We start from the raw sequence: 57,671 nt of genomic DNA, 5'->3' as shown, positions 1-57,671 counted from the left end.
GGCGGTCGCCTGGAAGGCGATGGCTCGCTCCGCCGTGTCCCAGATGGCCGTGACGTCGGTGAGCTGCGTGTTTATTTCCGTGAGCAGGTCGGCGATGGTCGCGCCGGCCGTCAGCGCGGCGCTGATGTCGACGGTCTGCGCGTCGCCGCCGACGAACAACACCTCGAATTCGGCGCTGTCAGCCGCGGTCAACGCGTCGTAGATCGTGTTCAGCGACGCGGAGGGCTGCGCGCCGGCATTCGCGAGCTGGTCGAGCGGCGTCGCGCTCGTCACCACCTTTGCCGATCCGACCATGATGTCGTCACTGCCGGACCCGCCGTTGATCTCGATCGAGGCGGTGCTGACCGTGGTATGCAGCCAGACGGTGTCGTCACCGTCGCGCATATTGAAGATCAGCCGCTCGAAGCCGGCGGTGTCCTGGTGCGGGTTCTCGGGATCCTCGTAGACGATCACGGCCTGCGCCGCCGCGCCCAGCAGGATGTTCTGGTCGGTGACCGAGACCGCGTCGTCGCCCAGCGTGCCCCGGACCTCCAGCGTGTCGGTGTAGAAGCTGTAGCCGCTGTCGCCGAGCAGCAAGACGCCCCTCAGCTCGGGGTTCATCTGCACGATGTAGAAGTCGTTGCCGTCGCGGCCGTCGATCGCCAGCCCGTCCTGAGACATGGCGGCGATGTAGAAACGGTCGGCCAGCCGGCCGCCGACGATCCGCTCGATGGCGTTGTCGGCCTGGGTCACGGTGTTGGCGGAGGTCGCGGCCGAGAGGCCGAAATCGTCCGTGGCCGTCAGCCCGGGGGCCACCGAGGGGTCGATCGCGGGATCGAACGGAGTCGCCGTCGGGGCGATGGTCACGTTGATCCGCGCCCGGGCCCGGCTGAAGTCCATGGTATCGACCGCGCCCGGCTCGCTCGCCGCCTCGATGATCTCGTCGTCGCCCCAGTTCTGCTCGAACCTGTAGGTATCCGAGCCCGCGCCGCCGTCGAGCGTGTCGTCGCCGAAGCCGCCCTGCAGGGTGTCGTCGCCCTCCCCGCCCAGGAGCATGTCGTCGCCGGGACCGCCCTCGATCAGATCGTTGCCCTTGCCGCCGCCGAGCGTGTCGTCACCGACCCCGCCCTCGATGATGTCGTCTGCGGTGCCGCCGGTCAGATCGTCGTCGCCCTCCTCGCCGAGCAGGCGCATCGGGATGGCCGCCGTGGCCCCCGAGCCGATCTCGACGGTGTCATCGCCGACGCCGCCCCGGAACAGCAGCGTGATGGCGCTGGCATAGTTACTCCAGTCGCCGGCGATCGTCAGTTTGTCGGCGCCCGCCCCGCCGAAGGCGCTGATCCGCGCGACGCCGGCCAGCTCGAACTTATTGATACTCTGGACCCCGGCGGCCAGCGTGGGCCCGGGCGTCAAGCTGTTGCCGTCGAGCGTGCCGGTGATGATGAGGAAGCCCCCGCTGGCCGTCAGCGTGAAAGCCTCGCTTCCGTCCGAGGTGTCGCCGTTGATCCGCTGCCCGGCGAAGGCGCCCATGTTGACGCGGATCTCCTCGCCGACCATGGCGCCCATGATCGCGGGGCGCTGGAAGTTGCTGATCGGGCCCGAGATGATGGTCTGGTCGATGCCCGCCTGCGCGAACGGGTCGATCGAGAAAACCTCCGAGCCGAACACCTCGACGAAGAACTCGAAGAACCAGCTAAGCGTGCCGGAGATGTCGAACACGGCAAGGCCGTTGGTGCTGCCGTCCGCCAGCACGGTCGAGGCCTCGAGCTCGGCGATGCGAATCCGACCGTCGAAATCCGGATCGTGCCAGTTGAAGTCGATCGAGCCCGTGATCCCCGCGCGCAGGCCGACCTCGAGGAAGCCTCCGACCCCCAGCCCGACGCTGAGCGTGACGATGAAGCCGACGGAGAGTTCGGCCGGGTCGTCGAGCGAGAGGCCGGTCTTGTCCGGCGCGGCCGCGTCGCCGCCCGTCTGGATCTGGGTGAACTCGCGCACGTCGAGGAAGAAGAAGCCGTTGCTGATGTCGTCCTCGTTGCCCGTGCGCGCGAAGTCGCGGTAGCCGGCCGTGTCCATGCCGACCGCCAGCGACAGGGAGAGGTCGATGCCGAAGCCGATGCCGAAGCTGATCGGCACCGGGCCGGCCATGACCGTCTTCTTCTGCTCGATGTCGAAGCCGACCGTCAGGGTCGGCAGGATCAGCGTGAAGAGATCCACATCGGCGCCCACCAGCATGCGCAGCGACTGCTCGGGCCGGGTCAGGACGGGGAAATCGAGGAAGAAGCCGCCACTGAGGCTGCCCCCACCGCCTTTGGTCAGCTCCTTCGAGCTTACCGTCTTGCCGTTTCGATCGGTTGTGGTGGTCTTCTCCGAGACCTGCTGGCGCAGCGAGACGCTGGACTGGATGGGGTTCACTCCGCCTGAACGCGATTTCTTTTTTTCGAAGGCCGAGTTCGGTTGATCCTTGGACTCACTGATCGAGATCGGCACCGAGCCGGTGCTGATCCCGCTCGGCTGCGGCGTGGTTTGCGGGTCGAAGAGCTGGCTCAGGTCCTGGACGCCCCGCACGTCGGGCACCTGCATGCCGCCGAGATCCAGCCAGACGTCGTCATCGACGGATTCCTGGAGCTGCGCCATCTTCTCGGCCAGCCCGAAGATCACCGAGAGTGCCTCGAGCGTCTCGAACACCACGAACGCATCTGCGCGACCAGAAAGCATGGCCAGTTGCTGCAGCGTGTCGACGACCCGGAAGGTGCGTCCGTTGAGGAACGAGAAGATCGGGTCCTTCTGGAAAAGGAACCCGTCGGTCGGGCTCAGCAGCCAGCCGAGCGGCTCGATCGCGCCCTCGAAGGACTCGACCAGCCCGGCGACGAACTCGGACACCGAGTCCAGGTTCATCTGGACGTTCAGATGGTCGACCACCGGAGCGTTGGCGTTGTCCACATAACCGGACTCGAACGGGCGCACAACCAGCGCCTGGCCGGCGGTGGGATCGAGCCCCAACATCGCGTCCGTGACCAGCGCGCCGTCGATGTTCTTCAGCTTGAACGAATAGAGATCGCCTGAGGACGGGGCAGTGAAATCGGCAATCAGATAGGTGCCGTTGTTGCCCGGCGCCCAGAGGTCCCAGAGCGTCAGCTGCACGCCGTCACCCAGGTTCTGAGGGTCCTTGAGCTTGACCGTGACGGTGATCTCGCCGCCCGCGACCGCCAGGCTCTCGATCTTCGGCAGGATGAAAATCTCGCCGGTATTGGCGGTGTGCCGGCTTTCGCGGAACCCCGGATTGCCGCCCTTGGTGGCGTCCTCGCCGACCGAATTGTCGAGCGTGAAGGTGGAGGTGATGGAATTGTCGAGATTGTCGAAATCGAACGTCTGCCCGACATCGCTGATGGAGAAGACGTCGTTGACCTTGATGCGGATCGGCGCAGGCTGGTCGGGCCGTGCGCCGCGCGCGCCCTCGATGCGGATGATGTCGCCGTTCGCGAAGTCGGCCGAATTGCCGGCATGATCGACGATCATGGGCACGAAGCCGTCCGGCGGGATGGCGTTGCGGAACTGGTTGGAGTCCTGGACCGTCTCGAGTCCCGTCGAGGTGAAGCCGAAGCCGTCGCCGAAGGCGCGCGCGCCGAGGCCCTGGATCTGCCCCTCGAGGTCAGTGCCCTCGTGCACGAGGTCGCGCTCGATGAACTGCCAGAACACGGAGAGATCGGTCCTGAGCTGCGGTGCCGACAGCGTGCGATCGAACCGCTGGGTGGTGACCTCGAGGTTGAGGTCGGTAGTGCCCGAGATCTTGGCGTCGATCAGGTCGGCGAACTCGGTAAGGTTCAGCAGCTCGGAGATCGAGGCATTGCCGTCGAAGCCAGAGGCCTCGTCCGGGTCCAGGATGTCGATGCTGTAGCGCGCCTCGAAGCGGCTCTCGGGCGGCGAGACGAACCAGGTCGCGTCCGAGGCAAAGGTGCCGGTGAAGGCGGAGTCGACCGTGATCTTGCGGGTGCCCGGGTCGATCGCCGTGATCCGGCGTGAGACCAGGGTGCCGGCGTCATCGCGGATGACCAGCCGGTAGCCCTCCGGGATCGAGACCAGATAGTTCGCGAACACCTTGTCCTTGAGCGAGAGGAACACCTCGACGTTCGTATCATTGAAGTCAGCGGCGTCCGGCACGCTCAGGGTGTCGAACGAGAACAAGTTGCTGACCGAGAACGTCGCGTTGTTCCCGCTGATGGACCCGAGCGTCAAAGAGGCAATGAAGCTGTTATCGCCGCTCCCGACATTTCTGACGGTGAGGTCGAATTCCAAGCCGTCGGTGTCGATCAGCGCCTCGGCCCAGGCAACGTCGGCGAGGTTGACCTCCAGATCCGCGGTCCTCGCGCTGCCATTGACGTTGCTGAACGTGAACTGGCCGTCGACGCGCTTCAGCTTGTGGATACTGTCGGCCGTCGAGAGGTTGGTCAGGAACGTGGACAGCGACGCGTTGCCCAGGAAATTGTTGCCGACCGAGACGCCCTTGCCCTCCGCGCCGGCTCCCTTGAGCGAGACGGTGGTGCCGCTCACGCTGCCGTCGACCTTGCCGCTGAGGATGTCAGTGAAGTCCAGCACTTCGCTGGCGAAGTAGGACAGGCTGCCCTTGTACGCGCCGACCTCGCCCGGCGTCGGGTTCAAGAGTTGCGCCTTCACGTCGAGCGCCAGCTCCTCGTCGCCCGAGACGTCGACGAAGAAGCCCAGCTCGCGGTCGAAGCCGAAGTGGAACGCCAGGTTGAAGCCGAGCTGCACGTCGAGCTCGGCCGGCAGGAACCCGACCGTCGCATCGGCGCTGGACACCGTGTCGTCCAGCCGCATGTTGAGCGCGCGCAGCGAGTCGCCGATGTCGAAGAACGCCTTGAAGCCGGAGTAGCTCGCCGCAAGCGCGTCCGCCAATTCGCCGAACAGCGTGTCGCCCTGGGTGGCGGAGATGTAGTTCTGGACCAGCGTCTGCACGGTGATCTGCGCCTGGGAGAGCCCCAGGTCGAACGAGATACGGTCGATCGTCTTGTTGTTCACGTCCGACGCGAAGTCGGAGTCCACGGAAGTCTTCTGGGTATCGTCGTCAAACTCGACGTTGACCCCAACATCGCCCGCGATGGCGGTCGAGATCAGCCCGAGGCCGTTCGCCGCGCCGCTGGCGGTCGAGCTGAACGCCTCGTGGATGGCGCGCTGCATCAGCCCGATGGTCTCGAGCGGCGTCATCTGATCCGCCGCGGGGATCTTGAGGAACTCGGTGACGTAGCTGAGCAGCAGCTGCGCGCGCAGCGTCGAGGAGATCAGCCCGCCCAGCCCCTCCATGGCGCTGCCCAGGACGGGCAGCGAGGCCGGCGTGAACACCACGTCGTCGAGCGCGTTCTGGAGCACGAAGAAGAACTCGTCGATCCCCGCGATCACCGCGTCCGGGTTGGCGATCTGGTCCACCGGGTCGAGCAGCCCCGCGATCGCCGTGTTCTGCGGCAGCGTCACCGGCAGGTCGGCGGCGGCGATTGAGCCGTCGAGGAATTTGCCGAGGTCGTTGATCGCGACGCGGATCGGGTTGACCACCACCAGGCTGTCCTGGTCCGCCGGCGCGTCCACCAGCCCGTCCACGACGAAGGTCGTCTCGCCGCTGCCGGTGTCGAAGGTCGAGCTCACGACATCGAACTGCTGCCCCTCGAGGTTGCCCGAGGTGAAGCGCAGCAGGAAGCCGGCGTAGTCGTTCCGCGCGATGCCGCGGGCGACAATCTCGGTGGTGTCGGGGCCCGGGCCGGTGTCGTCCTGCGTCGCGCTCCCCGTGGCCTGGCCGATATCGCCCTGCAGCGGGTCGCGCCCGTTCGCCAGGAACAGCGGCAGAAGCGCGCTGGCGCTGGCGCTATGGGTTGTGGCCGTGGCCGCCGCGTTGACCTGCGCCACGGTGGCGCCCGCCTCCGGGTCGCTGCCCAGCGCGCCCAGTGCCAGGTCTCTGCCCAGCGTCACGGTGAAGCTGCCGCCCAGCCCGGCCTCGGCGCCAAGCGTCTTCAGCGTCACCGGCCCGATCTGGATGTCGTCGCCGCCGGCGCTGGCGCCGAGGCTGGCACCGACCTCGAAGTCGACCCCGGTATAGTCGTCACCGTTCGTATCGGTCCCGCTCTTCAGCGTGGTCGTCGGATCGCTGGCGCCGGAGAAGCGGATCTCGACGCCCAGATCGAGCAGCGCCTCGGCGTTGACCGTCAGCAGCTGGCCGTTGGTGGCGACCAGCCCCTGCTCGACCAGCGTGCCCGCGGTCTTGTCATCGTCCATCGGGAGGATGTCGGCGATTTGCTGCAGGTCGAGCCGCAGCTTCGTCGCGCTATCCGACACGGAGACGGCGAAATCGTCGATCAGGATGTCGAGCGCGACGGTGCCGTCGGTACCGCTCGTCGCGCCGATGGTGATGTCGCCGAGGCCGAGATCGATCAGATGCGCCCGTAGGTCCTGGATGTTGCCCAGCGCCGCGGCGTCGAACCCCGAGAGCGCGCTGGAGAACTGGCCCGCCACCGGCAGCACCTCCAGCACGCTGCGCTTCAGCAGCGGCAGGTCGGCGGCCAAGATCGGGGCCTTATCATCATCGGTCGCGGCGAGATCGCCGAGCCGCTTCAGGAAGTTGTCAAGCACGCCCTCGAGCGAGGCCTGGATGGCCGCCCCGTCGATCTGCGTGAAGGCGTCGAGCACTTCGGCGTGGCTCTTCGACAGCGTCACCGCCCGCGAGGGGAACTGCTGGCGCGTGGTGAAGCCGAGCTCCTTGGCGCCGTCACCCCTAGTATTGCCCGCCAAGAGCGGCGTCACGCTGAGCACCGAGACGAAGAAATCCGGGTCGTCGGGCGGCGTGGCGAAGAACTCGAACTTGCCGCCCTCGAGCCGGACATCGATCCACTTGGTCAGGTCCTGCGGCTCGCCCGTGTCCGGGTCCGCCGCCACAGCCAGGGCGGCGCGGATGTCGGCCAAAAGGTCCGCGGTGATGGTGTTGCCCGAGGTGTCCACGGCGTTCGCGGGGCTGCCGAGGGAGTCGGTGCCGAGGAGCACCACCTCGAAGCCCTTCGAGCCGTTGACCGAGATCCGGAAATTGGCGGTGCCGGTCAGCTTGCCGTCCGTGCCGACGGTCGGCGCCGCGTCGCCGGTGATGACCAGCTCCTCGGTCGGGCTGGTCAGCCAAGCATTCGGGAACTCGAAATCAAGCCGTGCGGTTGCGGTCCCCGGATCGATCAGCGACGCCGCCTCAACGTCGGTCTGGAGCACCGACTCGCTGGCCGTGATCGAGGAGATCGACAGCGCGGCGGACGGCGTCCCCCCGCCCGAATCCGTGGCCGCAATCGAGAACATGTCGGAAATGCTGGCATTGTCGAGACTGCCGAGCAGGTCCAGCAGGCTCAGCCGCCCGCTGCTGCCCGGGGCCAGCAGATCGAAGCTCAGCCCGCCGTCGAGCGTCAGGTTACCGACCGCCTCGATGCCAAGGAAGCCGTAGTTCGCGGTCATGTCGAAGTTGGTCGACGCCACCTCGGCGAAGAACGTCAGCTCGGGCCCGCTGCCATCTTTGCCGCTGATGAACATCTCGGCCGCGCCCTGGCGGTCGAAGGCGTTCTCGACGAAGCCAATCTCGCTGAAGGCGGGATCGGTCAGCACCCCGGCGTCGTTGCGCTCGGCGTTCATTGGGTCGGCCAGGATCCGGAGCGAGGCCTGCTCCGCCGTCGCGCCGTCGAGCAGGACCCGGTTGCCGAGGCGGTCGGTCGCGACGATGCCAGAGCCGAGCGCCGAATTCACCGCCTGCTGCACCTCGTCCTCGAGCACGCTGGCGACGTCGCGGTAGAGCGAGCTCGACTGCGATGTCAGATCGGGATCGACCAGCTCGAACGCCGCGTCTTTCAGCGCGTCCTGGATCTCCGTATCGGACAGGGTCAGCGTCCGCCCCTCGACGGCCAGCGTCCACACGCCGCTGGCCTCCGAGGCCCCCGTGACCTCGAAGCGCAGGTCCTCGAGCACCCCCTCGGTGATCCGCAGGATCGTGCCCTCGAGGTCACTGGCGTCATCGGTGAAGCCGGGGATGATCGCCTCCAGCTTGGTGACGGCGCCGCCCGCAACGGTGATGTCGGAGGCGGTGCTGCCGACCGTGCCGGTCTCGACCACCGGCGTCTCGTTGCCGAAGCCCAGCTCCGACGCGGCGATGTTGCCCGAGGTGGCCGTCAGTGACACCCGGCGCAATTCCTCGCTTTCGACAGTCCCGAGAGTCCCGAGCTTGACCCGGAAGGTGAAATGGGCGTCTCCCTCGGCATCCGGGCTCAGGTCGGCGACCAGGATGTCGGACAGCTCCTTCGTCGTGGTTCCGGACGACAGCACGGCGTCGCCGATGGCCGCGTTGATGTCGTCGACCAGATCGGACATCCCGGTATTGGCGAACAGTTCCGCCGCCGAGCGTAGCGCCAGGAAGGCCTTTCCCTCCTCGGGCGCCGCCGTGGTGGCGAGCGCGATGCCGCCGCCGGTCACGCTGGCATCGACGGCGGCGCTGATGTCCGCGGTGGTGTCATCGGCGAGGTTCGTGACCGATCCCAGCGCAGTCTTGATGTTGGCGACGAAGCCGTTCAGCCGCGCCGTGGCGTTGTCGCCGGTCGGCGCGTCGACCTCGACCAGGTACCTCTCCGTCGCGGCGCCCGCCGCGCCGGTGTCGAGCTCGAGGATGAAGTTCCAGCCGCGGTCCTTGTCCAGCACCACCGGCTTCGAGGTGGTGATGCGGGCGGCGTCGGTCTCGGAGGAGGCGGAATCGTCCTCACTGAAGCCGGAATCCCACTCGATCGCGGCGTCGGCGTTCGGATCGCCCGATGCCAGCAGCTCCTGGAACAGCGTGTCGGCGCCGGTGCCGTCCGTCGCCTCTGCGAGCACCTCCAGACTCCAGATCAGCTCGGTGCCATCCTCGGTGCCATTGTCCAGGGTGAGGATCAGGTCGAACTGCGCGTCCGAGCCCAGGATGCCGCCGTTCTGCGTCGCCGCGCGCTCGGCGAACAGCTCGAACTGCTCGGCATCGCTGGTGGTGTTGATCTCCTTCTTGACCTTGTCCCGCGCGGCCGTGCCGTCGGTCTCCTTTGGCACCGTCACCACGACGGCCATCTCACCCACAATCTCGAACGCCGCGCCGTCGGCGGGCGCAGAGCTGCCGCCCCCGACCAGCGTCAGCGCGATGTCGCCCGCGGTGCCCGAGGCCGTCGCGTCGTCGATCTCGAACAGGTCGCTGCTCCCCTCGAAGCGCAGCGACTGGCCGATATAGGCCGACGGCGTGTGCCCGAGGCCGGAGACGACGAAGTCGGTCGCCGTCGCCGTGGCCGACGTGTCGTTCACCGTGCCCTTGCCGACCACGCCCTCGACCACCAAGGTGAAATGCCCGGCGCCGTTCAATGTGCCGTTCTGCGCCAGCGCCTCGCTCACGCCGCCCGGCACGTCCTCGAAATCGGCGATGTCGCTCGAGACCGACGGCACGCCGACCTGCGCCACCGGCCCGGCGCCGAGGTCGAAGCCGACCACCAGATCGAGGCTCGCGGTCGTCCCGACCACCGCCTCGGCCGGGTCCGTGGAACCGGTGTTGAAGGTGCGGATGTTGCTCAGCGGCGCGACATCGCCCTCGCTCGCCGGATCGATCAAGGCCGTGGAGTCGGTCTCCATCATGAACGAGAGCGGCAGCGTCACCGCCGAGGCGGCCGAGCCGCTGGCCGGCGTGTAGCCGAACTTCGGCGCCTCGGTCAGCTTGAGGAAGGTCTTGATGTCCTGCGCCAGCTCCGCGAGGTTGGCGAACACGCCGCCCTCGAACACTTCCGTCACGCCGACCGAGGCCCCCCCGCCGGAAAGCGGCACTTGGTCCACGGATTGCAGCTTTCCGGTGAACTCGATCACGTACACTGACTCGGTCGCATCGTCGGCGGTGCGCGTGATCAGGAAGTCGCTCTCGCTCAACTCCGGCAGGGCTCCCAGAGCGGCCCGCACGGCCTGCTCGTCCGCACCGACCGCGATGTCATCGGTCTGAGCGACAATCGTGAACGCGTCGCCGTCCGCTGGAGCCGGCGCTGTCGTGTTGTCGATTGTCAGCTCGATGCCGCCGTCGGACTCCGTCGCCCCGGTGATCTCGAACAGCTCGCTGCTGTTCGCGAAACGGAGTTTATGGCCCTCGTAGGCAGCAGGCGTGTCGGTCAGGCCGGACACGACGAACTTGGTCGACGACGGGCTATCGTCGTTCACCTGGCCGCTGCCGACCGCTCCCTCGCTGCCGACCAGCCCATCGACCACCAGATGGAACGACGTGCTGCTGCCCTTGGTGACCGTCACCTCCTGGATCTCGTTGCGCAGCGCGCGCGCCAGCGCGTCCGCCGCCGCGCCGAGCTGCGAAAGCGCGCCCAGCGTCACCGCCTCGCCGGGGGTCAGGCCGACCTCCTGGGAGGTCTCGACCGCGACCGAGCCCGAGCCGGAGGCGACCGTGCCCGTGATCCCCGGCTGGTCAGCGCCCGCGAGCTGGCCGACGAACTCGACCGTGTAGGTCGCGCTCGTGGCATCGTCCGAGGTGCGGGTGACCAGGAAGTCGCTCGCGAACAGCCCCGATAGGCCGCCGAGCGCGCCGCGCACCGCCTCGGCCTCGGCGTCGGCGCTGATCTCGTCTGTGGTCTTGCCGTCGAAGGTCAGCGTGAAATTAGCACTGTCGCCCTTGGTGACCGTGATCTCCTGGATCTCGTTCGCCTGCTCGGCCGTCTGCAGGTAGGGCAGCGTCTGGCCCAGCGCGCCGCTCTCCTCGAGCTTCACCAGCGTCTCGGCCAAGTCGCTCATGAGGATCGCCGCCCGTTCGGGCGTCAGGTTGCTGAAGGCCTCGAGCGCCGCCGGCAGCACGACCTCGACCGGGGCCACGGTCTCGAAGATGCTCGCTGCGCCGGGGGGAAGACCGACGACCAGGCTCCCGCTCAGCGCCGAGGTGTCGCTCGCCGCGTCGAAGATGCTGGTGTCCACGTCGATGGGCAGGGTAACGCTCAGCGCGTCGGTGCCGAAGCTGGCGGCCCCCGCCGAGTCGAAGCTGGCGCTCAGCCCGATATCCACCGCCGCGCCGGACCCCAGCGCCGCGCCCAGCACCCCGATATCGACGCCCAGCCTCTCGGACGGCACCGTGTCGTCGTCGTCGGTCAGGTCCGCGCTGGTCGTGCCCAGGGTCGTTTCCTCTGCCGTCACGTTGCGGGTGAGCTCCATGCTCATCGTGCCGGTCATCTCGAACCCGCCGGCGGCGAAGCGGATGTCCCGCTCGACCAGCTCGGGCGAGCCTGAGAGGTCGACGGCGGAGATCTGCGAGCCGTCCAGAGAAAGCTCCAGGATCAGCTCGAAGACCTCGTCCGTCGCGTTCCAGACCTGCCTGAGGTCGCTCTCGACGGTCAGCGTCGCGGACCGCAAATCGACATTTCCGGTCGTGACGCCGCTCTCGGCCAGCGTGCTGCCGATCCAGCCGGCGGCAGCGTCCTCGATGGCCGTCTCGATCGCGCCGAGGTCCGCGGCACTGCCGAGAGCGAGACTGTCGGCGAGGTGCCCGACCATGCCCCCGGCGATCCGCGCCCCTTCGACCGTGCCCTTAACGCCCGAGGCCGCGTCCGCAAAGCCCAGGTCCTCCGCAGCCGTATCGCTCACGGTCACCGTCTCGCTGCTCGACGCGCCGACGATCTCGAAGCCGTTGCGTTTGGCGTTGAGGCGAAGGCTCAGGCCGGTGGCAGCGCCGAGGCCCGCCCAGGCGGCCGAGAACTCGGCGACCAGATCGGCCACATCGACCAGGCCCGCCATGGCGATGTCGACGGAGTCCGTGCCGAGCGCGACCGTGAGCGCCCCGCCGGAACCGACGCCCAGGTCCTCGAGGCGCGTGTCGGAGCGGATCAGCGCGCCCGGGTTCACCCAGTCGGCGAACGGAATGTCGCTCAGCGGCACGCGCTCGTCGAAGCCGCCGTTGTTCGCCAGCAGCTCGGCTTCCTTGTCGGCCAGGGCTTCCAGGGCCGCCTCGATCGCGCTCTTGTCGTCGCTCGAGGCCGTCGCGTTGATGACATTTATTTCCTCGGCCGAGCCGAGCACGATCGCGATGTTCTCGATGTCCGCGCCATCGAACTCGAGCGTCAGGGTGCCGTTCGCGGTGTCGGTCACCGCGTTGCCATCGGCGTCGACGGTGATCACGTCATCGCCGTCGCCGGCGTCGATGGTGATCGGCACGACACTGTTGGCGGGGATGATGAAGGTGTCGGCGCCGTCGAGGCCGAGAAGGCTCAGCGACTCGATATCCGTGAACATCGACAGCCCGGACGAGAAGTCGAAGTTGTCGTCACCCGAGGTGCCGCGGATCTCGACCGAGTCGCCATTGCCGGTGCCGCCGTCGATGGTGACGTCGTCATAATCCGTGCCAATCGAGAGCACGAAGGTGTCTGCCCCGCCTTCGCCAGCCAGCTCGAGCGCACCCGCGAATCCGACGATCTCGATGCGGTTGTCGCTTGCCCCGCCGGTGAGCGCGGCGCTTTCCACGCTTGGTGAGGTAGACGAGAGCGTCCGGTCGGATAAGTCGATCGCGCGGTCGAACCGGAGCGCGACCACTGTCGTGCCGCCGCCCAACTGGAGGGTCCCATCGGTCAGGACCATATCCGCATCGTCCGCAATCTCAAGCCGATCTTCGCCTGACCCGGCATCGAAAACTATCGCGGCCCCTGCCGCGGCGGTCGCGCGGTCGAACAGATCGAAGCCGCGCTCCACGACCAGCATGTCGTCGCCGTCGCCGGCCTTGAACTTGAAGACCACGCTATCGGGCAGGTTATCTCCCAATCGGAGTGTATCGGAACCGCTGCTACCTTCGATCAGGATTTCATCGGGCAGCGGGCTTCCGGTGTCGAAAGAATCGACCTCATTAACGGTTTCTGTTTCCAGAAGCCGGAATCTCGAATCATCAGCGTCATAGCGCAGCGTGAGATCCGCAGCCGCGAAGAACGTCAGATCCGCGTCAAGCAGGAGCCGAGGTTCGAGGGCTTCGAAATGCACCTTGCCGGTGTCGACAGCCTTCCTGCCCGGGACCGACGCCTTGCGCTTTCCAGGAGCAACGACCCTATGACCGACATCAGTTGCGTGTGTGACGCGGGAAAGCCCACGCCCGCGCAAATCAGACCGCTTAGCCATATCCCGACCCCGCATCGCGCTGTTACCGGGTGATACTGTGGGACGAGACGTACAGAACCAGGGGCCACCATAGCGGACACCCGAAACCAAACGATCCCACTCGCCGAAAGACCTTTACTGCCCGGTAAGTTTTTTTTCTTGCATCAGAGTAAAGCACACGGAAACAAACGGTGCCCAAAAAAAAGTTCTTCGCAGACTGGCGTGATATATGACTGCACGACACTGAGTGGCCAGCCAACTCCGGTAAGCGCCAACGCACCGAGCATGGAGAGGGCGCCATGGTCACGCCGGGTTGGGACGATCCAAGAATTTAGGATGAGTTGCTGCAGCAGCAGGTGCACGGCCCAGGTCGAGGAGGAAAGCGGCGACCGCTCAGGCGTCTGCTGACAATGCCGCCTGCCGGTGAACGAGTTCCGACCAGCTAGAGACCGACATCAGATGCGCATGGATGGGCGCCAGCCAACCGCGGCGGCGCCATTCGAGAAACGTATCATCCGACAGCTCATCAAGCAGCGTCTCGTCGACGATCTGGAAATTCGCCAGCCTGGCACGGACCGCACCGCTGGACTTGATGGTCGCATGCTCCTCGCGCAGCAGCCCCGCCTCGGCCAGGGCCGCGGCAAACTCCTGCGCAGCACTGAAATCCGCGTCCAGCCGGGCACAGAAATCAAAGGCGCGGTGCGCCATGTCAGAGGGTTTGCCGTCCTCGAATAGCGGACGCGCGCCACCTTGCTCGATGAGGTCGGACTCCATGTCGGCCGCAAGCGCCAGACGCTCAGGACCATTCGGCACTGCCACGAACGGATAGCGACGCAGGAAGGCGGGAACATACAAGTTCTGCGCCCATGCCCCCTTCTCGGTGACAAAGAGATTGCCCTCATTCTCTGCCAGGCCAAGCACGATGATCGGCCGCGGCGCATCAGGCCCGGCGAACACGATTGGATAATGACGCTGGCACAGCACCATCTCGCTGAGCGAAGCGGGTACACTCACGATTTTGCGGGCGAAGTCGAAACTGCCCTGCGCCACCAGTCCGAGATCTCCATGTCGCTGCAGACTCACGACCTCAGTGTGTCGGTAAAGGCGCGGCGATTCCCCACCTTCATGTTTGGGCATCATCTCAGTCATTTGCCCTCTCCCCGAGTGAACGTGGCGTGACTTGCGTGAGAAATGTTATGGCACGACAGGGACCCACCCGTCTATACCGCGGTCACCCCCGGTGTACGCAGAGATCCAAAGGGGGCGCATGCTTCATCTATCGACGGGCTTCACCGTTGTTACGACGATGCCGTAGTTGAAGTTGACCCGATTCGGTTGACACCCGACCCTTTGAGGGGGAGGAGTCCACCATGCCCAAGTCCCGTGCCCCTTACCCTGCCGAATTCCGGCAGCAGATCGTCGAATTGACGCGTGGAGGTCGAACCCCGGAAGAACTGGCCAAGGAATTCGAGCCCACCGATCAGACTATTCACAACTGGGTGAAGCAGGCCGAGCGTGATACGGGGCGTCGCCATGATGGCCCTACCAGTCTTCCTGAAAGCGGGCATGCAAGGAGCGGAGCTGATAGGGCTGTTCGGCGACAAGTGCCTACAGTCGTTGGGGGTCGTTGTCATCCAAGACCGGCATGCGGCCACTGCGCGGCTTGTCGATCAGCCCATGGAGCCCCACCGCTTCCCACTGTTTAAGCCATCGAGATGCGGCATCACGGCGGACCTGCAAGATCTCACTGATCTGGCCGATGGTATGGACTTGATCACTCAGCAAGATGGCATGCGCACGTTGGCGTAGGGCGCGCTTCTCACCATGGTCCATGGTGATAGACGGAAGACAGTGTCTGCTGCTTGAATTCAGGGTTTGCCAAATCCATTTCGGACGATCCAACTCTAAAAAATAATTACCTCCCTCCCTGCTATTGGGTGTTAAATCAATAGGCGTGAACAGTTCATGGATGAATTAAAAAAGCGATGGTTAAAAATGATGTGCTAAATTGAAAAGGTAACAATCATGAAAAAACTAATACATGGTTTTATCGTTTTTCTGGCCCTGACCATGGCAGAAGATGTTCTCGCCGAAGCCCCCACTCGTGCACTGGACAAGAGTTCTCCAAAACTGATGGAGCGGGCAAACCAGAGCGAACAGATACGAACCCGGAAAACTCTCAGGGCTCGTGACTTCGAGCGTCTGGTGGCGCAGCCAAGCCGCGATGGCAAACCGATCCCTGGCGCCTCAAGCAGTTTGAGGCCGGTTGATCAGATGCCCCCTCCGGGCCAGGCATACGAAATCGAGGACTGTGGCGAAGGGCTTGTCTGTTGTTCCTACACCGGAAGTGCTTCCACCTGCAACTTGTTCATGTATCTATGTGCAAGTCACGGCGGCCAGGCAACAGGTGATCCTAATGAAGCAGTGTGTAAATTCTGAGTCTTACCGCAGAATCCACGCATAAGCTTATGGAAAAGCCGGGCATGGAATGCCCAGCTTTTATATCACGACTTTTCCATGAATTCAGGAGTGAGAGACTCCCTTGCGAGGCCACGGCGTGTTCGCCTGAACAGCTAAGCGAATAGCGCGGTTAGGCGAGCCCACCCTCAATCCCCATGCCCCAGGACGGCAGCACCATCGGCAACGCCAGGTTCTCCAGGCGCTCTCTGCCGGGGCCGGGGAGGTGTACAAGGCCGATTGCATGCGGGTACGTGACACGCTCTTGGCGAAAGGCGTACTGCGCAAGGGGCGTGGCCGCTGGGGTTGATCCGTATCAGCGCTTGTTGGCGACGCTCTATCTCGTGGACCTCGTCCAGCGCCTTGGTGAAGGTCTGCACGATATAAAACCAGCCGGTTGTGACCTCGGCGCTGGGCAGGTGCTCGACCACGCCACTGAGAAAGGCCTGAGACATGTCGCAGACCACTTCGACGACGTTGTCTGGGTCACCACCCTGCGCGGTCAGAGAGGCGCTGAAGGTGTCGATGGTGGCCTTGCCATGACCGGGGATAGCGAAGATCACCGACTCCTGCTTGCGCTGCATGTCGAGAAACACCGTCACATAGCGGTGGCCGCGCCGAGAGGCCGTTTCATCCAAGCCGACGCCTCGACCTTGGACAGGTCCAACTGACCCAACATCCGTGCCACATAGTGGTGCACGATGCGCCATAGGCACGTGTCGGAGATCCCCAACTGCCGAGAGACGGCCAGCACCGGCATCTCCTTGACCAGCGACATGGCGGCCTGCTCGAACAGCAGGGTGAAGTCGCTGCCCGGTCGTGCCCAGGGTACCTCGATGCGCTTGACGCCATGCTCGGGGCACTTGGTGCGGGGGACGCGGGCATAAAGGTAACAGTGGTGCTGGAAGCTGGAAGAAGTTCAAGTGCCGCCACATCTTGTCGGCAAAGTCGTGGGCAGGCCTTGCCGCACTCCGAGCAAGGGTAGAGGCTGCCTCGCTCGGCTTCTACATAGAGATCCAGCCGGTGGGGCGACACGGACGTATCCAGGTACTGTTCCTTGAGAATCCAGGGCGCTTCCAGGCCCAGGCCGAGGGTCAGAATCTGGGTGCCGTCCATGCCATACCTATTGTCCATGTAGAGGTCATATCCTGGCCTAGCTCAGGAGGCGAATTCCACTCCCAACGACGAAGAGCCCCAATCGACAAAGAATATGACTGTCATATTTGAGAATATTGAGCGGACCTCCCGGGAGGAGTGCTCCAAGTAGCGGTCCGCAGTCTCACCCTTGATGACCTCGATCTAGGTGCTGCTATCCAGGCACTGAAGGGCATAGAAGACGAAATTGATCCCTGGGCCAAGGGTCGGCTACAGCCGAGGAGTGACAGGGCAGCAATGACGTTGCCGAAGGCAAGGCTGGCATCTGCCGCCAGCCCGCTGCCACAGATGGCGAAGGATGGCACAAGGGGGCTGAATGACGCGGTCCCCATTACAAAAACGACTGGGGGACTGAGTGGGGGGACTGGGATGATCAGAAAAAGAAAAAGCCGCTGAAATCAGCGGCTTAATCGATATTCGTGGCGGAGGGGGAGGGATTCGAACCCTCGAAGCCTTTCGGCTTACGCACTTTCCAGGCGCGCTCCTTCGACCACTCGGACACCCCTCCACATTGTGATTCTCGATTCGAAAGCAGATCCGGACCTTGTCGGCACGATGGGCTTTCTCCTCCAGAACGGCGCCCTTTTCTCTTCAGGACGGCGAGTATGCTAACGGCTTAAGTGCGCGACTGCAAGCCGGTTTTCCTCATCGCCGGCTCAACCGGCGGGCAGCACGGCATAGTCGCCGCGGGCTTCAAGACAAAGGATATCGCCGCACCAGAGTCGCTGCACCAGAGGGATCCGCCCCTTGTCACGAAGTTCGAGACGCTCCGCCAGCCTCGCGGTGGCATCCTCGGTAGCAGGCACGCAGACCAGACGGTAGTCACCGGTCACCGGGGCCAGGAATCGCTGGGTGGCCTCGGCCACCACCACGTCGCGGGTCAGCCCGTGACGGCGCAGCCATAGGGTGGTCCAGCACCAGCCCAGCAGTGTGGTCTGGGCCGCGAGCGCCCCGCCGAAGCCGGTACCCTTGTCGTTCAGGCTGGGCGTAAGCGACAGCGTCCAGGTCAGGGAGTCGCCATCGCGACTCATCTCGCGGATGCCCAACGCAGGGACCATGGGGATCGCTTCACCTAGCCAGGAAAGGAACTGGTGCGGATCGTCCTCCTGGCCGGGAGCGGGCAGTGGCAATCGCGGGTGGGAAATACCGATCTCTCGCATGGTTCGGCTCCAGGCATGGTGGGGTCGGTGCTATTGGGCACGCAGGCGGCCGTAGCGCCCGTGATACCCCTCGAGCTGCAGCAGTTCCTGCTGGCGGAAACGATAGTCGCGATAGAGGCTTCTCAGTTCGTGGTAGAGCGCCTGGCGTTTGTCGTTGGCGACTTCCTCGTCGTCCAGTCGATGCTCGACGCGCTGGATCCGGCGCTCGACGTCCTCCAGCGCGCTCTCCGCCTCGTGGATGACCAGGCCCTGGCGGTAGCTCTCCAAGAAGTTGCCCTCGAGCAGTGCCGGGCAGACACCCTGGTAGGTTGCCCCGCGACGCCCCTGCCGATAGGCATTGGCCGGGGTACAGTAGTCGAACAATCCCCACTCCCTGCCCCGATAGTAAGCCTCGGCATCAGGCCGGATGCCATAGTCGGCACAGGCCTTGGCGTGCTCGAAGAGCCGGGCGCGCGGCTGGCCCTGCGAGCCATCGATTCGGCCAAGCTCCTGCCAGTTGGCGGTGCGGCATTCGCCCTCCGACAGGCTAGCGCAGCCAGAGAGGATCAGGGCAAGCAGGATGAGGAAGGGGATCAGGAGGTAGCGATGGATCATGGCAAGCGTCCAGGCAGGCGTGCTCCACATGGAAGAGTGGCACCCAGTATGGCAGGCGCCTGCAGAGGGATCACCAATCGCTCAGTCCCAGCGCTCCACGTAGTCGTCGATGTCATGGTTCGGTAGCGGCTTATGGCGCCCGCCCGGCGTTCCGAGGTAGAGGAAGGCGACCACTTCGTCGTTTTCGGCAAGCCCCAGTCCCTTGTGCACCGTGGGATCGAAGGCGTACTTGCCGCTGCGCCACATGGCGCCGAGCCCTTGGGCATGGGCGGCGAGTAGGATGCCGTGGGCCGCGCAGCCGGCGGAGATCACCTGCTCGATCTTCGGCACCTTGGGGATGTCGGGCGTGACCTTGGCGATCACCGCAATGATCATCGGCGCACGCCGCGGCTTCTTGCGCGCGGCATCGAGGGCCGCGTCGCCCACGTGGGGATCCTCCCGGAACTCCGCCTCGGCGAACAGCTCGCCGAGCCGCGAGAGCCCCTCGCCGGAGAACTCGATGAAGCGCCAGGGGCGCAGCTCCTTGTGATCCGGCGCACGCAGGGCCGCCCGGTAGATCACCTCCAGCTGCTCGGGGCTCGGCGGCGGCCCCATCAGCTTGCCCATGGAGCTGCGTTCATGCAGCAGCGTCATCGCATCCATGTTGTTCTCCTGTTCTGGTCCAGTCGGCACTCTACCCAAGCGGCTACTGGCGCGCCAGCCGCAGCGGCTCGGGCGGCCGCTCACCGGGGGTGGCACGCCAGGGACTGATATCCAGCCCGCCGCGCCGCACGTAGCGCGCCATCACCAGCAGGCGTTCCGGGCGAGCCCGCGCCATCAGATCCATGAAGATGTGCTCCACGCAGTGCTCATGGAAATCCTGGTGCTGGCGATAGCCGATCAGATAGCGCAAGAGCCCCTCACGATCGAGTCGCGGCCCCCGGTAGCGGATCAGCACGCTGCCCCAGTCGGGCTGGCCGGTGACCGGACAGTTGGACTTGAGCAGGTGGGAGTGCAGCGTCTCCTCGACGACCTCCTCCTCCACCGTCAGGTGGTCTGCGTTGGGCGTGTAGTCGCTGACCTCGATATCCAGGCCGTCCAGGCACTCGCCCGGCAGTGACGTCACCGTCAGCGCCGAGTCGTCCACGCCGAGCAGCTCGACGGCGACCGGCTCACCGGCGGCCTCTGCCAGGTCGTGCTCCAGGATATCGATGACCGCCTGCCGACTCTCGACGCTCGTCTGGTTGAAGCTATTGAGGTAGAGCTTCCAGGACTTCGACTCGATCAGGTTCGGCGAGTCCGCCGGCAGGCGAAAACGCGCCACGGCAACGATGGGCTTGCCCCGTGCATTGAGCCAGGAGAGTTCGAAGGCGTGCCACTCGTCCTCGCCGACAAAGGGCAAGGCGCCCTCCTCGATGCCCAGCGGCGCGCGGTTGGCGGCGCGAGGAATGGAAAAGAGCAGCCCGGCATCGTAGCGCTCCGGATAGGCGGCCTCGCGCCCCAGGGGCGCGTGCTCGAGGGTATCGGGTCGGTGATGCGCCATGTCAGCTCCTGATGCCCTTGCCGTGCTCCAGCATCCACAGGGCCACCGCGAAGAGCACGGTGATGAAGGCCAGTATGGCGGCCAGCGCCCAGCCCACGGGAATGTCGGAGACACCGAGGAAACCGTAGCGGAAGACATTGACCATGTAGAGGATGGGGTTGAGCATCGACACGCCCTGCCAGAACGCCGGCAGCAACGAGATGGAGTAGAAGACCCCACCGAGATAGGTCAGCGGCGTGAGCACGAAGGTCGGAACGATGGAGATGTCATCGAACTTCTTGCCTAGCAGGGCGTTGATGAAGCCGCCGATGGCGAACAGCGCCGCGGTGAGAACCACCACGAACACCGTCAAAAACGGGTGCGCCACCTCGAGGCGGGTGAAGAACAGCGAAACCCCGGTGACGATCAGCCCCACGCCGAGGCCGCGGGCCATACCGCCCAGCACGAAGCCGGTGAGGATCACCCAGTTCGGCATCGGCGAGACCATCATCTCTTCGATGGAGCGCTGGAACTTGTTGGAAAAGAAGGATGATGCCACGTTGGAGTACGTGTTGGTGATCACCGCCATCATGATCAGCCCGGGGACGATGAAGTCCATGTAGCTGTAGCCGTCCATCTCGCCGATCCGCGAGCCGATCAGGTTGCCGAAGATGATGAAATACATCGTCATGGTGATCGACGGCGGCAGCAGGGTCTGCGGCCAGATCCGCGTGAAGCGCTTGACCTCCTTGTGCACCAGGGTCCAGAGGGCGATGGCGATCTGCGTCGGGTTCATGCGCGTGCCTCCGCTGCCTCGGCGGCCGCCTTGTCGCTGTTGCCCTGCTCCACCATGGAGACGAACATCTCCTCGAGCCGGTTAGCGCGGTTGCGCATCGACATGACCTCCAGCCCCTGGGCGCTGAGCGCCTCGAAGACATCATTGAGGCGCTGGCCGCGGTGCACCACCACCGCCAGTTGGGCGGCATCAACCCGGCTCACCTCAAAGCCCGCCACCTCGGGGGCAGCCTCGATGGGGTGCGCCAGGTCGAGCAGGAAGGTCTCGGTATCCAGCTCGGCGAGCAGGTCACGCACGCTGGTGTTCCGGATGATTTCGCCGTGGTTGATGATCCCGACGTTGCGACACAGGCTCTCTGCCTCCTCCAGGTAGTGGGTAGTGAGGATGATGGTGGTGCCCTCGTCGCGATTGATGCGCCGCATGTACTCCCACATGCTGCGGCGCAGCTCGATATCCACACCGGCGGTGGGCTCGTCGAGGATCAGCAGCCGGGGCCGGTGCATCAGGGCTCGGGCGATCATCAGGCGTCGCTTCATGCCACCGGAGAGCATCCGCGCGCTGCCGTTGCGCTTGTCCCACAGGCCCAGGTCGCGCAGCAGCTCCTCGGCCCTAGGCAGTGCCTCGCGCCGCGACATGCCGTAGTAGCCGGCCTGGGCCAACACGATGTCGATGACCTTCTCGAACTGGTTGAAGTTGAATTCCTGGGGCACCACGCCGAGATGGTACTTGGCACGGGCGAAGTCCCGATCGATGTCGATGCCGAAGATCGAGACCTGGCCCGCCGTCTTCTGCACCAGCGAGCAGACCACACCCAGGGTGGTCGACTTGCCGGCGCCATTGGGGCCCAGCAGGGCGTAGAAGTCGCCCTCGGCGACGTCGAGGTCGATGCCCTTGAGGGCGTGGAAACCATTGCCGTAGACCTTGGTCAGGCCACGGATGGAGAGTGCCGGTTCGGCCATGAGCGATCCAGTAGAAAGGAGGAGTCTCTATGAAGAGCACGAATGATGGCGATGCCAAGGAGTAACTTCAAGTCGCCACCACGGGAGGGATGGCCCCGGGGGAACAGCAGAGGGGTGCGAGAGTGATGCGAAAGGGTGGCGTCCCATAGGGGGTTCGAACCCCTGTTACCGCCGTGAAAGGGCGGTGTCCTAGGCCACTAGACGAATGGGACACAAAGGAGGGGCGATATGGAGCGGGAAACGAGATTCGACGGGGCTGCCACCAGCCGGGCTGGCGATCCAGATCGTGACCCGAGCCTTGGCTCGATACCGCAATTTCGGTTTTGGAGCGGGAAACGAGATTCGAACTCGCGACCCTCGCCTTGGCAAGGCGATGCTCTACCACTGAGCTATTCCCGCAGGTCTCGCATTGCTATACGGAAGTGGCGTCCCATAGGGGGTTCGAACCCCTGTTACCGCCGTGAAAGGGCGGTGTCCTGGACCACTAGACGAATGGGACGCATAAGCTGTTGCAGCTTGGAGCGGGAAACGAGATTCGAACTCGCGACCCTCGCCTTGGCAAGGCGATGCTCTACCACTGAGCTATTCCCGCACTCCGGTACCTGATGAGTCGAGTGGCGTCCCATAGGGGGTTCGAACCCCTGTTACCGCCGTGAAAGGGCGGTGTCCTGGACCACTAGACGAATGGGACGCAATGGCTCGTCTCGTCGAGGTGCGGCGAATATTACCCAGCACCCGGGAAGCTGTCAAGCCTCTCTCCCTCGGCGTTGATATCGCGTGACCAATGCTGCTTCGCGGCTGGAAACACCCACCCGAGTTGATGTCAGAATAGGGGCTACACGCGCCGGGCCCGCACCCGGCTCCAGGACGAGGAGAGAGGCCATGCGCAGCAAGATCCAGAAGAGCGATGCCGAATGGCAGCAGCAGCTGACGCCCGAGCAGTACCGTGTTACCCGCCAGAAAGGCACCGAGCCGCCTTTCAGCGGCCACTACCACGTGAGCGATGAGCATGGCATCTATCACTGCGTGTGCTGCAACGCCCCGCTGTTCGAGAACGAGCACAAGTTCGAGGCCGGCTGCGGCTGGCCCAGCTTCGATCGTCCCTTCACCCCGGGCTGCGTAACGGAGCAGACCGATTCCAGCCAGGGTATGCAGCGCACCGAAGTCACCTGCGCGCGCTGCGATGCCCATCTGGGCCATGTATTCCCGGATGGCCCCCAGGAGACCACCGGGCTTCGCTACTGCATCAATTCGGTAGCGATCCAGTTCCACGCCGGGGAGTAGTCTCTGCCCGTGACCGCCCTCCCCTGAGACGGCCGCCCATCTGCTATGATGGGCGGCCATTTTCCTTCAAGCGCATGCAGGAGAGGCTCGATGCTCGGCTGGTACCCGGGACACATGAACAAGGCGCGCCGGCAGATCCTGGAGGCGCTGCCGGAGATCGACGTGGTGATCGAGGTGCTCGACGCCCGCCTGCCCTACTCCAGCGCCAATCCCATGCTGGCCGAGCTGACCCGCCACAAGCCGGTCTTGAAGATCCTGTCGCGGGCCGACCTCGCCGACCCCGAGCGAACCCGGGAATGGGTCGGTTTCTTCGATGCCCAGGACGACATGCGCGCCCTGGCAGTGACCACCACCAACGCCCGGGAGCTCAAGCGCATCCCCAGGCTGTGCCACGAGCTGGCCGGCCAGGTACGCGCCGACCGCGACGTAAGGGTGATGGTCATGGGCATTCCCAACGTCGGCAAATCGACCCTGATCAACGGCCTCGCCGGGCGCAGCATCGCCAAGACCGGCAACGAGCCGGCGGTGACCAAGCGCCAGCAGAGGGTACGCATCGGAGGCCGTGTGGCGTTGACCGATACCCCCGGCGTGCTGTGGCCCAAGATCGAGGACCAGGCCAGCGCCCACCGCCTGGCCACAAGCGGAGCCATTCGCGATACCGCCATCGACTACGTGGAGGTCGCCGTGGTTGCCGCCGCCGAACTTGCCAGGCGCTACCCAGAGGCCCTCAAGGCGCGCTACAAGCTCAAGACCCTGCCCGAGTACGTACCTCATCCCGAGGCCGAAAAGGTTGAGGCCGACGGCCCGACAGGGACCGACCTGCTCGCCCTGACCGGGTTCGACGGCCATGCGATACTCGCCGAGATCGCCGGCAAGCGCGGCGGTCTGCGTCCTGGAGGCGAGGTCGACCTGCACCGCGGTGCCGAGGTGCTGCTCCACGAGCTGCGAGACGGCAAGCTGGGCCGTTTGACCCTGGAGACGCCGGCGGACATCCCGGCCGAGCCCGAACCGGACGCCGCCGACGCGGTTGGTGGCAACGGTGCCGAGCCCGCATAATCATCGGCAATACCCCCGAGACGACGCCCGCCCCGGCAGAGGCGGCACACCGACATCACTGGATCTCAGCGCCCATGGACACTCCCCCGATCAGGAAATCGCACAAGCTCGAGAACGTCTGCTATGACATCCGCGGCCCGGTGCTCGAACATGCCAAGCGGCTCGAAGAGGAAGGCCAGCGCGTCCTCAAGCTGAACATCGGCAACCCCGCGCCCTTCGGCTTCGAGGCGCCGGAAGAGATCCTCCAGGACGTGATGCGCAACCTGCCCACCGCTCAGGGCTACTGCGACTCCAAGGGGCTCTACTCGGCACGCAAGGCTATCATGCAGGAGTGCCAGCGCAAGGAGATACCCGGCGTCGGCATCGAGGACATCTACATCGGCAACGGCGTCTCCGAGCTGATCGTGATGGCCATGCAGGCGCTGCTCAACGACGGCGACGAGGTACTGATCCCGGCCCCCGACTACCCGCTGTGGACCGCGGCGGCCAACCTCTCGGGCGGCCACGCCGTGCATTACCTGTGCGACGAACAGGCCGACTGGGCGCCGGACATGGCCGACATCCGTGCCAAGGTTACCGCCCACACTCGAGCCATCGTGATCATCAATCCCAACAACCCCACCGGGGCCGTCTACCCGCCGGCGGTAGTGCGCGAGCTGCTGGAAGTCGCCCGGGAACACAACCTGGTGGTGTTTTCCGACGAGATCTACGACAAGATCCTCTACGACGGGGTCGAGCATGTCTCCACCGGGGCACTGGCTGGCGAGGACCAGCTGGTAGTGACCTTGAACGGGCTCTCCAAGAGCTACCGCTGCGCCGGCTTCCGCTCCGGCTGGATGATCTTCTCGGGGCACCTCGCCAAGCAGCGTGCGGCCGATTTCATCCAGGGGGTGACCATGCTCGCCTCGATGCGCCTGTGCGCCAATGTGCCGGCCCAGCATGCTATCCAGACCGCGCTGGGCGGCTACCAGTCGATCAACGACCTGATCCTGCCCGGCGGGCGCCTGCTCGCCCAGCGCGACATCACCGTCGAGAAGCTCAATGCCATCCCCGGGGTCAGCTGCACCCGGCCCAAGGGCGCCCTCTACGCCTTCCCGCGGCTCGACCCCAAGGTGTTCAACATCCAGGACGACCAGCAGCTGGTACTCGACCTGCTGCTGCAGGAGAAGATCCTGCTGGTGCAGGGCACGGCCTTCAACTGGCCCGACCCCGACCATGTGCGCATCGTCACCCTGCCCTGGGCTGACCAGCTCGAGGACGCCCTGGACCGCTTCGCCCGTTTCCTGTCGCGTTACCGCCAGTAGAGCGACGCCTGTCCTTTCTGCCCGCCGCTTGAAACCCGGCGGGCAAGACCGTATCTAAGCAACAGCTTCTGCACGCCGCTGATCGCGGCACCCCCTTCCCGACGACCGGAGTTTTCCGACAATGATGCGAATCCTGCTCTTTCTGGGCACCAACCTGGCGGTGATCGTGGTGGCCAGCATCACCCTGCGCCTGCTGGGACTGGAGTCCTATCTGCAGTCCCACGGCATGAACATGACCGGACTGCTGATCTTTTGCTTCATCTTCGGCATGGCCGGCTCGATGATCTCGCTGTTCATCTCCAAGTGGATGGCCAAGCGCAGTACTGGCACGGTGATCATCGAGACGCCGTCCAACGCCACCGAGAAGTGGCTGGTCGACACCGTGGCGGAGCTGGCCCGCGACGCCGGCATCAAGACGCCGGAGGTGGGCATCTTCCCGGCCCAGCAGTCCAACGCCTTCGCCACCGGCTGGAACAAGGACGACGCCCTGGTCGCGGTCTCCGCCGGCCTGCTCAACCGCATGCGCCCCGAGGAGGTGCGCGCGGTGCTGGCCCACGAGATCGGCCACGTCGCCAACGGCGACATGGTCACCCTGGCGCTGATCCAGGGGGTGCTCAACACCTTCGTGATGTTCTTTGCCCGCGTGGTGGCGCAGCTGGTCGACAGCTTTTTGCGGCGCGATGGCGAGGGGGGCCTGGGCTTCATGGGCTACTTTGCGGTGGTGATCGTCGCCGAGATCGTCTTCGGGTTGATCGCCTCGGCGATCGTCGCCTGGTTCTCGCGCTTCCGGGAGTACCGCGCCGACAGCGCCGGCGCCCATCTCGCTGGCAGCGGCGCCATGATCAATGCTCTGGCCCGCCTCAAGGCCGAGACCGAAATGCCGGACCAGATGCCGGATACCCTGCGCGCCATGGCGATCACCAAGGGCCAGACGCGCTCACTGATGGAGCGGTTCTTTGCCAGCCACCCGCCCCTCGACGACCGCATCCGTGCCCTCAAGGAAGCGGCCTATCGGCAGTAAGCGGCCAAGCGGCCAAGCGGCCAAGCGGCCAGCAAGCTAAATGCTGCCCTAGCAAAAGGAAACCCCCGAAAGTCGCAGCCTTCGGGGTTTGCCTGTCGCTCGGTGCTTATAGCTCGCCTTTCACCCCATCCTCACCCTGAAGCCTGCGCCTTTTAGCAAAGGTTCGAGCTCTCGGCTTCCCTCGCCCAGCTCGATCTCGAGGGTCGCGAACTCCCGACGCAGCGGATAGGACGCTCTGCAGGCATCGAAGCCTTTCGCCATACCCTGGCGACGGGCCTCGCGGTGCAGGCTGTCATGGTCGCGCCGTACATCGTAGACGGCGCGCAGGCAGAGGCGCAGCGCTTCCTCGGGGCCGAGGCCGGCGTCCAGGACCAGACGCCTGACCGGGGGCGGGGGGGCGAGGTTCGCAAGCGTCAGGCGCGCCGGCAGGCCGACCTGCTGGGCCAGGGCACGATAGATCCGGTGGCTGCCGCGCAGCTTGCCGTCCAGGCTGTAGCCGGCGACATGCGGCGTGGCGATGGCGGCGAGATCCGCCAGACCACTGTCGATGACGGGCTCGTGCTCCCACACATCGAGCACCGCGGTAACATCGCCCTGCCCCGCCAGCCGCTGTCGCAGTGCCTGGCCATCCACGCAGTCGCCGCGCCCGGCGTTAAGCAACACGCTCCCCGGGGCCAGAGCGGCGATGCGCTGGGCATCGAACAGGTGCCAGGTCGGGTGGGGGCCTTCGGTCACCAGCGGGGTATGCAGGCAGAGCACGTCGCATTCGTCGATCAGCGACTCCAGGTCCACGAAGCCGGCCAGCCCCTCCGCGCCTTCCGTCGCCACGCGGGGCGGGTCGCAGGCCAGGCAGTCGACGCCCATGGTCGAAAGGCGCTCGAGCAGGCGCCCACCCACGTTGCCCACGCCAACGATGCCCACGCGACGCTCACCCAGGCACCAGTCCTGTCGCTCGGCCAGGGTCGCCAGGCTGCCCAGCACATAGTCCACCACTGCCTCGGCGTTGCAGCCCGGGGCGCTGGCGAAGGCGATATCGCGCTCGGCCAGGGCCCGCTCGTCCACATGGTCGGTGCCGATGGTGCAGGTCCCGACGAAGCGCAGCCGTGAGGCATGGGCCAGCAGGGCTTCATCCACACGGGTGATAGAGCGAACCACCAGGGCGTCGGCCTCGCGCAGCGAGATGGCATCGATCTCGCGCCCCGGCAGGCGGACCACCTCGCCCAGTTCTCCGAAGCAGGCCTGGACAGCGGGCACGTTGGCATCGACGATGATTCTCATGACGGACTCCCGACTGGCTGGCGATTCAACTTGTCCAGTGTGCCCAAGCCCTTACAATACCGCCAACTACCCCTTGAGCGTCGCAGGACTATGGCGCCTTCTACCTCGGGAGCTGCCGTGATTATCCGCTGGGAAACCGACCACGACTATGTGCTGGTGCACGTCCATCAGGACATGTTCGGTGACTGGATCTTCAGCCGTGCCTGGGGGCAGATCGGCACCCAGTTCGGCGGCCTGAAGCACCGCCTGGCCGATGACCACGACCAGGCCATGATGTGGCTGGCCGACGAGACCACCATCCTGAGCTCCCGGGGCTTTCGCAAGGTGCTGGAGGTGGAGGACGAGAGCCAGCAAGGCCGGGAAGCCGTCACTCAGCTATCGCTGCTGGAGCCGTAAGCTGCAAGCTGCAGCTTGCCGCCTCCCGGCGAAGCCGGGTCAACCCAGATAACGCCGGCCGCCACGCATCACGGCACCCTTCGCCTCGCGTGGCTCGGCGTCGCCGGCCAGCTGACGTCGCAGCGTCTCCCACGCCGTCTCGTCCAGCCAGCCCCGGTCCGCCAGCCAGGCGGCCAGGCGGTCGGCTTCCATACCCCGATCCAGCTCTGCCCCTGCTTCGTCTACCAAAACGGGAATGCGCACTCCGTAGCGTGCGACCAGGCCATCGTCGTCGCTGATCTCGATCCTTTGCAGCCGGTACCGCGCATCGCACAAGGTCGCCAGCAGCGCCTCCAGCTGCTCGCAGAGATGGCAGCCCAGGGTAGTGTAGAGTCTCAGCTCGATCATGCGTCTTTCCTTTGACGTCTCATACGTCCTCCCGATGGCGAATCAGGAAGCAGTGGTGCAGGCCCGGGCGGCGCTGGAAATCAGGGTCAAAGGTCCTCGCCGAAATATCCTTCACATGGAACTTCTCGGCGAGGTCCTCATCCAGGGTGAAGCGCCGCTGGTTGTTGGAGAAGACCAGGGTTCCCCCCGGCGCCAGGCGCGCCATGGCCAGGCGCACCAGCCGACCTTGATCGCGCTGGACGTCCAGGGTATCGGCCATCTTCTTGGAGTTGGAGAAGGTCGGCGGGTCCAGGAAGATCAGGTCGAACTCGCCGCCGGCAGTCTCCAGCCAGCGCAGGCAGTCGTCGCGCACCAGCCGATGGCGCCCGGGGTCCAGCCGGTTCAGAGCGAAGTTGTCCCGGGCCCAATCCAGGTAGGTATTGGAGAGGTCGACGCTGACGCTCTCGCTGGCCCCGCCCTGCTCTCCGGCTCCCAGGGCCGCCTGAACTGTGGCCGCTCCGGTATAGCAGAAGAGGTTGAGGAAACGCTTGCCGGCAGCCATCTCGCCGAGCAGGCGCCGCACCGGGCGATGATCGAGGAAGAGGCCGGTATCCAGGTAGTCGCGAAGGTTGACCCACAGCCTGGCCCGGCCCTCGCACGCCTCGAAGCGCTCACCGCTGGCTCCCTGCTTGCGGTACTGTGCCTTGCCGCTCTGCCGCTCGCGGCGCTTGACCACGACCTTGCCGGGGTCGACGCCCAGCACGTCGGGAATCACCCCGAGTGCCTCGAACAGGCGCTTCTGGGCCTGAGCGGCATCGACGGATTTCGGGGCGGCATACTCCTGCACGTGCACGCGGTCACCGTAGAGATCGATGGCCAGGGCATACTCGGGCATGTCGGCGTCATAGAGCCGGTAGCAGCTCTCGCCGCTGCTCTTCAGCCACTTCTTCAGCCGCCGGCGGTTCTTCTCCAGGCGGTTGGCGAACATCTGCGCCCCCTCGGAGCGCATGGGGGCGGCCTCCCCGGAGGGCGAATCCTCCGCCTCGGGAATGGCCATCAGCAGCAGCTTGGCCTCAAGGGGGCCGTTGCGCAGCGAGTACTGCTTGTGCGCCCGCAACCCGACGCGATGCCCGAGGTCCGGGTTGGCGGTAAAGACCGCCAGCAGCCAGCCGGGAAAGGCCACCTTGACCCGCTCGCCGAGCTGGCCGTAGAGGCGCACCAGTTCGGGAAGCTCGCCAAGGCGCTCGCCGTAGGGCGGATTGGTCACCACCAGCCCGTGGGGGGTGTCGACCAGCCCTGCGGGGCGTTCAAGCCCGGCCAGGGAGGCGCCTTCGAGTTCGATCAGCGCCGGTACGCCGGCACGCATGGCGTTGGCCTTCGCCGCGGCCAGAGCCGGCGGGCTCTCGTCGAAGCCGAACAGCCGCGAGCGACATCGCTTGCGCCCGATGCTGGCCCGCGCCTCGGCCTCGCGGTGCAGTTCCCGCCAGCTGTGATCGTCATGGCCCGCCCAGCCGTGGAAGCCGAAGCGCTCCCTGGCCAGGCCCGGGGCAATATCGGCCGCCATCATGGCGGCCTCGATCAGCAGCGTGCCGGCACCGCACAGCGGATCGACCAGCGGCGCGCCCTCGCGAGCCAGCGCCGGCCAGCCGGCGCGTATCAGCAGGGCGGCGGCCAGATTCTCCTTGAGCGGCGCATGCCCGACGTCGCGACGGTAGCCACGGCGATGAAGGCTGTCACCCGAGAGGTCCACGCCCAGGATCAGCCGCCCACGATGCAGATGGGCATAGAGACGAAGATCCGGCTGCCGGGTATCGACGTCGGGGCGCGGCCGTCCCTCGGCGTGGAGACGGTCCACCACCCCATCCTTGACGGTCTGGGCACCGAAACGAGTGTGGCGTATCGCCTCGGCGCGGCCATGGAAATCCACCGCCAGGGTCGCCCCCGGGGCGAGATGGCGTCGCCAGTCAATGGCCGTGGCGGCAGCACGTAGCGCCTCGGGGGTCTCGACGCCTTCAGCTTGCGCCAGACAGAGCACCAGCCGGTTGGCCAGCCGCGACCACAGGCAGATGCGGTAAGCGCTCTCGAGGCTCGCGCGCAGGTGAACCCCGGCCACCGTGGTCTTGCCGGGCACGGCACCCAGTGCGGCAAGCTCGTCGGCCAGCAGCAACTCGATGCCTCGCGGGCAGGTGGCCAGGAAATCCAGTGAATCAGGACAGTGCAGTTCGGTCATGAAAGTTCCATCTGCGTGGTACCTGCCCGTGATGAGGGCGTGACGGACAGGTGAATGCCTTGTTACAAATCATCGGTCGACAAGTGGCGTCATCCTGGGCTATCAATGAGGGAGTAGCTACTGAATGACGCATGCCTTTTTGTCAGCGGGCGTTGAGTCGTCGTGCAGCACGATGTTGCTGCAGAGACCCATGTCGCCTAGGTAATATGAATCCGGTCTCACGACTGGTTATTCATCGGTACCTTCATCAAGAGGTAGTCCAATGAAACGACAGAAACGTGATCGCTTCCAGCGTGCCTATGTTCATGGGTACAAAGCGGGATTATCAGGTCGTTCCCGCGATGACTGTCCAAGTCAGGATATCAATCTACGCGAGTACTGGATGAGCGGTTGGCGTGAAGGTCGTGGGGATCAATGGTCCGGGATGACGGGAGTCTCCGGCATTCACAAGAACCCCATGGTGATGTGACTTCCTAATAGCCCGGGTCAGAGACCCATCGTCAGAGGTGATGACGAACATATCAAGCCCATGGTTACACCATGGGCTTTTTAGTGGTTGCCTGCAGCGCCCGGGCGCACTCCCCTACCAGCGCCGGCCCGCGAAAGATGAAGCCCGAATACAGCTGCACCAGGTCGGCGCCGGCCGCCACCTTGGTAACCGCCGCCTCGCCACTGTCGATACCGCCCACGCCGATGATCGGCATGTCGGGCAACCGGCTTCGCAGTTCGCGGATCACGGTGTTCGACGACTCGAACACAGGACGACCGGAGAGCCCACCCTGCTCGTCGGCATGCTCGAGCCCCGCCACCGCCTCGCGGGAGACCGTGGTGTTGGTGGCGATCACCGCGTCGATGGCATTGGACTCGAGGCTGCGTGCGACCAGACCGACCTCCTCCGGGCTCATGTCCGGTGCGATCTTGACCGCCAGGGGGACGCGGCGATCGGCCTCACGATCGAGCCGGCTGCCCTCTTCGCGCAGGGCACCGAGCAACGCATCCAGGTGCTCTCCGAACTGCAGATTGCGCAGCCCCGGCGTATTGGGCGAGGAGATGTTCACCGTGATGTAGTGCGCATGACCATGCACTTGGCGCAGGCAGGTCAGATAGTCGTCCACCGCCTGCTCGACCGGGGTAGTGAGGTTCTTGCCGATGTTGATGCCGATCACACCGTCATAGCGACTTGTTCGGACTCGGGCGATCAGGTGATCCACCCCGGCGTTGTTGAAGCCCATGCGGTTGATGATGGCGCCGGCTTCGGGCAGGCGGAACAGCCGCGGCCGTGGATTGCCCTCCTGGGGCCGCGGCGTCACGGTACCCACCTCGACGAAGCCGAAGCCCAGCGCCCCCAGGGCATCGAGATAGTCGGCGTTCTTGTCGAGTCCAGCGGCCAGACCGACCCGGTTGGGAAAGCGCAGCCCCATCAGCTCCACCGGATCCTCGACTCGGTCGCCGCCGATTCGCCCCGCCAGGCCAAGGCGATTGGCCATGTCGAGTCCCTTCAGGGCGACCCTGTGGGCGGTCTCGGCGTCCAGGCGAAACAGCAGCGAACGGGCGAGCGAATACATGGCGGCTCCGGACAAGGATGACGGACGGGCGCAGGAGTATAGCAGTGCCGAGAACGGGAAACGATGCCGTCGTATCGCTGGCCAGGATGATGAAAGGCCCAGTGACGACAGCCTGAGACCGTTCTGTGGTCTACTGTGGGCAATATCGTTAGGATCACGACCGACAGGACCGTGCAGCCGAAGCCAGGGAGTTCCATATGGCCGATACCACCGAAACCCTCGAGGACCGCCTCTCGCGCATTCACCGAGCGCTGGGCGACGAACAGTTCGATGCCGTCGACGACGTGCTGGCGGACCTGGAACCCGCCGAGATCGCCCTGCTGCTGGAGTCGCTTCCGCCGTCAGCGCGCATCCAGCTGTGGGAACGGGTGCCGGGCGAAGTCGACGGTGAGGTCCTGCTGCACGTGCATGACGAGGTGCGCAGCACCCTGCTCGACGACATGGATCATGCCGAGATCGTTGCTGCCACGTCCAGCCTCGACACGACAGACCTCGCTGAGATCTTCGAGGACCTGCCCCAGCAGGTGGCCGAGGACATGCTGCGCTCGATGGACGAGTTGCAGCGCAGTCGGCTGCAGGAAACCCTCTCGTTCGAGGAAGACAGCGCCGGTCGCCTGATGCGTACCGATACCATCGCCGTGCGCGCCGACGTCAGCCTGGAGACGGTCAGACGATTCCTGCGCTGGAAGGAGACGGTCCCCGACAACACCCATTCGCTGATGGTGGTCGACCGTAACGGCTACTTCGTGGGGGTACTGCCACTGGCCCGCCTGGTATCGAACGACCCCGAGATGGCCGTCGCCAACTTCATGGACCGCGAAGTGGACAGCATCCAGGTGACCATGCATACCCGAGAGGTGGCCACTCTCTTTCAGACCCACGACCTGGTCTCCGCGCCGGTGGTGGACGAGGCCGGGCTACTGCTGGGGCGCATCGTCATCGACGATATCGTCGACGTGATCCGCGAGAATTCCGAGCAGGCGTTGATGAACATGGCCGGCCTGGACGAGGAGGAGGACCTCTTCGCACCGGTGATGCCCAGCGCCAAGCGACGCGCCGTTTGGCTGGGCATCAACCTGATCACCGCCTTCCTCGCCGCCTGGGTGATCGGCCGCTTCGAGGATGCCCTGGACAAGATCGTGGCCCTCGCCGTACTGATGCCCATCGTGGCCAGCATGGGCGGCATCGCCGGCAGCCAGACCCTCACCCTGGCAATCCGCGGCCTGGCGCTGGGCCAGATCAGTCGTACCAACAGCAGTTGGCTGCTGCGCAAGGAGATCGGTATCGCCGCCCTCAACGGTGTGCTCTGGTCGCTGGTGGTCGCCGTGCTGGCAGTGCTCTGGTTCGGCAGCATCGCCATCGGGGTCATCATCGCCGCCGCCCTGGTGATCAACATGCTGGCCGCCGGCGTCGCCGGCATTGTAATCCCGTTGATGCTCAAGCGCTCGGGCATCGACCCCGCCCTCTCGGGATCGGTCATCCTGACCACGGTGACCGACGTGGTGGGGTTCATGGCCTTCCTGGGACTGGCCACGCTCTTCCTGCTATGACCGCTGCCTCGCATGCGAGGCCCGAGAGACACGAACCCCCGCACATCGGCGGGGGTTCGTGTTTCCGGCCATGGACACGGCAGAGCGATCAGGTCTCGCGATTGCTCTCGGCCAGATCGACAAGCTCGCGCACGGCCACCGCGAAGAGCGGGAAGCCGCCATGGCTGCCACTGCTGACTTCCTCGAGCAGGCGGCACCAGCGCTGGTGCATGCCATGGTGGCGCGAGAGCCACTGCTCCACCCGCTTCGAAGAGTCGCTCGGCCCGTCCTCCATGCCCAGCACACTGGTGGTCAGCGCCAGCTGCTGGCGATCGATGTCGTCACGGAAGGTCTCGCGTGCCTGAGCCTGCCAGCTATCGCGCACCTTGAGCTCGGTAATCTGCTGGACCATCCACGGCAGCTCCAGGCGATCGCCGATCTCGTAGTACACCTCGGCCACCCGCTGGGGATCCTCGTTGGTCTGGCGTGCCGTCTGGATGATACCGAGTGCCGCATAGAGGCTCCCGGCGGCCGCCACGGTCGCCGCCAGAGCCTCCGGCAATCCGGCCTCGGTGAGCTCGTTGCGGCGAACTTCCCAGGCACTGTACTCCTCGCCACGCAAGCGCTCGCCGATATTCTCCTGCAGCTGTGCCAGGCGTGGGGCGAAGAAGTCGATGGCATCCCGGGTGCTCATGCCGGTACGGTTGCGCAGGAACCAGCGAGTGGCCCGGCGCAGCATGCGCATCAGGTCAAGCATCACGCTGTACTGCACCGCGCTCGGCACCAGATTATCCAGCGCCTCGACCTGCTCCCAGAGGAGTGGCAGCTGAAAGCTGTCGCGCGCCACCACGTAGGAGCGGGCGATGGTGGCACGGTCGGCGCCGGTGGAATCGATCAGCCGGCGCACGAAGACGATGCCCATATGGTCGACCAGGTCATTGGCCACCTGGGTGGCAACGATCTCGCGCTTGAGGCGGTGGTCGTACATCTCCTCCTTGTAGCGCTCGACCAGCACCGCGGGGAAGATCCGCTCGACGAACTTGACGATGGTCGGGTCGTCGGGCACATCCGAGGCGATCAGGTCACCCTTGAGCACACTCTTGGCGTAGGAGATCAACACCGAGAGTTCGGGCAACAGCATCCCCTGCTCGTTGGCGGCACGCTCATTGAGCACCTCGTCGTCGGGCAGGAACTCCAGCTCGCGATCGATCTGACCCACGGCCTCCAGTTCGCTGATGAAACGCCGGAAGGGACCGATGCCCTGACGGGAGAGAAGCTCAGCGAGATCCAGGGCCTGGGTCTGGCGATAGTTGTCCAGCAGCACCAGGTCGGAGACTTCGCTTGTCATGTCGGCAAGCAGCCGATTGCGCTGCTTTTCGGTCATGTCGCCGCGCTTGACCACCTCGTCGATGAGAATCTTGATGTTGACCTCATGGTCGGAGCAGTTGACCCCGCCGGCGTTGTCGATGAAGTCGGTGGTGACGCGGACGCCCCGGGCAGCCGCCTCCATGCGACCGCGCTGGGTGAAGCCGAGGTTGCCACCCTCGCCGATGACGCGGCACTGCAGTTCACGGCCATCGATACGCAGGCTATCGTTGGCCTTGTCCCCCACCTGGGCGTCGGTCTCCTCGCTGCCCTTGACGTAGGTCCCGATACCGCCGTTCCACAGCAGGTCGACCCGCGACTTGAGCATGGCGCGGATTAGCTCGTTGGGCGCGAGCTTGTCCTCCTTGATACCGAACAGCGTCTTCATCTGCTTGGAAATGGCGATGGTCTTGGCCGAGCGCTTAAAGATCCCCCCACCCTCGGAAATCAGGCGGGTATCGTAGTCTTCCCAGCTCGAGCGCGGCAGGTCGAACAGACGCTGGCGCTCGGCGAAGCTCGACGCCGCGTCCGGGGTCGGGTCGACGAAGATATGCAGGTGGTTGAAGGCTCCCACCAGGCGGATCCTGTCGGAGAGCAGCATGCCGTTGCCGAAGACGTCGCCCGCCATGTCGCCGATGCCGAGCACCGTGAACTCGTCCTGCTGGGTGTTCAACCCCAGTCCGCGGAAGTGACGCTTGACCGACTCCCAGGCCCCCTTGGCGGTGATACCCATCTTCTTGTGATCATAGCCGTTGGCCCCGCCCGAGGCGAAAGCATCGCCCAGCCAGTGGCCGTACTCGAGGGAGATCTCGTTGGCGATGTCGGAAAAGGTTGCGGTGCCCTTGTCGGCGGCCACCACCAGGTAGGCATCATCATCGTCGTGGCGCACCACATCCTTCGGCGGCACGATCTCGCCGCCCACGCGGTTGTCGGTGACATCAAGCAGGGCACGGATGAAGGTCTTGTAGCAGGCGATGCCCTCCTTCTGGATGGCGTCGCGATCCCCACCCTCGGGAAGGCGCTTGCACACGAAACCACCCTTGGCACCCACCGGCACGATCACCGCATTCTTGACCTGCTGTGCCTTGACCAGACCCAGCACTTCAGTACGGAAGTCCTCGAAGCGATCGGACCAGCGCAAACCGCCTCGCGCGACCTTGCCGCCACGCAGATGCACCCCCTCCACTCGCGGCGAGCAGACGAAGATCTCGTAGGCCGGCCGCGGCCTGGGCATGCCGGTGACCCGGGAGGGCTCCATCTTGAAGGAAATATAATCCTTGTGCTGGCCATCGGGTCCCGGCTGATAGTAGTTGGTGCGCTGGGTCGCCTGGATCAGTTCCGTGTAGCGGCGCAGCAACTGGTCGTCATTGAGGCTGGCGACATCATCGAGCAGCCGGATAATGCGCGCCGTGCACGCCTCGATCTCGCCTTCCGGCGGGCGTTCGGCCGGATCGAAGCGCAGCTCGAAGAGGGTCACCAGCTCGCGGGTGATCTCCGGATGGTTGACCAGGGTGGTGGCCATGTAGTTCTGGGAGACACCGAAGCGTATCTGCTTGAGGTAGCGGGCATAGCCCCGCAGCATGGCCACCTCGCGCCAGTCCAGGTTGGCGCCGATGATCAGCCGGTTGAAGGGATCGTTGTCCGCGTCCCGGTTCCAGATACGCTGGAAGGCCTCGATGAAGGAATCCCGCATCTCCTGCAGATTGACCTCAGTGCTGGTGTGGTGCTCCAGATCGAAGTCGTGAATCCAGTAGCTGCCATCGCGCGCCTCCAGCTCGTAGGGGCGTTCGCCGATCACCCGCAGTCCGAGATTCTCCATCATCGGCAGCACGTCGGAGAGCGGGATGGGCTGATCACGGTGGAACAGCTTGAGGTTGACCCCGCTGCCTTCCTCCTCGACCAGCCGGTAGAGGGAGAGCGCCAACGGGCTGCCCTCATCCAGCTCGCTGATGTGCTGGAGATCATAGACCGCGGTACGCGCTGAGAAGTCGTCGCGATAGCTGGCGGGGAAGGCATCGCGAAAGCGGTCCATCAGCAGATTGGCCTGCTCCTCGCCGAACCCCTCGATGGCCGCGCCCTGGAGGTCGTCGCGCCAGTTGCGGGCGAGCTGCGCCAGTTTGGCTTCCAGGCGTCGCAGGTCGTAGTCCGCCGGCTGATCCCCCTTGAAGCGCAGGATGAACTGGATGCGGGCCAGCACCGATTCCGACAGGTAGGTGTTGAAGTCGCCAAAGTGGGCATCGAGCTCTTCGCAGAGCAGGTCCTGGATGCGCAGGCGCAGCTCGGTGGAGAACACGTCACGCGGCACGAAGGCCAGGCAGGAGTAGAACCTGCCGGAGCGATCCTCGCGGATGAACAGTCTCACCCGTCGCCGCTCGCGCATGTCGAGGATCCCCAGGGCGGTCTGAGTCAGCTCGTCGGTATCGATCTGGAAGAGGTCGTCGCGGGGATAGACCTCGAGAATGTGCAGCAGGTGCTTGCCGTTGTGGCCCTTGGGATTGAAGCCGGAGTTGTCCATCACCGTCTTGAGCTTGCGGCGCAGGATCGGCACGTTTCGCGGCGACTCGTTGTAGACGGTAGCGGTAAACAGGCCGAGGAAGCGCCGCTCACCGATCACCCGCCCTTGGTCATCATAGCGATCGATCGAGATGTAATCCGGGTAGGTCGGGCGATGGATACGCGCATGGTGGGCGCTCTTGGCGAACGACAGCAGTTGAGGCACCAGCACGTAGTGGTCACCCTCGATCCCCTGGTCGGTGCGGATACGCTCGCGATAGCGCGGCTGATCGAGGCGGAACACGCCCAGCACACTGTCCTCGTCGCGGTCCAGGCGCTGTCGCCCCTCACCCTCGTGGACGACATACTCGTCATAGCCGAGAAAGGTGAAATTATCGTGCAGCAACCACTCGACGAACGCGATGGCCTCCGCGTGATCCTCAGCCTCGACCTGCTCCGGGCGCGAGCTCTCGAGTTCCGCAAGCGCGGCACGCGCCTGTTCACGCATCGGCTCGAAGTCGGCCACCGCAATGCGCACATCGCCCAGCACTTCCTGCAGACTCGTCTCGATGTCCTCGAGCAGCGCCGAATCCGAGTGGCGGTCGATCTCGATGGCGATCAGCGACTCCCGGCCCTGGGGGGCATCGTCCCGATGCGTCGAGGTGACACGCTCGAGCCGGTGCTGACTGTCGCGTTCCGTCGCCAGGACGGCATTGTGAATGGCATGAACCGTCATGCCCCGCCGATTGAGCTCAATACGGACCGAATCAACCAGGAAGGGCATGTCCTCATGGAGAACGGCAATGAAGGTATGCGTGGACTGCCAGCCATGTTGCTCGAAATCGGGGTTGAACACCCGGACCTTGGGGTCGTTAGGGTCGAACTGCTGCAGGAAGTGCCACACGGAGAGGGTGGCACCATAGATGTCGTCGAGACGGCGGTCGGCCAGGTCGTCGAGTGGTACCGTGGCATAGAAGTGGCGGGCGAAGGCACTGACCTGATTGGCCTTGGCCTCGTCCAGACGGCCTTGCAGCCGCTCCTCGAGTTGCTTGAGCAGATCCTGACGGGTCTCCTCGTGTGCGACGTGTTGCATCCATCACCTCGGCTACCTGCGGCCGCCCGAGGCGGCCGGGAGAACTTGACGTGGCGGCCTCCTGGCCGCATCGCCTTCCAGCTTACGTCACTTACCGAGTCCACCCCAGCCACATGCCCCTTCGCTCATGGAGCATGTCGGTTGCGCATCGCCGCTTGACTTCGAGCCGGCCATGTCAGCCCGTGACGTATGCTTCACGCCGCTCGAGCAGGACCCCACATTCACAGTGATGCGTCCAGGGAAACTGGTCGAAGAGCGCGAAACGCCGGATGTCGTGAGTGCGGCACAGCGTTTCGAGATTGTCGGCCAGGGTCTCGGGATTACATGAAATATAGACGATACGCGCATAGTCGCTGAGTTGATGGCAGCTCTCTTCATCGAGACCCGCCCGAGGCGGATCGACCAGCACCGTGGAGAAGGCATAGTCATCAAGGGCCATCTCGGCCACTCGGCGCCCCCCCTTCTCACCCTTCAGGGCCTGGGAGAACGCCTCGGCCGACATGCGGCCAACCTCGGCGTTGCCGATGCCGTTGGCCTCCAGGTTGATCCGAGCACTGGCCACCGAAGTACGTGAAATCTCGGTAGCCAGGACTCGCCGAAAGTTGTCGGCCAGCGCTACGGTGAAGTTACCATTACCGCAGTAGAGCTCCACCAGATCGCCGTCCTGGCTGCCCCGGGTGACATCCCGAGCCCAAGCCAGCATGGCGCGACAAATCTCGGCGTTGGGCTGAGTGAAGCTGTTCTCGACCTGCTGGTAGACCAGCGACTCGCCGTCCACCTCGAGGCGCTCCCAGACATGGTCACGCTCCAGTACCAGGCGCTGCTTGCGGGCACGGCCAATGATCATGACACCCAGCGCCCGTTGAAGGGCTCGAGCCTTGATCTCCCAGGCTTCGTCGAGCCGACGGTGGTAGATCAAGGTGACCAGTACCTCGCCGGAAAGGGTGGTGAGAAACTCCACCTGGAAGAGACGGCGGCGCAACAGATCGTGGTCGCGGATAGCATCGAGTAGGCGCGGCATGAGTTCGTTGATCTGCCGGCTGGCCACCGGATATTGGTCCAGGCGGACCACCGTCTTGCGTGTCGGGTCCTCGGGATCGACCTCGAACATCGCATAGAAGAGATCATCCCCCTCGTGCCAGAGGCGAAATTCGCAGCGCTGGCGAAAGTGACTCGGTGGCGAGGGAAATACCTCGAGGGTCGGCGGTGCGAAGCGTGCGAAAGCACGGGTGATGCGCTCGCGCTTGGCCTCGAGCTGCTGATCATAGCGGGCGGGATCGACAACGGGGATGGCCACGGCGGCTCCTGGAGTAAAATTGACGAGATCGAGATGATAGTGGCGAAACCGACAAGCTGGGTTGGCTCAGACCAGCTGCAACAGCCTCGGGGCGGCAAAGCCGAAGGTTGCCAATCCCCTGCCCAGGCGTACATCGCGCGCGGTGACCAAACTCGGCTCGTCACCCTGGCGAGGCGCGAGCGCCGGCACTACCTGGGCCACCCGGCGGGCGATGGCGTCCCCGGAATCGACCCAGGCCACCTGATGCGGGGCCGCATCAACCAGCCACGGACCCAGCAGCGGAAAGTGGGTACAGCCCAGAACCACGGTATCCAGTTCGGGATCGTCCCACAGTGGAGAAAGCGCCTGACGCAGGGTCGCTTGATCAGGAGGCTCACCCACTACCAGGCGCTCGGCCTCGGTGACAAGGATATCCGCAGCGACCCGGGTCACCCGGCAGTCGGCAGCAAAGTCCTCGATGAGCTGAAGGGTATAGGGGCGCGACACGGTGGCACTGGTCGCCAGCAGCCCGATATGGCGGGTGAGGCTCATCCGGGCCGCCGGTTTGATGGCCGGCACGGTGCCGACCACGGGAATCGAGAGGCATTCGCGCAGGACATCCAGCGCCAGGGTGCTGGCGGTATTGCACGCTACCACCAGGGCGCTGCAGCCGCTGGCCGCCACGGCGGCCTCGCAGACGACTCGGATCCTCTGCACCAGCCAGGCATCCCCGCGATGGCCATAGGGCAACATGGCATTATCACAGGCATACACCAGGGCGGCCTCGGGCAGGCGTCGACGCAGCGCCTGGACCACCGACAGCCCACCGACACCGGAATCGAAGACCAGGATCGGACCTGCCATCAGGCTAAAATCCGACACCGCAGGGCCAGGTGGCACGGGCAGGTCAGGCAGGTCAATGAGCTGGGAAATCGGGACAGAAGACACATGGCGAAGAATTGGCCGCTTCTCAGAATGGCAGCCATTCTACCCCAGACCCGGGACAGAGCCGAAATGCCACGATATCGAGGGCACTGCGATCAGGTCATCGGCTCGGGGGCATCCCGCAGTTCGGCATAGAGCTCGGGATAGGCCTCCTGCAGCCGCTCCAGCTGGGCCTGGGCGCCCTCCGGCAGGGCCGCCGCGAGGGCCTCGAGATCCTGGTCGTTGAAGTTCTCACGGATCAGGGGGAACAGCAGCTCTCGCTCATCTCGCAGATAAGCCCGGTGAGCTTCGAGATAGGCCTTGAGGTCCTCGGCGAAGCGGTCCATCGGCACCACGGCGTCCATCAGGATCATGTCGAGGTCGTTGGACAGCTGCTTGAGCCGCGACTGCAGCGCGCGATAATCCTTGGACAGGCACTCCGTGACCTCGACACTCGAGGGATCCAGCTCCTGGAGGCGTTCGGTGCAGACCTTCTCGAGAGGCTGCGTAAAGCCTTCCTGGTAGTCGAGGATATAGTCGACGACTTCCCGGACCAGCTGGAAATTGGGACGCTCGCCGGCAGCCAAGGACTTCTGCTTGAGCTGCAGGACGTGCAACATGCGCGCCATGTTGGCATGATCCTGGCGCAACTGCTTCAGCATGGGCATGACGGAAGTCTCCTCTCCTGTTGCGATTGTTCCGCAGAAGGCTCGCTCATTAGATTCGTCGCGGCAAGTGCCGTTCAGCGAGGCATGACGCCTCGGGGAAGGAAGGTCTGACTCAGGCTAGCCTCTCAAAAGGAATTCCGCCTGTCACCCAAGGTCCTATTGCCTGCGACAAATCCACTCTACCAGGCGTGAGCCAAGGAGTCAGAAATGGATCTCTTCCAGCGCAACACGCCCGATGATACCGCCCCGCTCGCCTTTCGCATGCGCCCGCACCGGCTTGCGGACTATGTAGGGCAACAGGCGCTGGTCGGCCCTGGCAAGCCGCTGGCGCGCATGGCCGAGAGCGGCGTGGTGCGCTCGATGATCCTCTGGGGACCCCCGGGGACCGGCAAGACAACCCTGGCCGAGATCCTCGCCGAGGTGTCAGGCGCGCACCTGGAGCACCTTTCGGCGGTGATGGCGGGTGTCAAGGAAATCCGTGCCGCCGTCGATCGCGCCCGCGACAGGCAGGCCCGCGAGCGCCCTACCCTGCTGTTCCTCGACGAGATCCACCGCCTCAACAAGAGCCAGCAGGACGCCCTGTTGCCCCATGTGGAATCGGGACTGCTGACACTCATCGGCGCGACGACGGAAAACCCCTCTTTCGAGGTCAACTCGGCGCTGCTCTCCCGGGCACGGGTGCATGTGCTGAAGTCGCTCACCGATGAGGAACTCGTGGAGGTAATGCAACGGGCTCTGAGCGACGAGACGCGCGGCCTGGGCGGGCGGCACATCCACGTGGATGACGGGGTACTGGCGCTGCTGGCTCGAGCCGCCGCCGGCGATGCTCGCCGCGCCCTGGGCCTGCTGGAGACTGCCTGTGACTTCACCGTGGCCGAGGGTGACGGTGAGCGTCTCCCTCGCCAGGCACTGGAAGATGTCCTCGGCCACCAGGCCAGCGCCTTCGACAAGCAGGGCGACCACTTCTACGACCTGCTCTCGGCGATACACAAGTCCGTGCGCTCTTCGCGACCGGACGCCGCCCTCCTCTACATCGCCCGCTTCCTGCAGGGCGGCGGTGACCCGCTCGACGTGATCCGTCGCCTGGCGGCCATCGCCTCGGAAGACGTGGGCAACGCCGACCCGCGCGCCCTCCCTCTGGTGATGGCCGCCTGGGATGCCTATCTGCGTCTGGGGGACTACGAAGGTCAGCGTGCCATCGCCCACGCCGCCATCCATCTCGCCGTGGCGCCCAAGAGCAATGCCATCGACCGGGCCTGGAAGCAGGCCAAGGCCTTCGTGGCGGAGCAGCCGCAGCTGGAGGTCCCGACCTATCTGCGCAACGCGCCTACCAAACTGATGGAATCCCTGGGACATGGCCAGGGATACCGCTATGCGCATGACGAGCCCCATGGCTATCCCGCCGGCAGCGCCCATGACTGCTGGCCGACCGCCGTTCCCCAACAGCATTTCTACACGCCCACGGAATATGGCCAGGAGAAGCGCTACGGCCAGCTCATGGCCTGGCGGGAGCAGCTGGATGCCGAGGCGGACGAGGGTGCATAGCGGCCAAGCGGCCAAGCGGCCAAGCGGCCAAGCGGCCAAGCGGCCAAGCGGCCAAGCGGCCAAGCGGCCAAGCAGGATAACCTAGCCCAAAAGAACCCCCCGCCGGACCAGACATCCGACGGGGGCACTCATCCATTGGCTCAACGCCTGCCACCCGCCACCGGACAGCTTGGCGGCTCGGTGCTTTAAGCTCGGCGCTTTACTGCGTGTCGCGAATCACGTCTGTGCCGTCGGGAATCTCGAAGACAAAATGACGGTCGTCCAGCGGCTCGTTCATGCGCACGTTGTCGAACTCGATGGCGGTGCGCTGCCCGGTGCTGTCGGTCATCTGCAGCAGCCTCAGCGCCTCGCCACGGAAGGTCATCTGCAGTTCCTCGAACAGCGTATCGGCATCCTTGGGTATCAGGGTGAAGGTTTCGCTGCTGCCCTGCTGGCGACGAGTCACGTCGTAGCTGCCGGTCAGCTCGTCGGCACTGCCGGACAGCAGCAGGGCGGGAGTATGGGTCACTCGCTGGTCCAGGGCCTGCACCGTGGCCTGCTCCAGGTCCGGATCGTAGAGGGTGACCTCCTCTCCCGCCGAGACCACCAGTTGCTCGTAGGGAGCATCCACTTCCCAACGGAACTTGCCGGGACGCGACAGCCACATCCGGCCGCGGGCCTCCTGCAGACGCTGGCCACTGCCATCGAGGATCTGCTGCTCGAAGTCCGCCACGTAGGTGTCAAGCGGCTCGAGAATATCCGCCAGGCGCTCGGCCCCCTCGCTGGCCAGCGCCGACATCGGCATGGCGAGGGTCATGGTCAGCGTGGCGAGAATCTTCTTCACTGTCATCGTCTCTGTCTCCCTGGACGGATCCATCATGGCTTGATGTCACTCGGACCCGGTGCGCCCCCGGCGAGTTGCATCCCCGCCGAGGCTTCCATCATTGCTGCAAGGTTGCCGCGCGTCAGTCGCCCACCGGCGGCGGGGCCAGGACCTCACGCGCACCGTTGGTGCCCATGGTGGAGACCACCCCGGCCACCTCCATGGACTCGACCAGTCGCGCGGCCCGGTTATAGCCGATCTTGAAACGGCGCTGCACCGCCGAGATGGACGCCCGGCGACTTTCGGTGACGAAGGCTACCGCCTCGTCGTAAAGGGCATCCTGTTCGGCGCCGTCATCAGCGCCGCCCTCGGATTCCAGGCCGACCAGCGCCTCGGCGGAAACGCCACCCGAGAGGATCTCGTCGATGTACTCCGGTTCCCCGCGCCGCTTCCAGTCCTCCACCACCCGGTGGACCTCGTCGTCATCGACGAAAGCGCCGTGGACACGGGTGGGCATGCCGGAACCCGCAGGCAGGTAGAGCATGTCGCCATGACCCAGCAGGTTCTCGGCGCCCCCCTGGTCGAGGATGGTACGTGAATCGACCCGAGAGGAGACCTGGAAGGCCATGCGGGTGGGGATATTGGCCTTGATCAGGCCGGTAACCACGTCCACGGAGGGACGCTGAGTGGCGAGTATCAGGTGGATACCGGCGGCCCGAGCCTTCTGAGCCAGCCGCGCGATCAGCTCCTCGACCTTCTTGCCGACGATCATGAACATGTCGGCGAACTCGTCGATCACCACCACGATGTAGGGCAGCTTCTCGAGCACCGGCGGGCTCTGGTGCATCTCCCAGGGCTGGGGCTCCCAGAGCGGGTCGGCCACCTGGGCACCGGCCCGTTCGGCCTCGTCGAGCTTGCCGTTGAAGCCGGTGATGTTACGCACGCCCATGGCCGCCATCAGCTTGTAGCGACGCTCCATCTCGGCCACGCACCAGCGCAGTGCGTTGGCGGCCTCCTTCATGTCGGTGACCACCGGCGCCAGCAGGTGCGGAATGCCATCATAGACCGACAATTCCAGCATCTTGGGGTCGACCATGATCATGCGCAGCTCGCTGGGTGTCGCCTTGAGCAGCATGGAGATCAGCATGCCATTGACGCCCACCGACTTCCCGGAACCGGTAGTGCCGGCCACCAGCAGGTGGGGCATCTTGCCGAGATTGGCCACCACCGGGCCGCCGCCGATGTCCTGACCCAACGCCAGGGTCAGCGCCGAGGCCTCCTGTTGGTAGCGATCGGAGTCGATCACCTCGCGCAGGCGAATCATCGCCCGGTGCGGATTGGGAATCTCGATACCCACGGTCGGTCGGCCGGGGATCACTTCGACCACCCGCACGCTCTTGACCATCAGCGAACGCGCCAGGTCCTTGGCCAGGTTGCTGATCTTGGAAACCTTCACGCCGGCCGCCGGCTTGATCTCGAAGCGGGTGATCACCGGGCCGGGCCAGGTCTCGACCACTTCGGCCTTGACCCCGTACTCGCGCAGACGCGTCTCCAGCAGCTCGGCCATCTCGGCCAGCTGCTGCTCGGAATAGTTGCGCTGCTGGGGCTGAGGCGGGGTCAGCAGACGCAGGCTGGGCAGGTCGCCGTCGGGCTCCGGCAATCCGTCGAGGACCGGTCGCTGGCTCTGCAGGTGCTCCACGGTCCACAGCGCGGGGGCGTCGGCGGCCTCGCGCCCCTGCTCAGCGGTTGCCACCTGCGGCGCTGTTTCCGATGAGGGCGCCGGGGGAGCCACCCCAGAATCCCGGTGGCCGGTGGTGTTCACCGCATCGTCCATGACGCCTTCACTTGCTGCCGGCGAGGCCCCCGATGAGGCGCGGACTGGTGGCGCATCGGCCGGATCGCCTTCTTCACGGGTCTGGTCGCTGTCGCGGGCCGTCTCGGCAGGCCCATCGAGGCTCGTCTCGTCACGATATGCCCTCAGGGCGGGGCTCTGCCAGGCGGAAAGCTCCTGGTCATCATCGGGCAGCACCGGCTCGGGCACCGTTTCCGGAACTCGTTGAGCCCCTCCCGCGTCGGTGTCTTCTCGGCGGAGGCCGGGTGGCTTGCCAGTCATGGAGGGAGCATCGGGAGTGTTACCCGCGTCCGGCGTCGTCTCGCCTGAGCCCTGAGGCATCGTGGTGTCAGCAGGCGGCGAGGACGCGGGCCTCCGCTGCTCCCCCTGCGGGGTTATCTTCACACGCGGCTCCACGGCCTGGCGCGACACCTGGGCGGTATAGGCCGCCTCGGGCTTCTTGGCCGAGGGCGTGCGCTCGGGGACTTCCCAGGGAATGTCGGTCTCACCATCGTTACCGAAGCCGGGTTCGCGGCGCGAAGCACCGTCGGCGGCCAGCACCGACTCACCCTCACGACGACGGTCTCCTCGGAGGCGCTGCCACCAACGCGGGCGAGCTTTGGTGTCGGACGAGGCTTCGGGCGAGACGTCATCCGCTTCCCGGTCATTGGCCTCGGCGACCGATGGCTCGTTATCCTCCCGGGCCTGGTCACGCCGCTCGGCACGTCGTTCGCGCACCAGGCCGAAACGGTCAGCCACCCAGCGCCACACCAGCAGGCTGCGGTGGCCCAGCTCGTCCATCACTGTCAGCCAGGAGAGTCCGGTGAACAAGGGAAAGCCACAAAGCATGGCGGCGACAGCCAGCAGGCCGGTACCGCCCGTGCCCACCAGTGGTAGCAAGGCCCCGACCAGCCCCTCACCGAGGATGCCGCCGGTGGAATAGGGCAAGGGGCCATCAGGGCGATAGAAGTGCAGCGCACCCAGGCAGGTGGACCCCAGCAGCAGCAACACAAGCCCCCCGCAGCGCACTGCCAGGGCCGTGGCATCCCACTCGAAGCGCACCTGACGCGAGCGAATCAGCCACCAGGCGGCAACCCCCAGCATGCCAGGCCACCACAGGGCGCTGACGCCGAACAGCGAGTAGAGCACATCGGCAAGCCAGGCGCCGATCGGCCCCATCCAGTTGGCGACTTCAGTTTCAGGGCCGCTGCGCGACCAGCCGGGGTCCTGCGCATGGAAGCTGTAGAGCGCCAATAGCAGGAACACACAGGCGGCCAGCAGCAAGATCACTACCCCTTCCCGGGCTGAGCCCTGCAGCCGCAGCCCGAAGCGTTTCGCCGTTTCCCTGGCATTCGCCGCCGTCACCCGACGCGACGTGGTCCTCTTCTTGACACTCAAGCGGCCATCCCCCTTGCGCCAACATGGCGTCTTCCGGATTTCATTGCGTTCAATCATACCGAGCAAGTGCTCGCCATCACAGGGCCCGCATGCCTTGAGCCCCAGTCTGCCGCACGGCAGACTGGGTGAATCGTCAACGAGGAAGACGCTATTCATGCTCCCCTGGCTATCTGACCGGTCCGTGGTCTTTCCGCCCGTTGGGTCTGCCCTGCGTGATCCCGACGGCCTGCTGGCCGCCGGCGGGGCCCTCACGCCAGAATGGCTGCTGGCCGCCTATCGCCGCGGCATCTTTCCCTGGTTCAGCGATGACCAGCCTATCCTGTGGTGGAGCCCCGACCCGCGCATGGTGCTGTTCCCTGACGAGATACGGGTAAGGCGCAGCCTCGCCAAGCGGCTGCGCAACGCTGGCTTCCGGGTTACCGCCGACACCGCCTTCGAACGGGTGGTAGAGGAATGCGCAGCGCCACGCGATGGCCAATCCGGCACCTGGATCACCGACGAGATGCGTGAAGCCTATGGAGGCTTGCACCGTCTCGGCGCGGCCCACTCGCTGGAGGTGTGGCAAGCCGGTGAGCTGGTGGGCGGCCTATATGGCGTGGCCATGGGCCCGGTGTTCTTCGGCGAGTCGATGTTCTCGCGCCAGGCGGATGCCTCGAAAATCGCCCTGGTGCAGCTCGCCAGGGCGATGGCCGCCGGCGGAGGGCGGCTGATCGACTGCCAGATGCACACCGGCCACCTGGCCAGCCTGGGGGCCAGGGATATCGCCCGGAGCGAGTTCATCGGCTATCTTGAACAGTGGCTGGGTCATGTCGGCGGTGACCACCGGCAGGCGGACAACGACGTGCTGGCACCGACCTGGTCCTTCGAGGCAATCGATACCATTGCATGACCGGGTCACCGATTCAGAGGAGATGGCAGCATTGAGCAGCAATGCCCCCCGGCAGCCGGTCAGGGACCTGCGCTTCTTCCTGACCGTGCCCCATGCCTGCAGCTACCTGGAAGGCCGCGAGGCAACCACCCTGTTTCTCGATCCCCAGGAGTCACCTGGCCCGGGGGTCTATGACGCCCTGGCCCTGCTCGGCTTCCGTCGCAGCGGCCGTCACCTCTATCGCCCCCACTGCGATGCCTGCAACGCCTGCATCTCGGTACGCATTCCGGTGGCAGAATTCTCGCCAAGTCGCACCCAGCGCAAGCTGATCCACCGCAATGCCGATCTGACGCTGCACGTGCGGCCCGCCCTCTTCGATGCCGAACACTATGCACTCTATGCCCACTACGTGCGTACCCGTCACGCCGATGGCGACATGTACCCGCCGAGTCACGAGCAGTACCGGACCTTCCTGACCCTCGATCAGGCCTACGCCCGGCTGCTGGAATTCCGGCTCGATGGCCGACTGGTGGCCGTCTCGGCGTTCGACCAGCTCGAGCACGGCCTCTCGGCCATCTACACCTTCTTCGACCCGGCGCCGGGTATGGACCGTCGCTCACTGGGAACCTTCGCTGTACTTTCGCTGATCCAGCGGGCTCTGGACGAGGGGTTGCCTCATGTCTATCTGGGCTACTGGATTCGCGAGTGCCGCAAGATGAACTACAAGCAGTCCTTCCAACCCCTGGAGATGCTCGACGGCCGCCATTGGCGACGCATGATTGCCTTATAAAAGGGGTCAGTGAGCGACTTCCTTTGCCTTGACGAGCGGCATGCGGCACAATATCGCGCTATCTTGTGGGCACGGGCGGCGAAGCCGAGAGACTGTGCCTCCCTGTTTCGTCATCATCAGCGAGGAACCGCCTATATGGCACGCGAAGACCATATCGAAATGGAAGGCGTCGTCGTCGATACCCTTCCCAACACCATGTTCCGCGTCGAGCTGGAGAACGGCCACGTGGTCACCGCCCATATCTCGGGCAAGATGCGCAAGCACTATATCCGCATCCTCACCGGCGACAAGGTCAAGGTCGAACTGACCCCTTACGACCTGTCCAAGGGCCGTATCGTCTATCGCGCTCGCTGAACCCCGGCTTGGCACGCCGCAGCGCCCGATACTCGACTCGAGCGCCGGCTGCAACCACCCGTTATCAGGTCTAAAGGAACAACGCCCCGTCCGCAGACAGGGCGATGTGTGATGGCGGCCACCTGAAACCCCTCAGGGCGCGTCGGCCAGCTCCGACTCCGTGGAAAGCTGGAGCTCACCCTCTTCCACGCTGACGTGCACCACCCCGCCGTTCTCGGCCAGCTCGCCGAACAAGATCAGCTCGGCCAGCGGCTTCTTGAGCTTCTCCTGGATGAGGCGAGCCATAGGCCGCGCGCCCATGTCGGGATCATAGCCCATCTCCGCCAGCCAATCCCGGGCAGCCTCATCAACGTCAAGCTGCACTCGCTTCTCGTCGAGCTGCGCCTGCAGTTCGACCAGGAACTTGTCCACCACGTTGCGCACCACCGAGGTGGGCAGGGCATGGAACTGGATGATGCCGTCCAGGCGGTTGCGGAACTCCGGCGAGAAGGTCTTGCGTATCACCTCCATGGCATCCGTGGAGTGATCCTGGGTCTGGAAACCGATGGAGCGACGCGTGGCCTGCTCGACCCCGGCGTTGGAGGTCATGATCAGGATCACGTGGCGGAAATCCGCCTCGCGGCCGTTGTTGTCGGTCAGGCGACCGTGGTCCATGACCTGCAGCAGCAGGTTGAAGACCTCGGGATGCGCCTTCTCGATCTCGTCGAGCAGCAGGACGCAATGCGGTTGCTTGGTGATCGCCTCGGTCAACAGACCGCCCTGGTCATAGCCGACATAGCCGGGGGGCGCACCGATCAGCCGTGACACGGTGTGGCGCTCCATGTACTCCGACATGTCGAAACGTACCAGCTCGATTCCCATGATATGGGACAGCTGCCTGGCCACCTCGGTCTTGCCCACCCCGGTCGGGCCGGCAAACAGGAAGCTACCCACTGGCTTGTCCGGCGACTTGAGCCCCGCTCGCGACAGCTTGATCGCCGCAGCAAGGCTGTCGATGGCCTCGTCCTGCCCGAACACCAGCATCTTGAGGTCGCGATCGATGTTGGCCAGCAGCTTGCGGTCCGAGCTGGATACGCTCTTCGGTGGAATCCGCGCGATAGACGCCACTACCGCCTCGACCTGGTCGACGTCGATGGTGTCGACGCGCACCTCCGGCGGCAGCAGCCGCTGGTGGGCGCCCGCCTCGTCGATCACGTCGATGGCCTTGTCGGGCAGATGGCGATCGTTGATGTAGCGATCCGACAGCCGGGCCGCACTCTCCAACGCCGCATCGGTGTACTTCAGCTGGTGGTGCTCCTCGAACCGCGAGCGCAGCCCCTTGAGGATGCGCGTCGTGTCCTCCACCGAGGGAGCCATGATGTCGACCTTCTGGAAGCGGCGTGCCAGGGCACGATCCTTTTCGAAGATGCCCCGGTACTCCTGAAAGGTGGTGGAACCGATGCAGCGCAGCTCACCCGAGGAGAGCAGTGGCTTGAGCAGGTTGGAGGCGTCCATCACCCCCCCGGAAGCGGCGCCCGCACCGATCACGGTATGGATCTCGTCGATGAACAGGATGGCGTTGGGCTGCTTGCGCAGTTCGGCCAGCAGGTTCTTGAGGCGCTTCTCGAAGTCACCCCGGTACTTGGTACCGGCCAGCAGGGCGCCCATGTCCAGGGAGTACACCACGGCATCATTGATGACTTCGGGCACGTCCTCCTCGACGACACGCTTGGCCAGCCCTTCGGCGATAGCGGTCTTGCCTACACCGGCCTCACCGACCAGCAACGGATTGTTCTTGCGCCGGCGGGCCAGTATCTGGACCACGCGCTCGAGCTCGTGGTCACGGCCGATCAGCGGATCGATCTTGCCCAGCCGCGCCTGCTCGTTGAGATTGGTGGCATAGCTGGTGAGCGGGTTGGAACCGGACTCGGCAGCCCCCTCCTCGGCCTCCTCGGCCTCCGGCGAGGGAGACGACTGGCTCTGCCCATGGCCGGCCACCTTGGAGATGCCATGAGCGATGTAGTTGACGGCATCAACCCGCGCCACGTTCTGCTGCTTGAGGAAGTAGACCGCCTGACTCTCCTGCTCGGAGAAGATCGCCACCAGGACATTGGCGCCGGTGACTTCGCTCTTGCCCGAGGACTGGACATGAAAGACGGCACGCTGGAGCACTCGCTGGAAACCCAGGGTCGGCTGTGTTTCACGATCCGACTGATCCTCGGGGATCAGCGGCGTCGTGGAATTGATGAAATCCTGCAGGTCGGACCGCAGCTTGTCGAGGTTGGCCCCGCAGGCACGTAGCACATCTGCCGCAGAAGCATTGTCGAGCAGCGCCAGCAGCAGGTGCTCCACGGTCATGAACTCGTGGCGCTTGGAGCGGGCCACGGTGAAGGCCGTGTTCAGGGTCAGTTCAAGTTCTTTACTCAGCATGGCAGTCCCCTTCTCGCCGCCCAGGGCTTTGCGTCGGATCATTCATGGTCCGGCATCATCAACATCGGGTACAAACGGCGCCGTTGCAAGTCTCCCTTCAACGCAGGACCGTCGCTGTCCCTGTTAGACCATGCCGCTCAGTCCGCCGCTTCGATATCGCACAGCAGCGGATGCTGACATTCTCTTGCATATTGATTGACTTGGTGGCTTTTGGTTTCAGCAATATCGCGGGAAAAGACACCACAGGTAGCCTTGCCCCGGGTGTGAACGGTCAGCATCACTTGTACTGCGGTCTCGCTGTCCATCTGAAAGAAGGTCTGCAGCACCTCGACCACGAACTCCATGGGAGTGAAGTCATCGTTGTGCAGCACCACCTTGTACATGGGAGGACGCGCCACTTCCGGGTCGGCATGCTGCACCGCCAGGTTGTCGTCATCTTCCTCGGGGCCCGGCGGCCGAGTCATGCCCCCTAGCGGGGACACCATGGCCGCTCGCCACACCAACTTATCATCTCTACTGAACATAAGGGCCACTATCCATCTCGACAAGCCGTATGCCGCCGCTCACCTCAACCGTGATTGGACGCCGACACGCCGGCAGGGTTCACCGTCTCTGCTCGAAACTCGGATGCCGCAACGCAAAGAGCCCCCGTCCGCCATTCGGCGGCCGGGGGCTCCGGGTCCAGCACCGCGACTTACATGTTGTCGGCGACGGCCTGACCGAACTCGGAGCACTTGAGAAGCTTGGCATCGTCCATCAGGCGATGGAAGTCATAGGTGACCTCACCCTTGGCGATGGCCTTTTCCATGCCCTTGAGTACCAGATCGGCCGCCTCGACCCAGCCCATGTGGCGCAGCATCATTTCCGCGGAGAGAATCAGCGAGCCCGGGTTGACCTTGTCCTGACCGGCGTACTTCGGCGCCGTGCCATGGGTGGCTTCGAACATGCCTACGGCATCGGAAAGGTTGGCGCCCGGGGCGATACCGATGCCGCCGACCTCGGCCGCCAGAGCGTCGGAGAGGTAATCACCGTTGAGGTTCAGGGTAGCGATGACATCGTACTCCGCCGGACGCAGCAGGATCTGCTGCAGCATGGCGTCGGCGATGACGTCCTTGATGACGATGTCCTTGCCGGTCTTGGGGTTCTTCATGGTCATCCAGGGACCGCCGTCGAGCAGCTCGGCACCGAACTCCTCCTTGGCGAGTTCATAGCCCCAGTCCTTGAAGGAACCCTCGGTGAACTTCATGATATTGCCCTTGTGCACCAGGGTCAGCGACTCACGGTCGTTGTCGATGGTGTACTGCAGGGCCTGGCGCACCAGACGCTTGGTGCCCTCGACGGAGACCGGCTTGACGCCGATGCCGCAGTTCTCGGGGAAGCGGATGTTCTGGACACCCATCTCCTCGCGCAGGAACTTGATGACCTTGTCGGCCTCCGGGGTGCCGGCCTTCCACTCGATGCCGGCGTAGATGTCCTCGGAGTTTTCGCGGAAGATGACCATGTCCACATCGGCCGGCTTCTTGACCGGGCTGGGGACGCCCTCGAACCAGCGAACCGGACGCAGGCAGACATAGAGATCGAGTTTCTGACGCAGGGCGACGTTCAGGGAGCGAATACCACCGCCCACCGGCGTGGTCAGCGGCCCCTTGATGGAGACGACGTAATCCTTGACCGCCTCCAGGGTCTCTTCCGGCAGCCAGGTGTCGGCATCATAGATCTGGGTGGCCTTCTCGCCGGCGTAGACTTCCATCCAGTGGATCTTGCGCTCGCCGTTATAGGCCTTCTGCACCGCAGAATCGATGGCGATCTTCATGGCCGGTGTCACGTCGATACCGATGCCGTCACCCTCGATGAACGGGATGACCGGCTCATTCGGGACGTTCAGGCTGTTATCGGCATTGACAGTGATCTTCTGGCCGCCCTCGGGCAGGACGATTTTCTGGAACCCCATTGAGAACTCCCCTGTATGGTCTGTTCAGTGGAACGCGGAGTATAGCATTCACCCGCCGGAACGGAGTAGGCTTGAGGTCAGATTTGTCGACAATCCATGGTAGCAAGACCTTGGTCGAATGAGCGCCCTTTACCTGTTGCACAAGCCCTATCGCATGCTCTCCCAGTTCACCGACCGGAAGACCCCGGACCGGGAGCGGCGTGCGACCCTGGCCGACATCATCGACGTGCCCGGCATCTACCCGGCGGGGCGCCTCGACCATGACTCCGAAGGGTTGCTGCTGCTCAGTGACGACGGTGAGCTGATCCACCGCATCAGTGATCCCCGCCACAAGCAGCCCAAGACCTACCGCGTGCAGGTAGAGGGCCAGCCCGACGATGCTGCCCTGCAAGCGTTACGCGACGGTGTCCCGCTCAAGGACGGCAAGACACGCCCCGCGAAGGTGCGGCGCCTGGCCGAGAGCGAGCTGCCCGAACGCGACCCACCACTGGACACAAGACGCCATCCGCTTACCACCTGGCTGGAGCTGACCCTTACCGAGGGACGCAATCGCCAGGTCCGCCGCATGACCGCCCACGTCGGCCATCCCACCCTGAGGCTAGTCCGGGTGGCCATCGGCCCTTGGCGCCTGGATGGTCTGCTCCCCGGACAGTGGCGACGTGAGACCCTTAATGCTCCGCGCAGGGCGCCAGCAGGCGCGCGACGGGGCCGAACAACCGGAGGAGGCCGCCGATGAGCCGCTGGCAACCCTACATCAGCGTAGCCACGGTGATAGAACGCGCCGGGCGCTTTCTGATGGTAGAGGAGGACCGTGGCGGCGCCGAGACGCTGTTCAACCAGCCAGCCGGTCACCTTGAACCGGGCGAGCGCATCAAGGAAGCTGCTCTGCGTGAACTCCGTGAAGAGACCGCCTGGCAGGCAGGCATCACCGACTACCTTGGCATGTACGTCTACCACACTCCGGACGGGCTGACCTTCCACAGCCACGGTTTCTTCGGCATGGCGCTGGCTCATCTGGGCAATGAGCTGGATCCGGCCATTCTCGCCGTGCACTGGCTGACCCTGGAGGAGCTCGAGGCGCTGGAACGGGAAGACCGCCTGCGCAGCCCGCTGGTGCTGCGCCGCGTCCGCGATGCCCTGGCGAGCCGCTTCTACCCCATGGACGTGATTCACGAGCGCTGAGCGGCCAAGCGGCCAAGCGGCCAAGCGGCCAAGCGGCCAAGCCGAGGTTCAAGTAGAAAGCAAAAAGTAACGAGCCCCCTTGCTACTTGGAGCTTGGCGGCTCGGCGCTCGGCGCTCGGCGCTCGGCGCTCGTATCATGTATAATCCCTCCCCATTTACGCCACACCCGATTCGAGAGCGCCCATGACCGCCACCCCAGGCAAGGTGATCGTCGGCATGTCCGGCGGCGTCGACTCCTCAGTGTCCGCCCTGCTGCTGCTGGAGCAGGGCTATAACGTCGAAGGCCTGTTCATGAAGAACTGGGACGAGGACGACGGCACCGAGTACTGCACCGCCAAGGCCGACCTGGCCGACGCCGAGGCCGTCTGCGAGAAGCTCGGCATCCGGCTGCACACCGCCAACTTCGCCGCCGAGTACTGGGACAACGTCTTCGAACACTTTCTCGCCGAATACCAGGCGGGGCGCACGCCGAATCCGGACATCCTCTGCAACCGCGAGATCAAGTTCAAGGTGTTCCTGGAGTACGCCGAGCTGCTGGGTGCCGAGAAGATCGCCACCGGCCACTATGTTCGCGGCGGGATACGCAATGGACGCCCGCGACTGCTCAAGGGGCTGGATAGCAACAAGGACCAGAGCTACTTCCTGCATGCCGTTCCCGAGGCAGCCATCGCCCGCACCCTCTTCCCGGTGGGCGAGCTGGAGAAGCCCGAGGTGCGGGCCATCGCCGAGCGCCATGACCTTGTGACTGCGCGAAAGAAGGACTCGACGGGGATCTGCTTCATCGGTGAACGCCGCTTCCGCGACTTCCTCAAGCAGTACCTGCCCGCCCAGCCCGGCGTCATCGAGACCGCCGAGGGGGAAGTGATCGGCGAGCACATGGGGCTGATGTACTACACCCTAGGCCAGCGCCAGGGGCTCGGCATCGGCGGGCTCGCCGACCATCCGGACGCCCCCTGGTACGTCGCCGCCAAGGACCTCGAGCGCAACGTACTCGTGGCCGTGCAGGGCAAGCATCACCCGCTGCTCTATACCGATTCGCTGACCACCGAGGCCATGGACTGGGTGGCCGGCATGCCACCGGCCGCCGCGGGCCGCTATACCGCCAAGACCCGCTACCGTCAGGCCGACGTGCCCTGTACTTTCCACACGCGGGAGGATGGCGGCGTGGCGGTCCGCTTCGATGATCCTCAGCGCGCCGTCACCCCCGGTCAGTCGCTGGTCCTCTACGACGACGAGATATGCCTCGGCGGCGGGGTGATCCGCGAGACATGGAACGCCACGGAGTCTGCTTCATGACCGCCTCGACCCCGATCCATCGTGCCCCGGACACTCCGACGGCCCGCCAGACCCTGGCTCTCGCCGGCGTCTTCCAGGCCGCCAGCCTGGTCGATGAACTCGCCCGCACCGGCCAGGTCGAGTCGCGAGCCTGGGAGACCCTGATACGGGCCACCCTGGATACCAACCCCGAGAGCTTCGAGGCGATCTACGGCGGCCACCCCAACAACCTGCGTCGCGGCCTCGATGTGCTCGAGGGCGTGGTTGGCCGACAGCAGGCCAACCCCGTGGTACTGCGCTACGGCTTCTCGCTGCTGATGCTGATGAACAAGCTGCGCGGCAACGACGCCATGCTGGATGAGCTCGGCACTCGCCTGACACGTATCCAGGGCCAGGCCGAGCACTTCGGCGAGACCCACGAGAACGTCATTGCCAGTCTCGGCGAGGCCTATCAGGAAACCCTCTCGACCCTCAAGACCCGCATTGTCGTCCAGGGCGACCCGTCACTGCTGCAGAGCCGGATGATGCCCGAGCGGGTGCGCGCGATCCTGCTCGCCGGCATCCGTTTCGCCCTGCTCTGGCACCAGCAGGGGGGCCGGCGCTGGAAGCTGGTCTTCCAGCGCGGTGACCTGAAGAAGACCCTGGACCAGTTGGGCTGAGCCCCCTCCACCTCTCCCTAGACCGGAACCCGACCATGCAAGCCGCTTTCCTTCCCTTCTCCGTCCTGACCGCCCTCTCCCCGGTCGATGGCCGCTATGCCGGCAAGGCCGAGCCGCTGCGTGAGCACTTCAGCGAGTTCGGCCTGATCCGCGCCCGGGTCATTGTCGAGATTCGCTGGCTCCAGCGTCTCGCCGAGCACCCGCAGATCACCGAGGTACCCCGTCTCTCCGCCGAGGCCACCGCCTTCCTCGAGGCCCTGATAAGGGACTTCTCCGTGGAGAACGCCGAACGCATCAAGACCATCGAACGCACCACCAACCACGACGTCAAGGCGGTGGAGTACTTCATCAAGGAGAAGATAGCCGACCAGCCGGAATTGCACGCCGTGACCGAGTTCGTGCATTTCGCCTGCACCAGCGAGGACATCAACAACCTCTCCCACGGCGTAATGCTGACCGACGGCCTTCGTGCGCTGTTGCCGATGATGCACCGGGTCGCCGACGAGGTCGCCCGGCTGGCCCACGAGCACGCCTCGCAGCCGATGCTGTCGCGCACCCACGGCCAGACGGCGAGCCCCACTACCCTGGGCAAGGAGATGGCCAACGTCGCCTATCGCCTGCGCCGTCAGCTCAAGCTGATCGAGGGCGTCGAGATACTGGGCAAGATCAACGGCGCGGTGGGCAACTACAATGCGCATCTCGCCACCTACCCGGAGGTGGACTGGGAGGAGAACGCCCGCAGCTTCGTCGAGGGACTGGGGCTGACCTTCAACCCCTACACCACTCAGATCGAGCCTCACGACTACATCGCCGAGCTGTTCGACGCGGTATGCCGCTTCAATACCATCCTCATCGACTTCGACCGCGATATCTGGGGCTATATCTCGCTGGGCTACTTCAAGCAGAGGACCGTCGAGGGCGAGATCGGCTCTTCGACCATGCCCCACAAGGTGAACCCCATCGACTTCGAGAACTCCGAAGGCAATCTGGGGCTCGCCAACGCCATCCTCGGCCA

At 65.0% G+C, this 57,671-nt stretch carries 40 protein-coding genes, 6 tRNA genes and 2 pseudogenes (2 of these 48 running past the window's edge); 18 read left to right on the top strand and 30 right to left on the bottom strand.

The window, feature by feature from the left end:
* Both HALO32_RS15500 and HALO32_RS15495 read right to left on the bottom strand, forming a co-directional pair.
* Positions 1–13,008: the beginning of an LEPR-XLL domain-containing protein gene (locus tag HALO32_RS15500; RefSeq protein ID WP_192576530.1), read on the bottom strand. 13,071 nt of this gene lie to the left of the window's left edge; 13,008 of the gene's 26,079 nt are visible here — the first part of the coding sequence; it begins with the start codon at positions 13,006–13,008; the stop codon falls past the left edge of the window.
* A 507-nt stretch (positions 13,009–13,515) separates the two neighbouring features.
* A complete protein-coding gene (locus tag HALO32_RS15495; protein ID WP_151444797.1) occupies positions 13,516–14,271 on the bottom strand; it encodes a SapC family protein in 756 nt (251 codons plus the stop codon).
* A 221-nt stretch (positions 14,272–14,492) separates the two neighbouring features.
* On the opposite strand from HALO32_RS15495, the pseudogene HALO32_RS15490 reads away from it, so the two are divergent.
* Positions 14,493–14,651 (top strand): annotated as a pseudogene (locus tag HALO32_RS15490) (transposase); the annotation flags it as partial.
* Positions 14,652–14,670: 19 nt separating this feature from the next.
* Here the strand turns inward: HALO32_RS15490 and HALO32_RS15485 are convergent.
* Positions 14,671–15,010: pseudogene (locus tag HALO32_RS15485) on the bottom strand (helix-turn-helix domain-containing protein); the annotation flags it as partial.
* Between the two features lie 137 nt (positions 15,011–15,147).
* On the opposite strand from HALO32_RS15485, the gene HALO32_RS15480 reads away from it, so the two are divergent.
* Positions 15,148–15,561 carry a hypothetical protein gene (locus HALO32_RS15480; protein WP_151444796.1) on the top strand — a complete coding sequence of 138 codons (414 nt, stop codon included), beginning with the start codon at positions 15,148–15,150 and terminating at the stop codon, positions 15,559–15,561.
* A gap of 167 nt (positions 15,562–15,728) precedes the next feature.
* Here HALO32_RS15480 and HALO32_RS18170 read toward each other — a convergent pair whose 3' ends face one another.
* From HALO32_RS18170 to HALO32_RS15415, 14 genes are all read right to left on the bottom strand, one after another.
* Positions 15,729–16,217 carry a transposase gene (locus HALO32_RS18170; RefSeq protein ID WP_233279923.1) on the bottom strand — a complete coding sequence of 163 codons (489 nt, stop codon included), beginning with the start codon at positions 16,215–16,217 and terminating at the stop codon, positions 15,729–15,731.
* Positions 16,178–16,357: a helix-turn-helix domain-containing protein gene (locus HALO32_RS18165; RefSeq protein ID WP_233279922.1), complete on the bottom strand. Its 180-nt coding sequence runs from the start codon at positions 16,355–16,357 to the stop codon at positions 16,178–16,180. Before HALO32_RS18165 ends, HALO32_RS18170 begins: the two co-directional genes overlap by 40 nt.
* A gap of 797 nt (positions 16,358–17,154) precedes the next feature.
* A tRNA-Ser gene (locus HALO32_RS15470) sits at positions 17,155–17,242 on the bottom strand.
* Positions 17,243–17,390: 148 nt separating this feature from the next.
* On the bottom strand, positions 17,391–17,894 hold the full coding sequence (locus HALO32_RS15465) for a YiiD C-terminal domain-containing protein (protein WP_151444795.1): 504 nt from the start codon (positions 17,892–17,894) through the stop codon (positions 17,391–17,393).
* A gap of 30 nt (positions 17,895–17,924) precedes the next feature.
* Positions 17,925–18,488, bottom strand: a complete 564-nt coding sequence (locus HALO32_RS15460) for a DUF2799 domain-containing protein (RefSeq protein WP_192576529.1) — start codon at positions 18,486–18,488, stop codon at positions 17,925–17,927.
* An 81-nt stretch (positions 18,489–18,569) separates the two neighbouring features.
* The gene (locus tag HALO32_RS15455; RefSeq protein WP_151444793.1) at positions 18,570–19,130 is read right to left on the bottom strand and encodes a nitroreductase family protein; all 561 of its coding nucleotides are present in this window, start codon (positions 19,128–19,130) and stop codon (positions 18,570–18,572) included.
* A 43-nt stretch (positions 19,131–19,173) separates the two neighbouring features.
* The gene (gene queF, locus HALO32_RS15450) at positions 19,174–20,010 is read right to left on the bottom strand and encodes an NADPH-dependent 7-cyano-7-deazaguanine reductase QueF (RefSeq protein WP_151444792.1); all 837 of its coding nucleotides are present in this window, start codon (positions 20,008–20,010) and stop codon (positions 19,174–19,176) included.
* A gap of 1 nt (position 20,011) precedes the next feature.
* On the bottom strand, positions 20,012–20,785 hold the full coding sequence (locus tag HALO32_RS15445; RefSeq protein ID WP_151444791.1) for an ABC transporter permease: 774 nt from the start codon (positions 20,783–20,785) through the stop codon (positions 20,012–20,014).
* On the bottom strand, positions 20,782–21,744 hold the full coding sequence (locus HALO32_RS15440; protein WP_151444790.1) for an ABC transporter ATP-binding protein: 963 nt from the start codon (positions 21,742–21,744) through the stop codon (positions 20,782–20,784). The genes HALO32_RS15445 and HALO32_RS15440 overlap by 4 nt, the downstream gene beginning before the upstream one ends.
* A gap of 136 nt (positions 21,745–21,880) precedes the next feature.
* A tRNA-Glu gene (locus HALO32_RS15435) sits at positions 21,881–21,956 on the bottom strand.
* 112 nt (positions 21,957–22,068) lie between these two features.
* A tRNA-Gly gene (locus tag HALO32_RS15430) sits at positions 22,069–22,143 on the bottom strand.
* A gap of 24 nt (positions 22,144–22,167) precedes the next feature.
* Positions 22,168–22,243: transfer RNA gene (locus HALO32_RS15425), tRNA-Glu, on the bottom strand.
* A gap of 18 nt (positions 22,244–22,261) precedes the next feature.
* Positions 22,262–22,336: transfer RNA gene (locus tag HALO32_RS15420), tRNA-Gly, on the bottom strand.
* A 23-nt stretch (positions 22,337–22,359) separates the two neighbouring features.
* A tRNA-Glu gene (locus HALO32_RS15415) sits at positions 22,360–22,435 on the bottom strand.
* A 191-nt stretch (positions 22,436–22,626) separates the two neighbouring features.
* On the opposite strand from HALO32_RS15415, the gene msrB reads away from it, so the two are divergent.
* The 4 genes from msrB to htpX all read left to right on the top strand — a co-directional run bounded on the left by msrB (position 22,627) and on the right by htpX (position 26,409).
* Positions 22,627–23,028 (top strand): peptide-methionine (R)-S-oxide reductase MsrB, encoded by a 402-nt coding sequence (gene msrB, locus HALO32_RS15410; RefSeq protein ID WP_151444789.1) that lies wholly within the window; start codon positions 22,627–22,629, stop codon positions 23,026–23,028.
* Positions 23,029–23,118: 90 nt separating this feature from the next.
* Positions 23,119–24,084: a ribosome biogenesis GTPase YlqF gene (ylqF, locus tag HALO32_RS15405; RefSeq protein ID WP_151444788.1), complete on the top strand. Its 966-nt coding sequence runs from the start codon at positions 23,119–23,121 to the stop codon at positions 24,082–24,084.
* Between the two features lie 74 nt (positions 24,085–24,158).
* Positions 24,159–25,388: a pyridoxal phosphate-dependent aminotransferase gene (locus HALO32_RS15400; RefSeq protein WP_151444787.1), complete on the top strand. Its 1,230-nt coding sequence runs from the start codon at positions 24,159–24,161 to the stop codon at positions 25,386–25,388.
* Between the two features lie 121 nt (positions 25,389–25,509).
* A complete protein-coding gene (gene htpX / locus HALO32_RS15395) occupies positions 25,510–26,409 on the top strand; it encodes a protease HtpX (RefSeq protein WP_151444786.1) in 900 nt (299 codons plus the stop codon).
* A gap of 120 nt (positions 26,410–26,529) precedes the next feature.
* Here htpX and pdxB read toward each other — a convergent pair whose 3' ends face one another.
* On the bottom strand, positions 26,530–27,687 hold the full coding sequence (gene pdxB, locus HALO32_RS15390) for a 4-phosphoerythronate dehydrogenase PdxB (RefSeq protein ID WP_151444785.1): 1,158 nt from the start codon (positions 27,685–27,687) through the stop codon (positions 26,530–26,532).
* Positions 27,688–27,804: 117 nt separating this feature from the next.
* Here pdxB and HALO32_RS15385 point away from each other — a divergent pair, with 117 nt between their 5' ends.
* Complete coding sequence (locus HALO32_RS15385) at positions 27,805–28,083, top strand: hypothetical protein (protein ID WP_151444784.1); 279 nt, start codon at positions 27,805–27,807, stop codon at positions 28,081–28,083.
* Between the two features lie 39 nt (positions 28,084–28,122).
* Here the strand turns inward: HALO32_RS15385 and HALO32_RS15380 are convergent, their stop codons facing one another.
* Together HALO32_RS15380 and rlmKL are read right to left on the bottom strand one after the other, a co-directional pair.
* Positions 28,123–28,470: a glutaredoxin family protein gene (locus HALO32_RS15380; RefSeq protein ID WP_151444783.1), complete on the bottom strand. Its 348-nt coding sequence runs from the start codon at positions 28,468–28,470 to the stop codon at positions 28,123–28,125.
* Positions 28,471–28,489: 19 nt separating this feature from the next.
* Positions 28,490–30,679: a bifunctional 23S rRNA (guanine(2069)-N(7))-methyltransferase RlmK/23S rRNA (guanine(2445)-N(2))-methyltransferase RlmL gene (rlmKL, locus tag HALO32_RS15375; protein WP_151444782.1), complete on the bottom strand. Its 2,190-nt coding sequence runs from the start codon at positions 30,677–30,679 to the stop codon at positions 28,490–28,492.
* Between the two features lie 262 nt (positions 30,680–30,941).
* Between rlmKL and rmf the strand changes: the two genes are divergently transcribed.
* Positions 30,942–31,148, top strand: a complete 207-nt coding sequence (rmf, locus tag HALO32_RS15370) for a ribosome modulation factor (protein WP_082042631.1) — start codon at positions 30,942–30,944, stop codon at positions 31,146–31,148.
* A 64-nt stretch (positions 31,149–31,212) separates the two neighbouring features.
* Here rmf and HALO32_RS15365 read toward each other — a convergent pair whose 3' ends face one another.
* Positions 31,213–32,244, bottom strand: coding sequence for a quinone-dependent dihydroorotate dehydrogenase (locus HALO32_RS15365; protein ID WP_151444781.1), 1,032 nt, complete (start codon positions 32,242–32,244; stop codon positions 31,213–31,215).
* A 197-nt stretch (positions 32,245–32,441) separates the two neighbouring features.
* Here HALO32_RS15365 and mgtE point away from each other — a divergent pair, with 197 nt between their 5' ends.
* Complete coding sequence (gene mgtE, locus HALO32_RS15360) at positions 32,442–33,794, top strand: magnesium transporter (protein ID WP_151444780.1); 1,353 nt, start codon at positions 32,442–32,444, stop codon at positions 33,792–33,794.
* A gap of 88 nt (positions 33,795–33,882) precedes the next feature.
* On the opposite strand, the gene HALO32_RS15355 is transcribed toward mgtE, so the two are convergent.
* The 4 genes from HALO32_RS15355 to HALO32_RS15340 all read right to left on the bottom strand — a co-directional run bounded on the left by HALO32_RS15355 (position 33,883) and on the right by HALO32_RS15340 (position 41,586).
* Positions 33,883–38,724 (bottom strand): NAD-glutamate dehydrogenase, encoded by a 4,842-nt coding sequence (locus tag HALO32_RS15355; RefSeq protein ID WP_151444779.1) that lies wholly within the window; start codon positions 38,722–38,724, stop codon positions 33,883–33,885.
* 175 nt (positions 38,725–38,899) lie between these two features.
* Positions 38,900–40,021: a tRNA (uridine(54)-C5)-methyltransferase TrmA gene (trmA, locus tag HALO32_RS15350; protein ID WP_151444778.1), complete on the bottom strand. Its 1,122-nt coding sequence runs from the start codon at positions 40,019–40,021 to the stop codon at positions 38,900–38,902.
* A 66-nt stretch (positions 40,022–40,087) separates the two neighbouring features.
* A complete protein-coding gene (gene murI, locus HALO32_RS15345) occupies positions 40,088–40,864 on the bottom strand; it encodes a glutamate racemase (protein ID WP_151444777.1) in 777 nt (258 codons plus the stop codon).
* Between the two features lie 176 nt (positions 40,865–41,040).
* Positions 41,041–41,586: a hemerythrin domain-containing protein gene (locus tag HALO32_RS15340; protein ID WP_151444828.1), complete on the bottom strand. Its 546-nt coding sequence runs from the start codon at positions 41,584–41,586 to the stop codon at positions 41,041–41,043.
* Positions 41,587–41,799: 213 nt separating this feature from the next.
* Here HALO32_RS15340 and HALO32_RS15335 point away from each other — a divergent pair, with 213 nt between their 5' ends.
* The gene (locus HALO32_RS15335; RefSeq protein ID WP_151444776.1) at positions 41,800–43,137 is read left to right on the top strand and encodes a replication-associated recombination protein A; all 1,338 of its coding nucleotides are present in this window, start codon (positions 41,800–41,802) and stop codon (positions 43,135–43,137) included.
* Between the two features lie 199 nt (positions 43,138–43,336).
* Here HALO32_RS15335 and lolA read toward each other — a convergent pair whose 3' ends face one another.
* Entirely contained in the window at positions 43,337–43,966 is a 630-nt protein-coding gene (gene lolA / locus HALO32_RS15330; RefSeq protein WP_151444775.1) for an outer membrane lipoprotein chaperone LolA, read from the bottom strand.
* 115 nt (positions 43,967–44,081) lie between these two features.
* Entirely contained in the window at positions 44,082–47,168 is a 3,087-nt protein-coding gene (locus tag HALO32_RS15325) for a DNA translocase FtsK (protein WP_225810082.1), read from the bottom strand.
* Positions 47,169–47,322: 154 nt separating this feature from the next.
* On the opposite strand from HALO32_RS15325, the gene aat reads away from it, so the two are divergent.
* The 3 genes from aat (at position 47,323) to infA (ending at position 49,180) form a co-directional block, all read left to right on the top strand.
* Entirely contained in the window at positions 47,323–48,057 is a 735-nt protein-coding gene (gene aat / locus HALO32_RS15320; RefSeq protein ID WP_151444773.1) for a leucyl/phenylalanyl-tRNA--protein transferase, read from the top strand.
* Between the two features lie 31 nt (positions 48,058–48,088).
* Positions 48,089–48,826: an arginyltransferase gene (locus tag HALO32_RS15315; protein WP_151444772.1), complete on the top strand. Its 738-nt coding sequence runs from the start codon at positions 48,089–48,091 to the stop codon at positions 48,824–48,826.
* Between the two features lie 135 nt (positions 48,827–48,961).
* Positions 48,962–49,180 carry a translation initiation factor IF-1 gene (infA, locus tag HALO32_RS15310; protein WP_040185975.1) on the top strand — a complete coding sequence of 73 codons (219 nt, stop codon included), beginning with the start codon at positions 48,962–48,964 and terminating at the stop codon, positions 49,178–49,180.
* 132 nt (positions 49,181–49,312) lie between these two features.
* Here the strand turns inward: infA and clpA are convergent, their stop codons facing one another.
* The 3 genes from clpA to icd all read right to left on the bottom strand — a co-directional run bounded on the left by clpA (position 49,313) and on the right by icd (position 53,540).
* Positions 49,313–51,589: an ATP-dependent Clp protease ATP-binding subunit ClpA gene (gene clpA, locus HALO32_RS15305; RefSeq protein WP_151444827.1), complete on the bottom strand. Its 2,277-nt coding sequence runs from the start codon at positions 51,587–51,589 to the stop codon at positions 49,313–49,315.
* A 137-nt stretch (positions 51,590–51,726) separates the two neighbouring features.
* Positions 51,727–52,053, bottom strand: a complete 327-nt coding sequence (gene clpS / locus HALO32_RS15300; RefSeq protein ID WP_151444771.1) for an ATP-dependent Clp protease adapter ClpS — start codon at positions 52,051–52,053, stop codon at positions 51,727–51,729.
* Between the two features lie 230 nt (positions 52,054–52,283).
* Positions 52,284–53,540, bottom strand: coding sequence for an NADP-dependent isocitrate dehydrogenase (gene icd / locus HALO32_RS15295; protein WP_151444770.1), 1,257 nt, complete (start codon positions 53,538–53,540; stop codon positions 52,284–52,286).
* Between the two features lie 118 nt (positions 53,541–53,658).
* On the opposite strand from icd, the gene HALO32_RS15290 reads away from it, so the two are divergent.
* The 5 genes from HALO32_RS15290 to purB all read left to right on the top strand — a co-directional run.
* Complete coding sequence (locus HALO32_RS15290; RefSeq protein ID WP_151444769.1) at positions 53,659–54,276, top strand: pseudouridine synthase; 618 nt, start codon at positions 53,659–53,661, stop codon at positions 54,274–54,276.
* Positions 54,273–54,722, top strand: coding sequence for an NUDIX domain-containing protein (locus HALO32_RS15285; protein WP_151444768.1), 450 nt, complete (start codon positions 54,273–54,275; stop codon positions 54,720–54,722). Before HALO32_RS15290 ends, HALO32_RS15285 begins: the two co-directional genes overlap by 4 nt.
* A 183-nt stretch (positions 54,723–54,905) precedes the next feature.
* Positions 54,906–56,018 (top strand): tRNA 2-thiouridine(34) synthase MnmA, encoded by a 1,113-nt coding sequence (mnmA, locus tag HALO32_RS15280; RefSeq protein ID WP_151444767.1) that lies wholly within the window; start codon positions 54,906–54,908, stop codon positions 56,016–56,018.
* Complete coding sequence (gene hflD, locus HALO32_RS15275; protein WP_151444766.1) at positions 56,015–56,656, top strand: high frequency lysogenization protein HflD; 642 nt, start codon at positions 56,015–56,017, stop codon at positions 56,654–56,656. The genes mnmA and hflD overlap by 4 nt, the downstream gene beginning before the upstream one ends.
* A 35-nt stretch (positions 56,657–56,691) precedes the next feature.
* Positions 56,692–57,671 carry the 5' portion of an adenylosuccinate lyase gene (gene purB / locus HALO32_RS15270; RefSeq protein WP_151444765.1) on the top strand. It continues 400 nt past the right edge of the window, so the window shows 980 of its 1,380 coding nt (coding positions 1–980); its start codon is at positions 56,692–56,694; the stop codon falls past the right edge of the window.

Origin of the sequence: Halomonas lysinitropha, from assembly GCF_902500215.1 — a bacterium.
GTDB classification, from domain to species: Bacteria; Pseudomonadota; Gammaproteobacteria; order Pseudomonadales; family Halomonadaceae; genus Halomonas; species Halomonas lysinitropha.
The sequence above is the reverse complement of the archived record's forward strand: the minus strand, read 5'-3'. Positions and strand labels throughout refer to the sequence as shown.

Coding starts and splice junctions, on each gene's coding strand:
- HALO32_RS15495 (WP_151444797.1), bottom strand. CDS start 14,271: ATGACTGAGATGATGCCCAAACATGAAGGTGGGGAATCGCCGCGCCTT.
- HALO32_RS15480 (WP_151444796.1), top strand. CDS start 15,148: ATGAAAAAACTAATACATGGTTTTATCGTTTTTCTGGCCCTGACCATG.
- HALO32_RS18165 (WP_233279922.1), bottom strand. CDS start 16,357: ATGTCGCTGGTCAAGGAGATGCCGGTGCTGGCCGTCTCTCGGCAGTTG.
- HALO32_RS15465 (WP_151444795.1), bottom strand. CDS start 17,894: ATGCGAGAGATCGGTATTTCCCACCCGCGATTGCCACTGCCCGCTCCC.
- HALO32_RS15460 (WP_192576529.1), bottom strand. CDS start 18,488: ATGATCCATCGCTACCTCCTGATCCCCTTCCTCATCCTGCTTGCCCTG.
- HALO32_RS15455 (WP_151444793.1), bottom strand. CDS start 19,130: ATGGATGCGATGACGCTGCTGCATGAACGCAGCTCCATGGGCAAGCTG.
- queF (WP_151444792.1), bottom strand. CDS start 20,010: ATGGCGCATCACCGACCCGATACCCTCGAGCACGCGCCCCTGGGGCGC.
- HALO32_RS15445 (WP_151444791.1), bottom strand. CDS start 20,785: ATGAACCCGACGCAGATCGCCATCGCCCTCTGGACCCTGGTGCACAAG.
- HALO32_RS15440 (WP_151444790.1), bottom strand. CDS start 21,744: ATGGCCGAACCGGCACTCTCCATCCGTGGCCTGACCAAGGTCTACGGC.
- msrB (WP_151444789.1), top strand. CDS start 22,627: ATGCGCAGCAAGATCCAGAAGAGCGATGCCGAATGGCAGCAGCAGCTG.
- ylqF (WP_151444788.1), top strand. CDS start 23,119: ATGCTCGGCTGGTACCCGGGACACATGAACAAGGCGCGCCGGCAGATC.
- HALO32_RS15400 (WP_151444787.1), top strand. CDS start 24,159: ATGGACACTCCCCCGATCAGGAAATCGCACAAGCTCGAGAACGTCTGC.
- htpX (WP_151444786.1), top strand. CDS start 25,510: ATGATGCGAATCCTGCTCTTTCTGGGCACCAACCTGGCGGTGATCGTG.
- pdxB (WP_151444785.1), bottom strand. CDS start 27,687: ATGAGAATCATCGTCGATGCCAACGTGCCCGCTGTCCAGGCCTGCTTC.
- HALO32_RS15380 (WP_151444783.1), bottom strand. CDS start 28,470: ATGATCGAGCTGAGACTCTACACTACCCTGGGCTGCCATCTCTGCGAG.
- rlmKL (WP_151444782.1), bottom strand. CDS start 30,679: ATGACCGAACTGCACTGTCCTGATTCACTGGATTTCCTGGCCACCTGC.
- rmf (WP_082042631.1), top strand. CDS start 30,942: ATGAAACGACAGAAACGTGATCGCTTCCAGCGTGCCTATGTTCATGGG.
- HALO32_RS15365 (WP_151444781.1), bottom strand. CDS start 32,244: ATGTATTCGCTCGCCCGTTCGCTGCTGTTTCGCCTGGACGCCGAGACC.
- mgtE (WP_151444780.1), top strand. CDS start 32,442: ATGGCCGATACCACCGAAACCCTCGAGGACCGCCTCTCGCGCATTCAC.
- HALO32_RS15355 (WP_151444779.1), bottom strand. CDS start 38,724: ATGCAACACGTCGCACACGAGGAGACCCGTCAGGATCTGCTCAAGCAA.
- murI (WP_151444777.1), bottom strand. CDS start 40,864: ATGGCAGGTCCGATCCTGGTCTTCGATTCCGGTGTCGGTGGGCTGTCG.
- HALO32_RS15340 (WP_151444828.1), bottom strand. CDS start 41,586: ATGCTGAAGCAGTTGCGCCAGGATCATGCCAACATGGCGCGCATGTTG.
- HALO32_RS15335 (WP_151444776.1), top strand. CDS start 41,800: ATGGATCTCTTCCAGCGCAACACGCCCGATGATACCGCCCCGCTCGCC.
- lolA (WP_151444775.1), bottom strand. CDS start 43,966: ATGACAGTGAAGAAGATTCTCGCCACGCTGACCATGACCCTCGCCATG.
- aat (WP_151444773.1), top strand. CDS start 47,323: ATGCTCCCCTGGCTATCTGACCGGTCCGTGGTCTTTCCGCCCGTTGGG.
- infA (WP_040185975.1), top strand. CDS start 48,962: ATGGCACGCGAAGACCATATCGAAATGGAAGGCGTCGTCGTCGATACC.
- clpA (WP_151444827.1), bottom strand. CDS start 51,589: ATGCTGAGTAAAGAACTTGAACTGACCCTGAACACGGCCTTCACCGTG.
- clpS (WP_151444771.1), bottom strand. CDS start 52,053: ATGACTCGGCCGCCGGGCCCCGAGGAAGATGACGACAACCTGGCGGTG.
- icd (WP_151444770.1), bottom strand. CDS start 53,540: ATGGGGTTCCAGAAAATCGTCCTGCCCGAGGGCGGCCAGAAGATCACT.
- HALO32_RS15290 (WP_151444769.1), top strand. CDS start 53,659: ATGAGCGCCCTTTACCTGTTGCACAAGCCCTATCGCATGCTCTCCCAG.
- HALO32_RS15285 (WP_151444768.1), top strand. CDS start 54,273: ATGAGCCGCTGGCAACCCTACATCAGCGTAGCCACGGTGATAGAACGC.
- mnmA (WP_151444767.1), top strand. CDS start 54,906: ATGACCGCCACCCCAGGCAAGGTGATCGTCGGCATGTCCGGCGGCGTC.
- hflD (WP_151444766.1), top strand. CDS start 56,015: ATGACCGCCTCGACCCCGATCCATCGTGCCCCGGACACTCCGACGGCC.